The organism is Streptomyces sp. NEAU-YJ-81 (assembly GCF_017592595.1).
In the GTDB taxonomy this organism is placed as follows: domain Bacteria; phylum Actinomycetota; class Actinomycetes; order Streptomycetales; family Streptomycetaceae; genus Streptomyces; species Streptomyces hygroscopicus_B.
The window spans coordinates 1-55,070 of sequence record NZ_JAGFNO010000017.1 but is presented as its reverse complement, the minus strand read 5'-3'; the positions used below and the strand labels follow the sequence as shown (position 1 = coordinate 55,070).

Annotated in this window: 51 protein-coding genes and 3 pseudogenes (1 of these 54 running past the window's edge); 27 read left to right on the top strand and 27 right to left on the bottom strand. The window is 70.7% G+C overall.

Annotation, left to right across the window (positions count from 1 at the left end; all coding sequences use genetic code 11):
• On the bottom strand, positions 1-134 hold the 5' end (the start) of the coding sequence (locus J5X86_RS30190) for a VOC family protein (protein ID WP_078645921.1). The gene continues 220 nt to the left of window position 1, outside the view; 134 of the gene's 354 nt are visible here — the first part of the coding sequence; the start codon lies at positions 132-134; the stop codon falls past the left edge of the window.
• Positions 135-239: 105 nt separating this feature from the next.
• Positions 240-803: a dihydrofolate reductase family protein gene (locus J5X86_RS30185; RefSeq protein ID WP_208519866.1), complete on the bottom strand. Its 564-nt coding sequence runs from the start codon at positions 801-803 to the stop codon at positions 240-242.
• Positions 804-1,013: 210 nt separating this feature from the next.
• Between J5X86_RS30185 and J5X86_RS30180 the strand changes: the two genes are divergently transcribed.
• Positions 1,014-1,139 (top strand): hypothetical protein, encoded by a 126-nt coding sequence (locus tag J5X86_RS30180; RefSeq protein ID WP_374229304.1) that lies wholly within the window; start codon positions 1,014-1,016, stop codon positions 1,137-1,139.
• 207 nt (positions 1,140-1,346) lie between these two features.
• On the opposite strand, the gene J5X86_RS30175 is transcribed toward J5X86_RS30180, so the two are convergent.
• The gene (locus tag J5X86_RS30175; RefSeq protein ID WP_208519865.1) at positions 1,347-2,318 is read right to left on the bottom strand and encodes an SDR family NAD(P)-dependent oxidoreductase; all 972 of its coding nucleotides are present in this window, start codon (positions 2,316-2,318) and stop codon (positions 1,347-1,349) included.
• Positions 2,319-2,373: 55 nt separating this feature from the next.
• Between J5X86_RS30175 and J5X86_RS30170 the strand changes: the two genes are divergently transcribed.
• A complete protein-coding gene (locus J5X86_RS30170; RefSeq protein WP_208519864.1) occupies positions 2,374-2,796 on the top strand; it encodes a MerR family transcriptional regulator in 423 nt (140 codons plus the stop codon).
• A gap of 370 nt (positions 2,797-3,166) precedes the next feature.
• Positions 3,167-4,078, top strand: a complete 912-nt coding sequence (locus J5X86_RS30165; protein WP_208519863.1) for a universal stress protein — start codon at positions 3,167-3,169, stop codon at positions 4,076-4,078.
• 41 nt (positions 4,079-4,119) lie between these two features.
• Here J5X86_RS30165 and J5X86_RS30160 read toward each other — a convergent pair whose 3' ends face one another.
• The 8 genes from J5X86_RS30160 to J5X86_RS30125 all read right to left on the bottom strand — a co-directional run bounded on the left by J5X86_RS30160 (position 4,120) and on the right by J5X86_RS30125 (position 12,026).
• On the bottom strand, positions 4,120-5,046 hold the full coding sequence (locus tag J5X86_RS30160; RefSeq protein ID WP_208519862.1) for a LysR family transcriptional regulator: 927 nt from the start codon (positions 5,044-5,046) through the stop codon (positions 4,120-4,122).
• Positions 5,047-5,110: 64 nt separating this feature from the next.
• Entirely contained in the window at positions 5,111-6,478 is a 1,368-nt protein-coding gene (locus J5X86_RS30155) for an MFS transporter (RefSeq protein WP_208519861.1), read from the bottom strand.
• Between the two features lie 70 nt (positions 6,479-6,548).
• The gene (locus J5X86_RS30150; protein ID WP_243981828.1) at positions 6,549-7,724 is read right to left on the bottom strand and encodes a M20 family metallopeptidase; all 1,176 of its coding nucleotides are present in this window, start codon (positions 7,722-7,724) and stop codon (positions 6,549-6,551) included.
• Between the two features lie 8 nt (positions 7,725-7,732).
• Positions 7,733-8,407: a DUF1028 domain-containing protein gene (locus tag J5X86_RS30145; protein WP_208519859.1), complete on the bottom strand. Its 675-nt coding sequence runs from the start codon at positions 8,405-8,407 to the stop codon at positions 7,733-7,735.
• A complete protein-coding gene (locus J5X86_RS30140) occupies positions 8,404-8,883 on the bottom strand; it encodes a RidA family protein (protein ID WP_208519858.1) in 480 nt (159 codons plus the stop codon). The genes J5X86_RS30145 and J5X86_RS30140 overlap by 4 nt, the downstream gene beginning before the upstream one ends.
• Positions 8,884-8,893: 10 nt before the next feature.
• Positions 8,894-10,189, bottom strand: coding sequence for an NAD(P)/FAD-dependent oxidoreductase (locus J5X86_RS30135; protein ID WP_208519857.1), 1,296 nt, complete (start codon positions 10,187-10,189; stop codon positions 8,894-8,896).
• A gap of 552 nt (positions 10,190-10,741) precedes the next feature.
• The gene (locus tag J5X86_RS30130; RefSeq protein WP_208519856.1) at positions 10,742-11,440 is read right to left on the bottom strand and encodes a hypothetical protein; all 699 of its coding nucleotides are present in this window, start codon (positions 11,438-11,440) and stop codon (positions 10,742-10,744) included.
• A 133-nt stretch (positions 11,441-11,573) separates the two neighbouring features.
• Positions 11,574-12,026, bottom strand: a complete 453-nt coding sequence (locus tag J5X86_RS30125) for an Lrp/AsnC family transcriptional regulator (protein WP_208519855.1) — start codon at positions 12,024-12,026, stop codon at positions 11,574-11,576.
• Positions 12,027-12,138: 112 nt separating this feature from the next.
• On the opposite strand from J5X86_RS30125, the gene J5X86_RS30120 reads away from it, so the two are divergent.
• From J5X86_RS30120 to J5X86_RS30110, 3 genes are all read left to right on the top strand, one after another.
• Positions 12,139-12,759: a LysE family translocator gene (locus tag J5X86_RS30120; RefSeq protein ID WP_208519854.1), complete on the top strand. Its 621-nt coding sequence runs from the start codon at positions 12,139-12,141 to the stop codon at positions 12,757-12,759.
• Between the two features lie 22 nt (positions 12,760-12,781).
• On the top strand, positions 12,782-13,264 hold the full coding sequence (locus J5X86_RS30115; RefSeq protein ID WP_243981826.1) for a PaaI family thioesterase: 483 nt from the start codon (positions 12,782-12,784) through the stop codon (positions 13,262-13,264).
• A 77-nt stretch (positions 13,265-13,341) separates the two neighbouring features.
• Positions 13,342-14,517 (top strand): pyridoxal phosphate-dependent aminotransferase, encoded by a 1,176-nt coding sequence (locus J5X86_RS30110; RefSeq protein WP_208519994.1) that lies wholly within the window; start codon positions 13,342-13,344, stop codon positions 14,515-14,517.
• A gap of 9 nt (positions 14,518-14,526) precedes the next feature.
• Here J5X86_RS30110 and J5X86_RS30105 read toward each other — a convergent pair.
• Positions 14,527-14,685 (bottom strand): annotated as a pseudogene (locus J5X86_RS30105) (TetR/AcrR family transcriptional regulator); the annotation flags it as partial.
• Positions 14,686-14,931: 246 nt separating this feature from the next.
• On the opposite strand from J5X86_RS30105, the gene J5X86_RS51095 reads away from it, so the two are divergent.
• Positions 14,932-15,186 (top strand): hypothetical protein, encoded by a 255-nt coding sequence (locus tag J5X86_RS51095; protein ID WP_243981824.1) that lies wholly within the window; start codon positions 14,932-14,934, stop codon positions 15,184-15,186.
• Between the two features lie 73 nt (positions 15,187-15,259).
• Here the strand turns inward: J5X86_RS51095 and J5X86_RS30095 are convergent, their stop codons facing one another.
• A complete protein-coding gene (locus J5X86_RS30095) occupies positions 15,260-16,321 on the bottom strand; it encodes a low specificity L-threonine aldolase (protein WP_208519852.1) in 1,062 nt (353 codons plus the stop codon).
• A gap of 177 nt (positions 16,322-16,498) precedes the next feature.
• Entirely contained in the window at positions 16,499-17,320 is an 822-nt protein-coding gene (locus J5X86_RS30090) for a PhzF family phenazine biosynthesis protein (RefSeq protein ID WP_243981823.1), read from the bottom strand.
• Positions 17,321-17,782: 462 nt separating this feature from the next.
• Here J5X86_RS30090 and J5X86_RS30085 point away from each other — a divergent pair, with 462 nt between their 5' ends.
• From J5X86_RS30085 to J5X86_RS30070, 4 genes are all read left to right on the top strand, one after another.
• On the top strand, positions 17,783-19,195 hold the full coding sequence (locus J5X86_RS30085; RefSeq protein WP_208519850.1) for a family 2B encapsulin nanocompartment shell protein: 1,413 nt from the start codon (positions 17,783-17,785) through the stop codon (positions 19,193-19,195).
• Positions 19,196-19,295: 100 nt separating this feature from the next.
• Positions 19,296-20,672, top strand: a complete 1,377-nt coding sequence (locus tag J5X86_RS30080) for a family 2 encapsulin nanocompartment cargo protein terpene cyclase (protein ID WP_208519849.1) — start codon at positions 19,296-19,298, stop codon at positions 20,670-20,672.
• Between the two features lie 17 nt (positions 20,673-20,689).
• Positions 20,690-21,589, top strand: a complete 900-nt coding sequence (locus tag J5X86_RS30075; RefSeq protein ID WP_208519848.1) for a geranyl diphosphate 2-C-methyltransferase — start codon at positions 20,690-20,692, stop codon at positions 21,587-21,589.
• A 95-nt stretch (positions 21,590-21,684) separates the two neighbouring features.
• Entirely contained in the window at positions 21,685-22,068 is a 384-nt protein-coding gene (locus J5X86_RS30070; protein ID WP_208519847.1) for a VOC family protein, read from the top strand.
• Positions 22,069-22,110: 42 nt separating this feature from the next.
• On the opposite strand, the gene J5X86_RS30065 is transcribed toward J5X86_RS30070, so the two are convergent.
• Positions 22,111-23,244, bottom strand: coding sequence for an NAD(P)/FAD-dependent oxidoreductase (locus J5X86_RS30065; protein WP_208519846.1), 1,134 nt, complete (start codon positions 23,242-23,244; stop codon positions 22,111-22,113).
• A 309-nt stretch (positions 23,245-23,553) separates the two neighbouring features.
• Here J5X86_RS30065 and J5X86_RS30060 point away from each other — a divergent pair, with 309 nt between their 5' ends.
• A complete protein-coding gene (locus J5X86_RS30060) occupies positions 23,554-25,953 on the top strand; it encodes a SpoIIE family protein phosphatase (protein ID WP_208519845.1) in 2,400 nt (799 codons plus the stop codon).
• A 34-nt stretch (positions 25,954-25,987) separates the two neighbouring features.
• Here J5X86_RS30060 and J5X86_RS30055 read toward each other — a convergent pair whose 3' ends face one another.
• Positions 25,988-27,040: an Lrp/AsnC family transcriptional regulator gene (locus J5X86_RS30055; protein WP_243981819.1), complete on the bottom strand. Its 1,053-nt coding sequence runs from the start codon at positions 27,038-27,040 to the stop codon at positions 25,988-25,990.
• A gap of 141 nt (positions 27,041-27,181) precedes the next feature.
• Between J5X86_RS30055 and J5X86_RS30050 the strand changes: the two genes are divergently transcribed.
• The gene (locus J5X86_RS30050) at positions 27,182-27,907 is read left to right on the top strand and encodes an SDR family NAD(P)-dependent oxidoreductase (protein ID WP_208519844.1); all 726 of its coding nucleotides are present in this window, start codon (positions 27,182-27,184) and stop codon (positions 27,905-27,907) included.
• Between the two features lie 25 nt (positions 27,908-27,932).
• Here J5X86_RS30050 and J5X86_RS30045 read toward each other — a convergent pair whose 3' ends face one another.
• Positions 27,933-30,782, bottom strand: coding sequence for a LuxR family transcriptional regulator (locus J5X86_RS30045; protein ID WP_208519843.1), 2,850 nt, complete (start codon positions 30,780-30,782; stop codon positions 27,933-27,935).
• A gap of 158 nt (positions 30,783-30,940) precedes the next feature.
• Here J5X86_RS30045 and J5X86_RS30040 point away from each other — a divergent pair, with 158 nt between their 5' ends.
• Entirely contained in the window at positions 30,941-32,476 is a 1,536-nt protein-coding gene (locus J5X86_RS30040) for a 4-hydroxyphenylacetate 3-hydroxylase family protein (RefSeq protein WP_208519842.1), read from the top strand.
• 19 nt (positions 32,477-32,495) lie between these two features.
• On the opposite strand, the gene J5X86_RS30035 is transcribed toward J5X86_RS30040, so the two are convergent.
• From J5X86_RS30035 to J5X86_RS30015, 5 genes are all read right to left on the bottom strand, one after another.
• Positions 32,496-34,715, bottom strand: a complete 2,220-nt coding sequence (locus J5X86_RS30035) for a LuxR C-terminal-related transcriptional regulator (protein WP_208519841.1) — start codon at positions 34,713-34,715, stop codon at positions 32,496-32,498.
• A gap of 136 nt (positions 34,716-34,851) precedes the next feature.
• Complete coding sequence (locus J5X86_RS30030; protein ID WP_137964328.1) at positions 34,852-35,340, bottom strand: flavin reductase family protein; 489 nt, start codon at positions 35,338-35,340, stop codon at positions 34,852-34,854.
• Positions 35,341-35,467: 127 nt separating this feature from the next.
• Positions 35,468-38,374 carry a BTAD domain-containing putative transcriptional regulator gene (locus J5X86_RS52085; protein ID WP_279595475.1) on the bottom strand — a complete coding sequence of 969 codons (2,907 nt, stop codon included), beginning with the start codon at positions 38,372-38,374 and terminating at the stop codon, positions 35,468-35,470.
• 134 nt (positions 38,375-38,508) lie between these two features.
• Entirely contained in the window at positions 38,509-39,378 is an 870-nt protein-coding gene (locus J5X86_RS30020) for a dioxygenase (RefSeq protein WP_208519839.1), read from the bottom strand.
• A 70-nt stretch (positions 39,379-39,448) separates the two neighbouring features.
• A complete protein-coding gene (locus tag J5X86_RS30015) occupies positions 39,449-40,504 on the bottom strand; it encodes a maleylacetate reductase (protein WP_208519838.1) in 1,056 nt (351 codons plus the stop codon).
• 271 nt (positions 40,505-40,775) lie between these two features.
• Between J5X86_RS30015 and J5X86_RS30010 the strand changes: the two genes are divergently transcribed.
• The 6 genes from J5X86_RS30010 (at position 40,776) to J5X86_RS29985 (ending at position 45,900) form a co-directional block, all read left to right on the top strand.
• On the top strand, positions 40,776-41,558 hold the full coding sequence (locus tag J5X86_RS30010) for a CoA transferase subunit A (RefSeq protein WP_208519837.1): 783 nt from the start codon (positions 40,776-40,778) through the stop codon (positions 41,556-41,558).
• A complete protein-coding gene (locus J5X86_RS30005; protein WP_208519836.1) occupies positions 41,558-42,202 on the top strand; it encodes a CoA transferase subunit B in 645 nt (214 codons plus the stop codon). Before J5X86_RS30010 ends, J5X86_RS30005 begins: the two co-directional genes overlap by 1 nt.
• Positions 42,199-43,440: a thiolase family protein gene (locus J5X86_RS30000; RefSeq protein WP_208519835.1), complete on the top strand. Its 1,242-nt coding sequence runs from the start codon at positions 42,199-42,201 to the stop codon at positions 43,438-43,440. Before J5X86_RS30005 ends, J5X86_RS30000 begins: the two co-directional genes overlap by 4 nt.
• A gap of 97 nt (positions 43,441-43,537) precedes the next feature.
• A complete protein-coding gene (locus J5X86_RS29995) occupies positions 43,538-44,212 on the top strand; it encodes a TetR/AcrR family transcriptional regulator (protein WP_208519834.1) in 675 nt (224 codons plus the stop codon).
• The gene (locus J5X86_RS29990) at positions 44,209-44,964 is read left to right on the top strand and encodes an SDR family NAD(P)-dependent oxidoreductase (RefSeq protein WP_208519833.1); all 756 of its coding nucleotides are present in this window, start codon (positions 44,209-44,211) and stop codon (positions 44,962-44,964) included. The genes J5X86_RS29995 and J5X86_RS29990 overlap by 4 nt, the downstream gene beginning before the upstream one ends.
• 57 nt (positions 44,965-45,021) lie before the next feature.
• Positions 45,022-45,900, top strand: a complete 879-nt coding sequence (locus tag J5X86_RS29985; protein WP_208519832.1) for an ABC transporter substrate-binding protein — start codon at positions 45,022-45,024, stop codon at positions 45,898-45,900.
• A gap of 41 nt (positions 45,901-45,941) precedes the next feature.
• On the opposite strand, the gene J5X86_RS29980 is transcribed toward J5X86_RS29985, so the two are convergent.
• From J5X86_RS29980 to J5X86_RS29965, 4 genes are all read right to left on the bottom strand, one after another.
• Positions 45,942-46,343, bottom strand: coding sequence for a cupin domain-containing protein (locus J5X86_RS29980; RefSeq protein WP_208519992.1), 402 nt, complete (start codon positions 46,341-46,343; stop codon positions 45,942-45,944).
• 218 nt (positions 46,344-46,561) lie between these two features.
• The gene (locus J5X86_RS29975; protein ID WP_208519831.1) at positions 46,562-47,035 is read right to left on the bottom strand and encodes a carboxymuconolactone decarboxylase family protein; all 474 of its coding nucleotides are present in this window, start codon (positions 47,033-47,035) and stop codon (positions 46,562-46,564) included.
• A 23-nt stretch (positions 47,036-47,058) separates the two neighbouring features.
• The gene (locus J5X86_RS29970) at positions 47,059-48,066 is read right to left on the bottom strand and encodes a sigma-70 family RNA polymerase sigma factor (RefSeq protein WP_208519830.1); all 1,008 of its coding nucleotides are present in this window, start codon (positions 48,064-48,066) and stop codon (positions 47,059-47,061) included.
• A gap of 196 nt (positions 48,067-48,262) precedes the next feature.
• The gene (locus J5X86_RS29965) at positions 48,263-48,760 is read right to left on the bottom strand and encodes an Ohr family peroxiredoxin (protein WP_208519829.1); all 498 of its coding nucleotides are present in this window, start codon (positions 48,758-48,760) and stop codon (positions 48,263-48,265) included.
• 220 nt (positions 48,761-48,980) lie between these two features.
• Here J5X86_RS29965 and J5X86_RS29960 point away from each other — a divergent pair.
• From J5X86_RS29960 to J5X86_RS29930, 7 genes and pseudogenes are all read left to right on the top strand, one after another.
• A pseudogene (locus J5X86_RS29960) lies at positions 48,981-49,079 on the top strand (FAD-binding protein); the annotation flags it as partial.
• A 189-nt stretch (positions 49,080-49,268) separates the two neighbouring features.
• The gene (locus tag J5X86_RS29955; protein WP_208519828.1) at positions 49,269-50,015 is read left to right on the top strand and encodes an SDR family oxidoreductase; all 747 of its coding nucleotides are present in this window, start codon (positions 49,269-49,271) and stop codon (positions 50,013-50,015) included.
• Between the two features lie 298 nt (positions 50,016-50,313).
• Positions 50,314-51,243: a sigma factor-like helix-turn-helix DNA-binding protein gene (locus J5X86_RS29950; RefSeq protein WP_208519827.1), complete on the top strand. Its 930-nt coding sequence runs from the start codon at positions 50,314-50,316 to the stop codon at positions 51,241-51,243.
• A gap of 166 nt (positions 51,244-51,409) precedes the next feature.
• The gene (locus tag J5X86_RS29945) at positions 51,410-51,829 is read left to right on the top strand and encodes a YciI family protein (protein WP_208519826.1); all 420 of its coding nucleotides are present in this window, start codon (positions 51,410-51,412) and stop codon (positions 51,827-51,829) included.
• Positions 51,826-53,001, top strand: a complete 1,176-nt coding sequence (locus J5X86_RS29940) for an RNA polymerase sigma factor (protein ID WP_208519825.1) — start codon at positions 51,826-51,828, stop codon at positions 52,999-53,001. The genes J5X86_RS29945 and J5X86_RS29940 overlap by 4 nt, the downstream gene beginning before the upstream one ends.
• Positions 53,002-53,151: 150 nt before the next feature.
• The gene (locus J5X86_RS29935) at positions 53,152-53,700 is read left to right on the top strand and encodes a YciI family protein (RefSeq protein ID WP_208519991.1); all 549 of its coding nucleotides are present in this window, start codon (positions 53,152-53,154) and stop codon (positions 53,698-53,700) included.
• A gap of 138 nt (positions 53,701-53,838) precedes the next feature.
• Entirely contained in the window at positions 53,839-54,621 is a 783-nt protein-coding gene (locus tag J5X86_RS29930) for a DUF899 family protein (protein WP_208519824.1), read from the top strand.
• Between the two features lie 160 nt (positions 54,622-54,781).
• On the opposite strand, the pseudogene J5X86_RS29925 reads toward J5X86_RS29930, so the two are convergent.
• Positions 54,782-55,070, bottom strand: a pseudogene (locus J5X86_RS29925) (LysR family transcriptional regulator); the annotation flags it as partial.

The window sequence follows — 55,070 nt, the reverse complement described above, 5'->3', positions numbered from 1 at the left end:
TCCGGCTCCGGGCGGATCGCGAACTCCACATCAGAGGAGTGGACCACAACCCAACCAAGAGCCTCGGCCCACCACTGCCCCAGGGCCACCGGATCTGCGGAGTGAACGATTACATTGCGCCATTCCAAGGTCATCAGCCGAGCCTAGACCTGCCAGGGCTTCGAAAACAGGCATGCATGAAGAGGGCCCACTGACGTCTTCTCAGCGACGACCATTTCCAGATTCGGCGGACGAGCCGGTTAGCGCGCCACGCGGTAGCGGAGGTAGACGACTCTCGAGCTGAAGGTGCGGGTCTCCACGAGTTCGAGATCCACCCGGCGCTCGCGCTGGGGAAAGAACGGGATACCACCGCCAACCAGCACCGGGTAGACCCTGGCCCGGTACTCGTCGATCAGCCCCAACGCGGCCGCCTCGGCGGCGAGAGCCGCGCCGCCGATCGCGATATCGCCCTCCCCCGGCTCGGCTCGCAACCGCTCGATCTCCTCCGCCAGGCCGCCGGAGACCAGGCGGGCAGTGCCCTGCACCGCCGACAGCGTGGTGGAGAACACCACCTTGGGGAGCGGCTTCCAGAGCGCGGCCCACTCGAGCATGGAGTCATCGAGCGATGGATCCTGGTCGGCGGTCTCCCAGTACAGCATCGTCTCGTACAGTCGGCGTCCCATCAGGTGGACGCCGATCTCACGGATCTCGTCAATGGAGAAACGAAAAACGTCCTCGCTGGGCGCCGTCCAGTCGAAGCCGCCGTCCGGCCCGACGATGTAGCCGTCAAGTGAGACGGCCATCGAATAGGTCACGCTGCGCATCAGAAGTCCTCCTCGATACGGGTTCGACAGTACGACCGCCAGACGCCGCAGGACTCATCGCGACTCGCGGGATCCGCAGTGGACCAGTGCCTCCAGGTCTTCGGGGAGGTGAACTGTCCCGGTGGATGCTGGAGGTTGGGCCTGGAGGGGGTCCGGCCGGGGTGCGGTCCCAGACCCCCGGGTGGCGGCCTCAGCGACTGTGCTCTCCGCATGAGCGGCGGCAGCAGGTTCTGCCTGCGCCCACGCACACTCCACGAGGTGCGCGAACGGATGGCGTACGCCCGAACCACCGGGGAGCCGTTCGTCCAGGCGCTCGTCCGCCACGAGCTCCCCTAGCACCGCGACAGCCGGGGAGACGCTGCCCCGAAAAACCATGCGCCGGAATGGCGGATGGGGGGAGGTGGGCGTTACGGGAGGGCGCCAGGTCGCTGTGCCCGAAGCGCGCATCGGGCGGGTGCGGCAGCGTTCGATGAGGCGACGCCGGCCCTCGGCTGTAAGAGGTGCGTTGCCGTCGAGCGCCGCAGCGGCGCGTGCCGGGCAGGGTCATCGGGTGATCGGGGTGGCACCGGTCGCGGTGATGGACAGGTCCCACAGCCGTGCGGCGGCGCCGGGGTCGATGGCGTACGCGCGGACGCCGCCGTCATCCATGGGAGCGTCAGGGGCGCAGACACGTGAGACGTCGCAGTCTTCCAGGTAGAGGCCGCCGCGGTCGTGGAGGAGTCGGGACGTGGCGGCCCACAGGCCGGTGGCGGCGCCCTGGGAGGGGGTCTTGAAGTCGGCGCCGATCACCTTGCCGTGCTCGTCCACCCAACCGCGGTCGATCTGCTCCCGGAGTGTCATCTCCCGCTGAAGGCCGGTGACGATCTTGCCCGGGTGGAGCGCGAGGGCCCGGACACCGTCGTTGCGTCCGAGGGCGTCGAGTCGCACGGCGAACAGGGCGTTGGCGGTCTTGGCCTGGCCGTAGGCCAGCCACTTGTCGTAGCCGGTGCGAAAGTGCGGGTCGTGCCAGCGGATATCGGTCAGGGCATGTCCGGCGGAGCTGTTGACGACGACGCGCGTACCGCCCGCGGCGGCCAGGAGCGGATAGAGCTCGCAGGCGAGAGTGAAGTGTCCGAAGTGGTTGGCGGTGAACTGGCTCTCCCAGCCGGGGCCGACGCGCCGCTCCGGGGTGGCCATGACGCCGGCGACGGCCATGAACAGGTCGAGCCGGGCGAGGGAGTCGCTGATCCGTGCGGCGGCGGCGCGCACACTGTCGAGGTCTGCCAAATCCATGGAGATGACCTCGCAGCCCGCCACCTCCGCGAGCGCGGCGCGGGCGATTTCGGGCCTGCGTGCCGGAACGATGACCCGGGCCCCGGCCGCCGACAGGGCCCGGGTGGTTTCCAGGCCGAGCCCGGAGTAGCCCCCGGTCACCACGGCGCTCGTGCCGGAGAGATCGAGGCCGGCCATGACGTCCTCGGCGGTGCTGACGGCGGAGAAGGGCGAGCCGAGCGGCTGCTGATCAGTGCTGGTCATGCTGACGACGCTACGATCTAGAGCGAGGTCTAGATCAAATCCTGGAGTGGGGCGCATGGCGACTGGCGAGACCTCCGCGGAGCCACTGAGCATCGGTGAGGTGGCCGAGCGGACCGGACTCAGCGTGCATGCCTTGCGCCTTTACGAGCGCGAGGGCTTGCTGGTCGGACCGGTCCGGCGCACCTCCGGCGGTCGGCGGCGGTACACCGCGTTCGACGTCGACTGGTTGCTGATCTGCGTCAAGCTGCGTGCATCCGGCATGCCGCTCGCCGACCTCAGGCGGTTCGCCGAACTGGTGCGGCACGGTCCGGGCAACGAGGCGGAACGTCTGCGGCTCCTCGACGCCCACCGGCAGCGCGTCGACGCACAGATCCAGGCACTGGAGGAGTGCCGTTCCGTCATCGCCTGGAAGGTCGGCGTCTACGCCGAACACCTCGCCCGCGGCGAGGCGGGCGGACTCTGGGACCCGACGGCCTGAGGGGCAAGCACAGAACCGCGAGGGCCGACCCTGGTGCGTAGGGTGGCGGGTCACGACCGGCGAGAGTGACCTGCGGAAACCGCTGATCGGGCGGTGGCCGTCCTGGAGAGTCTGGCGCGACGCTCCGCCTGAGCTGCCGCGCGGCCACAGCAGGCCCCGCTGCGAGCGTTCGGTGTCCGATTCGCAGGGTGGCGTGGGGGCGCGCAGCATGGAAGTGGCCGGCTGCCATCGTTTCGCGAGGTGACAGGCCATGACTGGTTGAGCCCGCTGGAAGCAACGGACACGGCCGAGGCCGTGCGGCCGAGGGGCGTGGACGCCGGGGGACGTTCCGGCGCGATGTGCCGGTCGGAGGAGCCATAGGAGGTCGGCGATGGCGCACGCACACGGAGATGAACCGATCGTGGTCGGCCTCGACCCCGATCCGGGCAGACGCGCGGCGCTCGGCTGGGCCGCCGACGAGGCGGACCGGCGCCGCCTGCCGCTGCTGCTGGTTCTCGCGCAGAACGTGCCGACCCCCGGGTACCGGCCGACGGGCGGGCGGCCGTCCTGGGAGGAGTGGAACGAGTCGCTGCACACGTCGGGGGATCGCATGCTGAAGGAGGCGGTGGCCTTCGTCGAGTCCCGGCATCCACAGGTGCGGGTATCGGGTCTGCTGGCCGAGGGGCATCCGGCGTGGGTGCTGCGTGAGCGGGCGCGGAACGCCACGGTAGTGGTGGTCGGGTCCTGGCGCCTGAGCGCTCTTCAGGAGGTCTTCACCTCCGCCGCCGTCGCCCTGCCGCTCATCGCCCATGCGCCCTGCCCCGTGGTGGTCGTGCCGGAGCCGGAGCAGGTCCGCGAGGCGGAACACGCCCCCGAGCCGGAGCACGTCCCCGAGCGGCAGCCGCATTTCGTGGTCGGGGTGGACGGCAGTCGTCATTCCGCGGCCGCCGTCGACTTCGCCTTCGACGAGGCCGCCTTGCACAGCTCGGCCCTGCGCGCCCTCTACGTATGGCAACCTCCGCGGTTCGGAACCCCCGACGAGGAGGCCGCCGTCCAGGAGTGCCGTCGGCTGCTGTCGGAGACCGTCGCCGGGCGTACCGCCGGCCATCCGGAGGTGGAACTGCGCCAGGAGGTCGTACCGGGCCACCCGGTACAGGTCCTGACCGAGGCGTCCGGACACGCCCTCGGCCTGGTCGTGGGCACACGCGGGCACGGCGGGTTCACCGGCCTGCTGCTGGGCTCCGTCAGCCAGGGCGTGACGCAGCACGCACGCTGTCCGGTCATCACCGTCCCGAGCGCCTGACCACCGCCGCGGCCCCAAGGCCCGGTCCGGTTCCGTGTTCTTCAGGCCCTGGCGGGGCGGGGCGCGATCTCCCGCAGCAGCTCCATCACCGCCCGGGCGCGGGCGGTCTGGGTCATGCCCTTCACCGAGGCGATCTGGACTTCGAGCGGGGGGCTTCCGTCCCGCAGCTCCAGTTCCGCGATCTCGCCGCCGCCGTACGTCTGGCCGGTCGCCGGCCGCTGGTTCAGCACGGAGTATCCGAGCCCCCGGGCCACCAGGGAACGTACGGTTTCATAGCTCCGGGTGCGGTAGCGGACATCGGGCGCGGTGCCGGTGGCGGCGATCAGCGAGCGGAAGTAGTCGCGGCTGTGGGGCAGATCTAGCAGGACGAGGGGTTCCGCGGACAGTTCGGCCGGCTCCACGGAGCCCTGCCGGGCCAGCGGGTGGTCGGCCGCGACGATGACATAGGCCGGGGCCCGCGCGATCGTCTCGCTGCGCAGGTCCATCTCGGCCGTCAGACCGAGGTCGTAGGTGAGGGCGAAGTCGATGCGTCCCGCGCGCAGGGCCTGGACGAGCTGATCCGTCTCTCCCTCCACCACGTCGATCTCGATGCCCGGGTAGCGGTCGGTGCATTCGCTGAACAGGGGCGGCAGATAGTACGGGGCCAGTGTCACGAAGCAGCCGACGGCCACCGGCCCGGAGATCGTCTCGCCGTCTCCCCGGGCCTCCCGCTCGATCTCGCGCGCACGGGCCAGCAGCTCCCGCGCCTGCTGCTGAAGCCTCTCCCCCGCGGGCGTCAGGGTCAGTCCCCGGCCCCTGCGGCGGATGAACAGCTGCACTCGCAGGTCGCGCTCCAGGTTGTGGATGGCCGCGGACACGGCGGACTGCGCGATGTGGAGCGCCCCCGACGCCTCCGTCATCGAACCGCGCTCGGCGGCCACGAGGAAGTAGCGGAGCTGGAGGAGGGTGAAACCCACCGGTGACGTCATGCGTGACCCTCGCGCCTGGTGATCGGTGTCCGTGCCGATGCCGACCCTATGCGGCGGCCGGACCTTATGCGGGCGGTGCCTGGTGGCTCTCCGCGGGCGCGTCGGAGACGTCCTCGGGGCGCAGCAGGGCGGAACCGGCGGTCTCCTTGAGGGACAGGGCGGCGATGAGGCCACCGACGGCGAACACCATCAGGTAGGGGCCGGGCAGCAGGGTGCTGCCGGTCGCGGAGATGAGCACGGTCATCAGGTACGGCACCGTGCCGGCGAACAGGGCGGCGGTGAGGTTGTAGGCGATGGACAGGCCGCTCTGGCGGGTGCGGGTGGGGAAGATCTCCGCAGACCACACCGCGTAGGTGCCGAGGATCGCGGCGAGGATCACGCCGAGCAGCAGCCCGGCGATCCAGGTTCCGGCGAGCCCGGTCCGCATGAGGAGGAACGCGGGGGTCGAGAGGACCAGGAGGCCCGCGGTGGCCCCGACGAAGACCGGTTTGCGTCCCACCCGGTCGGACAGCAGCCCGAACACCGGGACCAGCACCAGCCCCAGCAGTGAGATCACCGTGGACAGCAGGGCGGCGCTGCCGGCCGAGTGCCCCAGGTGGTCGGTCTCGTAGGTGACCAGGTACGTCAGCACCATGTAGAACGGCACGTGCATGGCGGCCATCAGGCCCGCGGCCTGGAGCAGATGCCGCTTGTGGCGGCGGAGCAATTCCCGTATGGGGGTGCGCGGCACGGTGTCGTTGGCTTCGAGCGTCCGGTACTCGGGGGTGTCCTCGATCTTGTTGCGGATGATGAAGCCGATGACGCCGAGCGGCGCGGAGACGAGGAAGGGGACGCGCCAGCCCCAGGCGGTCAGCTGGTCCTCGTCGAGCCCCGTCGACAGCAGCAGATAGACGAACGAACCGGCGAGGAAGCCCAGCAGGGAGCCGACCTCCAGCCAGCTCACCCCGAATCCGCGGCGGCGCCGGGGAGCGCTCTCGGCGAGGAAGCTCGCCGCGCTGCCGAACTCGCCGCCCGCCGCGAATCCCTGGATCAGGCGCAGGATCACCAGGAGCACCGGGGCGGCGACCCCGATCGCCGCGTAGCCGGGCAGCAGACCGATCGCCAGGGTCGCGCCGGACATCATGAAGATGACCAGCGACAGTGTGCGCTTGCGGCCGATCCGGTCACCGAGCGGTCCGAACACCAGGGCGCCGATGGGCCGGATACCGAAGGACACGGCGAATACGCCGAACACGGCGAGCAGTCCGGTGGTGCTGTTCTCGTCCGGGAAGAACACGGTCGCGACGGTGCCCGCGAGATAGGCGTAGGCGGCCCAGTCGAACCAGTGCACGAACACGCCGACGGCTCCCGCGGCAACGCTTCTGCGCAGTGCGACGACGTCGGTGGCCACCTCGACCTCGGCCGTGGTGACGTCGGTGTGAGTGGTGGGCATGCGCGCCTCCTTGGGGATGGGGTGGGAGAAGCCGGAGCTGTGCGGGTGCCGTGTGCGGGGGTCGCCCCGGTCAGGAGCTCGCGCTCGCGTAGCGGCTCGAACTCCGGTCCACACCGGTCCAGGCCAGCGCCACCGCCCCGTCGAGCAGGGCCCGCTGGGCGTTTGCGCCCACGCAGAACGCGGCGAACTCGTGCTGGTGGTTGGTGGCGGGCAGCGAGCCGATACCGATGTACGGGTGGATGGCGGGCACCGTCTGCGAGACGTTGCCCATGTCGGTGGAGGCGCGGTTCATCCGGGCGGCCTGTCCCGGCGGCGCGAACTCCCGTCCCAGGGCGAGGGCGTTCGCGCGGTAGTGGGCGAGAGCGGTCTCGTCCGTGCGGAACTCCGCGTACGGCTTGCTCTCCGGTTCGATCTCCAGCTCGCACCCGGTCGCGAGGGCACCCGCCTCGAAGGCCCGCATGACCCGTGGTTCCAGCTCGGCCAGTTCGGCGAGGGTCTCCGCCCTGACGTACCAGCGGCCGGTGGCCCGCTCCGGGATGGCGTTCGGGGCGTCCCCGGCGTGGGTCACCACGCCGTGCACCCGGGCGGAGGTGGGCAGTTGCTGGCGGAGCAGCCCGATCGCGACCTGGGCCACGGTGAAGGCGTCGGCCGCGTTGATCCCGGCTTCGGGGTAGGCCGCGGCGTGTGCGGACTTACCGGTGTAGGCGATCTTGGAGTGGCTGACCGCGAACGGACGGGCCTCGGCGACGTCGACCGGCGCCGGGTGCACCATCATCGCGAGGTCCATCCCGGCGAAGGCGCCCCGGTCGAGCATCTCGATCTTGCCGCCGCCGCCCTCCTCCGCCGGGGTGCCGTAAACGTCGACGGTGAGGCCGGCGTCGTCGGCAACGGCGGCGAGGCCGAGCGCGGCGCCGACCGAGCTCGCCGCGATGAGGTTGTGCCCGCACGCGTGGCCGAGGCCGGGCAGCGCGTCGTACTCGGCACACAGCGCGATCCGGACGGGCCCGCTGCCGAACCGGGCGTGGAAGGCGGTCTCCAGGCCCAGGTATGACGTGGTGATGTCGAATCCGGCGCGGTCCAGCGGCTCGGGTACGGCGGCCGCCGCCCGGTGTTCCTCCCAGGCCGTCTCCGGGTCGGCGTGCAGCCGCTCGGACAGCCGGATCAGCTCCTCGGCATGCCGGTCGACCTCGTGCCGGGCGGCCTCTTTGAGCGTGCCCGTGGTCCCCGTCGGTCCCGTGGCCCCCATCGTCCCCATCACCGATCGCCCGGAACGCCGTACGAGGGAGCGGAGGCGGGATCGAGTCCACGGCGCACGTAGTCGTCCCGCTGCGGCAGCCAGACGGCGAGGAGTTCGGCGAGCCGGTCGACGGGGTCGTCGGCCCAGTCCACGCGCAGGTCGGTCACCCGCCAGTCCACGTCCGCGACGACCGCGAGGCCCGCGGAGTGCACCGGCCCCTCCTCGCCACCTGCCTCGACCGCGGCCTTCAGGGCGGTGACCAGCCGCTCCTCCAGCTCCCCGGGGGCGGCGGAGTACGCGTCGAGGAGGACGCCGGGGATGTGCTCGCCGCACAGCATGTTGCCGGCCGCCACCGCGCCCTCGGCGGTGGCCGAGGCGTGCTTGCCCAGGGTGTGCGCGCCGCTGTAGACGAACCCGGGCCCGGAGCGGCCCAGCACGGTCAGCTGACGGTGGGCGATGGACTTCGCGTTCCGCACCGCGCCGGTGACACCGGTAAGGGCGCGTTCCGCGTCGCCGTGGTCCGCCAGTTCCGCCAGCAGGCTGGTGCCGAGCGTGGGGTCGGTGACGTTCTGCGAAGCCGCCGCGCCGACCCCGGGCCGCAGATGGGCGACCCGGGCGGCGACCGCCGGACTGGACGAGCTGACCGCGATGCCGAACCGCTCGCCGTCGCGGGCCACCAGGGAAAAGGTCATGCCCGCGCCTCCTCGGGGATCACGGCGACGGCGTCGATCTCGCACAGCCACTCCGGACGGGCCAGGGCCGACACCACCAGGCCGGTGGAGATGGGGTGGACGCCCTTGGTCCAGCGGCCCACGGTGCGGTACACCGCCTCGCGGTAACGCGGGTCGATCAGATAGATGGTCAGCTTGACCAGGTGCTCCATCCGGCTGCCCGCCTCTTCGAGCAGCAACTTGATGTTCGCCATGGCCTGTTCGGCCTGCGCCTCGGGATCGCCGATGCCCACGGACTCGCTGGTGTCGAGGTCCTGGCCGATCTGGCCCCGGACGTACACGGTGTCGCCGGCGACGACGGCCTGGCAGAGGTCGTTGTCGAGGTTCTGCTCAGGATAGGTGTCGCGGGTGTTGAACGGACGGATCCGGGTGTGCCCGCCGGTGACGACCGGGGCCTTGACGGCGTTCGCCCGGCGGCCCTCGCTCGTGGAGGTCATCATCTGCTCCTCAGTTCTTCCAGGCCGCCGGCGCGGCGCCGGGCCGGTCGGTGGTGCCGTACGCGAGATAGCCCCGCTGGGTCGTGATGTGATCGGCGACGTATCCGGCGTCGTGCCAGACGCCCCAGATGAAGCTCGATCCGCGGCGGGACAGCCAGGGCAGGCCCAGGAAGTACACGCCGGGCTCGCAGGACACACCGCGCCGCTGGTCCGGCCGGCCGTTCTCGTCGAACGCGTCGACCTCGAGCCAGCCGTAGTCGGTGGCGAAGCCCGTCGCCCAGACGATCGAGGTGACACCGGCCGCGGCCAGGTCGAGCTCCAGCCGGGGGTCGGCCACGCCTTCCGGGTCCGGCCCGAGGTCGTGGGCCTGCGGCTCCTCGGGGAGGTCGAGCCCATTGCGCTCGACGTACGCATCGGCCGCCCGGAGGAGCTCGAGGTACTTCGCGTCGCCGAGCGCGACGTTCGTGGCGAGATCCGGCGCGAAGCGCAGCACACCGTCGTCGTAGGACGCGGTCAGACCGACGAGCTCGACACCGTCGGCGGCCAGGGCCCGGAAGTCCACGGTGTGGCCGCCGCGGGCGCCGCTCACCGCGATGGTGACGTGTTCGGCACCCTGGGGAGGCGTCTCCGCGTCCCAGCGCCCGAGCACACCGAGCCACCAGCAGAAGTCACGTCCGCGGTACTGGCGGGCGGGACGGTCGTGCGGACCGACGGAGAGAAGGACCCGGCGGCCGGAGCGGCGCAGCTCATCGGCGATCTGGACCCCCGAGGAGCCGGCCCCGACCACCAGGACCGAGCCCTCGGGGAGCTGCTCCGGGTTGCGGTACCCGCTGGAGTGGAGCTGCACGGGGACGGCGCCGTCCGGGACGATGGGCGGGATCACGGGCCGCTGGAACGGCCCGGTCGCGGCCACGACGAAGCGCGCGTCGATGGGGCCCTGCGAGGTCTCGACCCGGAAGCCGGGCCGACCGGTCCGCTTCCGTACCGAGGTCACCTCGACACCGCACCGGATCGGGGCACCTATCTTCTCGGCGTAGGTGACGAAGTAGTCGGCGATCTGCTCCTTCGAGGCGAAGGCGTCGGGGTGGACGTCGGGGTCGACGTCGGAGAACTCCAGCCCCGGGAACCGGTCGTGCCACGCGGGCCCGTTCGCCACCAGGGAATCCCACCGCTCCGAGCGCCACCGCTCGGCGATACGGTGCCGCTCCAGGACGATATGCGGCACACCGTGGGCTCCCAGGTGCTCGCTCATCGCCACGCCCGCCTGGCCCGCGCCGACGACGACTACCTCAGTCTCTTCACTCAACTTTCAGCCTCCACTCAGGCGGTAGTGCATCCCGGTGTCGCGTTGACCGAGCTGTGGGTGCTACCGCACGAGGGATCCTTGAGCATGGCCGTAATCCTGTCCAACAGATGTTTCCGCTGTAGGCGATCTGATTTACAGATTTGGACGCCTGTGAGCGCTGGAGCGCTTCGGGCTACTGGACGTCGTCGTGAACAACACCGGTCAAGCCCACCCCGGCTCAGCCGACATCCTCTTCGACCAGGTTCAAGCCCTCGCCGTGGGCAACCTCATCGGTCACGGCATCGACTGGGACGCCACCCGCCACACCCATCACGACCGTCGTAGGGCTCATGGTCTTGCTTCTTTCGCCGGTTCTCGCGGGTGAACGGGCGAACGGGCGAACGGGCGAACGGGCGAACGGGCGAACGATTCAGGAGGCGCTGTGCTCCGGGCCCGCGGTCGAGGGTGTGAGGATCGCGCACGTGGTGGTGGCAGACGGCCCTGGCGGAATCGCTGTCGGCAGGCGGCGCGGCCGACGGCGGGAACACCTCGACGCTGATCCAGACCTTTGGGCTACGAGCCGGGTGGCAGGAGTCCGCGGGCCAGGGTGAAGGCAGCCGTCGCGGTGGACAGGAGGGCGTTGATCCTCCCGAGGATGCGAGCCGTCCTGTCGGCATCCTGCGCGTCGACGGCCGCGGCCAGGTCGTCGGCGTACTCCCGCGCCCTTACCGCCTCATCGGACGTCGCGGTGTCCGCGTCCGTACGCAGGGCGTCGATCAGTTGCTGATGGGGGATGTCAGGCGCGTTCGCCCGGTTGCCGTAGCCACCGTGGACCACCGAATGATGGCTGTTGACGTTCGCCACGACGAAGCCGCCCGGTCCAGTGGAGATGTGCACCCCTTCGCCTCCCGTCCAGATGAACTTGCCCTCGTACTCGGTCCAGCCCTTGTACGTCACGCTGTACCTGCCGAACCGCCAACCCTCCACATCGATCAGCTTGTGCTTGAGCGGCTCGGCCAGGATGCGCATGGCATCCGCCCGATTCCATCCTCGCTGGGCGAAGTAGTCGGTCATCATCACGCGCCGACCCGGGTTCGCCGCGCGTCGGCAGATCTCGCGGAATGCCTGCCCCTGATACATCTCCAACTGGCCCGGGGCGACCGACAGCTCCGGCAGCCGCCGCCGATGCACGATGCCGCGGATCCATACGAAGAGGGCGTAGATCAACCAGCAGAGCAAGGCGATCACAACCAGCTCCGGTGCCAACTCCACGCTCGTCACCCTCCCCCCGTCGGCCCCAAGCCAACCCATTTTAGGACCAGTTGGTGCGCTGTGACCCCGCACTATCCAGTCCTGTCCTGACCTGTCCTGACCAGTCCTGGCAACGGGCTTCGGGGACAAGCGGCTACTGGGGCAGGGGGCGGTCGTGGACGACGTTCTTCATGACGAGGGTGGAGTTCAGGCGCTGAACGCCCGGGAGTTTGGCCAGCCGCTGGTCGTAGAGCTGCTGGTAGGCGGCCAGGTCAGTGGTGGCGACGCGCAGCAGGTAGTCGGGTTCGCCGAAGAGCCGCTGGGCCTGGATGACGTGCGGGATGGCGGCCACGGCCTCTTCGAAGGTGATGACGGTGTCGGCGTCCTCCCAGCGCAGAGTGGCGAAGACCACGGCCTCGAAGTCCAGGCCGACGGCGGCCGGGTCGACTACGGCGCGGTAGCCGCGGATGGCGCCCTCGCGTTCGAGGTCCCGCAAGCGGCGGTGGCAGGGCGAAACGCTCAGCCCCACGCGAGCGGCCAGCTCGGTGATCGTCAGGCGGCCGTCCAGCTGCAGCTCGGTAAGAATTTTCCGGTCCAGGGCGTCCATGGAGAAGATTCTCCCTCATTCGGCGCGATCACGAGGCTGGAGCGCAAACACTTTCGGGCAGATCGCACGTAATCTTCCCTCTCAGAGCAAGGAATGTGAGAGGGATCGATCGATGGACACGACGACGGTGGCGGCTTTCCTGGCAGTGGACCTGCTGCTGGTGTTCACCCCCGGCGCGGACTGGGCCTATGCGATCGCGGCCGGGCTGCGGGACCGTTCGGTCGTCCCGGCGGTCGCCGGGCTGATAGCCGGATACGCGGGGTACACGCTGCTCGCCGTGGCGGGCCTGGTCGTGATCGTGGCGAGTTCGGCCACGGTCCTCACCGTGCTGACCGTCGCCGGGGCCGCCTACCTGATGTGGCTGGGCTGGGGCGTGCTGAGGCAGCCCGCCGCTTTGACCGCGTCCACGGAGGCCATGGCCTCCTCACGCTGGCAGATCGCGCTCAAGGGAGCCGGTATCAGCGGCCTGAACCCGAAGGCGCTGCTGCTGTACTTCTCGCTCTTCCCGCAGTTCATCCACCCCTCGGACGGCTGGCCCGTCGCCGCGCAGACCGGGCTGCTCGGCACGGTCCACATGACGGCCTGCGCGGCCGTCTATCTCGCCGTCGGCGTCCTGGCCCGCACCGTGCTCAAGACCCGGCCCTCGGCGGCCCGGACGGTGACCCGGGTCTCCGGTGTCATGATGATCGCCATCGGCGGTCTTCTGCTGGTGGAACGCCTGGCAGGCTCGTGAATCCGCCCTGTCCGTACGAGCCATGCGATGTCCGCTGAAGGAGCAGTACGTGAAAGACCAGGCGCAGCAGGAACAGGCGAGCCCCGAGGTGCGCGAGCGTATCCGGGACAGCTTCGACCGGCAGGGGCTGATGAGCCACCTCGGGGCCCGGATAGCGCACATCGCGCCGGGCCGCGTGCACATCGTGCTCCCGGCCCGCCCCGAGGTGACCCAGCAGCACGGCTACGTCCACGCGGGCGCCACCAGCGCGATCGCGGACAGCGCCGGCGGCTACGCGGCCCTCACCCTGTTCCCCGAGGACGCCGAGGTGCTCACGGTCGAGTACAAGATCAACCTCCTCGCGCCCGCCGCAGGCGACCACATCGAGGCGGTCGGGACCGTTCTGAAGTCCGGACGTACCCTGACCGTCTGCCAGTTGGAGGTGTTCGGTGTCCAGGACAGCGGGCGGAAACTCGTCGCCAACGGGCAGCAGACGCTGATCCGGGTGCAGCGATCCGAGCAGTGAAGTCGCCGAAGCCCAAGGGGAGTCATCGTCCTGGCAGTTCCGTCCGCCATCGAGCCGGAGGTCGCGGCATGAGCACCATACAGATCTCGCAGCGCGCCCAGGCCGTAGCCCCGTTCTACGCCATGGAGTTCGGCAAGCAGGCCGCCGCGCTGGAGACCCAAGGGCATCACATCGTCAAACTCAGCATCGGCGAACCGGACTTCGGCGCGCCCCCGGCCGTCCTGGACGCGATGCGCGGGGCAATGGACGGACGGCCCATGCCCTACACCGAGTCCCTCGGACTGCCTGCTCTGAGGCGGGCCATCGCGCGGTTCTACCAGGATGAGCACGGTGTCGAGGTCGCTGCTTCCCGGGTCGTCGTGACGGCGGGGGCCTCGGCAGCCCTGGTGCTGGCCACGGCCGCGCTCGTCGATCCCGGCGACGAGGTGCTCATCGGCGACCCGTCGTACCCCTGCAACCGGCAGATCGCCGAGAGCTTCGGTGCCCGCGTCACGCTCGTACCCACCACGGCCGGAACCCGCTTCCAGCTGGACGCGGAATCGGTGCGCTCGCACTGGACGGACCGCACCCGCGGGATCATGATCGCCTCCCCCTCGAACCCGACGGGCACTTCGGTGCCGGCCGACGAACTCGCGGCGATCTGTGACGTGGCACGCGAGCGCGGCGCATGGCGCATCGTCGACGAGATCTACCTCAACCTCAGTGACCATGACGCACAGGGCCGGTCTCCGCGCAGCGCGCTGTCGTACGACCCCGACGCCGTCGTCATCAACAGCTTCTCGAAGTACTTCGGCATGACCGGCTGGCGGCTGGGCTGGTGTGTCGTACCCGAGACGCTCGTACCGGCGATGGAACGCCTGGCACAGAACTACTTCCTCTGCGCCTCCGCCCCCGCCCAGCATGCCGCTCTGTCCTGCTTCACCACCGAGTCCCTCGCGGTCTGCGAGGCCCGCCGCGTCGAGTTCGCCGAGCGGCGCGCGCTCGTCCTCGACGGCCTGGCACGGATCGGACTGCCGGTTCCCGTCCCGCCCGACGGCGCCTTCTACGTCTACTTCGACGTCAGCGGCACGGGGCTCACCTCATGGCAGTTCTGCGAACGGGCGCTCCAATCGGCACATGTCGCCCTCACTCCGGGCAGGGACTTCGGCGTCCACACGGCGGACAGCCACGTCCGCCTCTCGTACGCGGCGTCGGCCGACGAGCTCCGCGAGGGGATCGCCCGGCTCGGGACGTTCGTGGCCACGCTTCCGTAACGCGGGCGGTCAGTCGTGCTTGCTCACCGCCGCGTCGAGGAGGGGGCCGAGTTCCCGGGCCACAGTGGTCAGGGCCCGGACGTCCCGCTCGGCCCGGGCGATGAGAATCGCCCGTTCCAAAGCGCTGATCATGAGCGTGGCGAGCGCACCGGACCGCTCCTCGGGCACGTCCCGAGCGCTGAACCGAGCAACTGATTCCCGACGCGAACACGCTCCTGCTCCACGCGCGGCAACCCGCCCTGATCGACAGCGGTTTCGTCGGCCACGCCGAGGAGACCGCCGCCTGGGCCCGCGCCCGCACGGGAGACATCGCCCTGGTCGTGAACACACTCCTCCAGACTTCGTCCGGGGTGCCCCCTCCGCACCCCCGGCCACCTGGCGCTGTGGCAGCCGGAGGAGCGGCTCCTCGCCCTGATGATCCGTGGCGGCATCCCGGCCGGTGAGGTCGAGTCCTACCTGTCCGCGCGCGCGTGGCTGACCGACGCCGCACGGCTCCTGGACCGCGCACCCGAGGCGCTCGCCGCCGAGCTGATCGACACCATGCTCGGCAGCGGCGCCGTCGTTCTGCGCGACGGCCGCCTCCGGGCCGCCGCAGAGCACACCCCCGTCCCGGCGGAAGCACTCCGGGTGCCGTACCCCCGGGCGTGGCCGACAACGCGACCGCGCTGATCGACCGCCCCGGCGCACGGGAGATAGAGGCCGCACCTGCCGAAGCCCGGTACGCCGACTCCAGCCCGGCCCGTCAGAGGGCGTGTCGGCGGACCGCGTCGAGGAGCTGGTCGATGTCGTCGGCGCTGTGGGTGAAGCTGGTGACGAAACGGACCGTCCCCGGCTCCCAGCGGTCGTGGTGGAAGACGTAGCCGTCCGCGAGGAGTCCTTCGGTGACGTGCTGGGGCAGGCGGCAGAAGAGGATGTTGGCCTGGGGGGTGGCCAGAAGGCCGATGTCGGGGATGGCCTTGAGACCGTCGCCGAGCCGGGCGCACATCGCGTTGGCTTGGCGGGCGTTGTGCAACCAGAGGTCGTCGGTGAGGTAGGCGTCGAGCTGGGCGGCGTGGAAGCGCATCTTGGAGGCGAGCTGACCGGCGCGCTTGGCGCGGAAGCCGAGCTCGGTGGCGAGTTCGGGGTCGAAGGAGACGATGGCGTCGGCGGTCATCGCACCGTTCTTGGTGGCACCGAAGGACAGCACGTCGATGCCGGCCTTCCAGGTCATCTCGGCCGGGGTGGCGCCGAGGTGGTCCAGGGCGTTGGCGAAGCGCGCGCCGTCCATGTGGACGCGCAGCCCGGCGTCCTTGGCGATGGCGCACAGGCGGCGGATCTCCGCCACGGTGTAGACGCTGCCGAGCTCGGTGGCCTGGCTGATGCTCACCGCGGAGGGCTGCACACTGTGCACGTCACCGGCCTTGCGGCGCACCGCCGCATGCAGCGCATCGGGGTCGATCGTGCTGTTGTCGCCGGGAACGCCGACGAGCTTGGCACCGGCGGTGAAGAACTCGGGTGCGCCGCATTCGTCGTGGTTGATGTGGCTGTCGGGGTGGGACAGCACGCTGCCCCACGGCGGGGTGAGGGCGGCCAGGCTCAGACCGTTGGCGGCGGACCCGGTGGAGACCATGAAGACATCGACGTCCCGCTCGAAGATCTCGCTCAGCTTGCGGCGGGCGCTGTCGGTGAAGGGGTCGTTGCCGTACGGCAGGACCTGCCCGGCAGCCGCGTCGGCGACGGCCTGGACTATCTCCGGGGATGCTCCGGCCATGTTGTCGCTGATGAAGGCGCGGCCGGCGGGGGTGGTGGCGATGGTGGAGCTCATGAGTGGGTATTCCTTGGTGTCAGGTTCCGGTGGGGCCGGCGAAGACGACGGTGAAGTCCGCTTCCTGCGGTCCTCCTGAGCGAGGACACCCGCCTGCATACCGCAGGTGACCGGGGCTCGGCACCGGACCGAACAGAGCGAAGGCGCAGGCGCGGTCGGCGCGGAGAACCGACCAGGTCAGAGGGTGATGGTGCCGCGGATGTGGCTGGTGGCGGCGCCGCCGACCCAGACGGTGCCGTCCTCGTCGGCGATGACCTCGATGGTCCCGGCCCGACTCAGGCGCGCGCCCTGGGAGACTCGGTAGGCGGACGGCGCCGCACCGGTGGCGGTGAGCCACTGCCCGACCGAGGCGTTCATGCTGCCGCATACGGGATCCTCGGCCACGCCGACGCCGGGAGCGAAGGTGCGCATCTCGAAGTCGTGCTCGGATCCCTCGGGGTGGGCACCGATCGCACCGACCATCGCGTCCGGGATGAGGGACAGGTCGGGTTCGAGGGCGAGCACCTCCTCGGCCGTGGGCAACTGGACCACGGCCCAGCCGGGTCCGTTGTCGACCCGCTGGTGGGCGACGACACGATCCCGCTCGATACCGAACGCGGCGACGATCCGGTTCAGGTACGCGTCGTCGAGCGCGCCGTCGCGGACCAGCGGCGGGGCGGCGAACGACAAGGTGCCATCACCACGGCGCACGGTGACCAGGCCGGCGCCGCACTCCTGCACGATGCGGTCCGCGTGCCGAGGCGCACCCCCGTTGTCCAGCCACGCACGCGCCGAGCCGAGCGTGGGGTGCCCGGCGAACGGGAGTTCACCTCCAGGGGTGAAGATCCGCAGCCGGTAGTCCGCCTCCGGCGTGGTCGGGGGCAGGACGAACGTGGTCTCGGACAGATTCGTCCAGCGCGCCAGGCGCCGCATCTCCTCGTCGGTGATATCCGCCCCATCGAGGACGACGGCGACCGGGTTGCCCAGATAGGGGCTCGTGGAGAACACGTCGACCTGCATGAACGAGCGTGCGCGTGGCGTAGTCATCAAGGGCCTTTCGAAGCGGCGGAAGCGGCGAAGCGGTCTTCGGGCGTCCCGCGTGTCCATGGAAGCTTCATCCCAGCGGCTGCCCGCCCGGTGGAAAACAGCCAGTCACGACTGGGTGGACTGATTACTGGGGCGGGGAGAAAGCGGGCAGGATCCCGCACGATGGCGGCGCATCCCATGCTGACGCTCACGCCCGTCTCGACACCCACGTGCCGTGACCGCGTCCGAATACCGTCGGCCACCGGGGCAAACCATGGGCGGGGCACGATCATCTTATCGAGTTAATGCCAGCGGCTCTCCGAGGTCGAATGGGTGCACCGGCCGCTACTGTTCCCCGGGTCTGGACGGATTCCCGGAGGTTTGCCCCCTCCTTTCCTCTTTGCCGGTGACGCGCACGCACGCCAGCCATCGCCCTCACAAAGGAGAGCTCGCCCGATGACTGTTGGTACCAGCTCGGAAGCGCCTCTGGAGCCGCCTCGGCAGTCCAGCCTGAGCACGGCGGCCGCCCGCAACCTCGCCACCACGGCCAAGTCCGCCCCGCAGATGCAGGGGATCACCTCCCGCTGGCTGCTGCGGACGCTCCCCTGGGTGGAGGTCGAGGGCGGCGCCTACCGGGTGAACCGCCGGCTGAGCTACACCGTCGGCGACGGGCGCGTCGAGTTCGTTCAGGACGGTGCCGACGTCCGGGTGATCCCCCGCGAACTCGGCGAACTGGCCCTGCTGCGTGGTTTCGAGGACGTGGAGGTGCTGACCGCCATCGCCGACCGCTGCGTCCAGCGCGACTTCCGCGCGGGCGAAACGCTGGTGGAGCGCGGTAGGCCCGCCGAGGAGTTCCACCTGATCGCCCACGGCCGCGTCAGCCAGACCTCCGTCGGCCCGTACGGCGACGAGACCGCCGTCGCCGTACTGGCCGATGGCGACCGCTTTGGTGAGGGCGCTCTGCTGAACGCCGATGCCCGGTGGGACTACACCGCCACCGCCGAGACCGCCGGCACCCTGCTCACCCTGTCCCGCGCCGACTTCGCCGCCGTGCTGTCCGCGGCGCCGAGCCTCCAGGCGCACATCCGGGAGTTCAGTTCCCTGCGCGGTCACGCGCAGAACCATCGCGGCGAGGCGGAGATCGCCATGGCGGCCGGTCACACCGGCGAACCCGCGCTGCCCGGCACGTTCGTCGACTACGAACTGAAGCCGCGCGAGTACGAACTCTCCGTCGCACAGACCATTCTGCGGATCCACACGAGGGTCGCCGACCTCTACAACGAGCCGATGGACCAGACCGAGGAGCAGCTCAGGCTCACCATCGAGGCGCTGCGTGAGCGCCAGGAGCACGAGCTGATCAACAACCGGCAGTTCGGCCTGCTCCACAACGCCGACTTCAAGCAGCGCATCCAGCCCCACTCAGGCCCGCCCACCCCGGATGACCTCGACGAGCTGCTGTGCCGCCGCCGCGGCTCCAAGTTCTTCCTCGCGCACCCCAGGACGATCGCGGCGATCGGGCGGGAGTTCAACTCCCGCGGGCTCTACCCGACCCACGTCGACCTGGGCGGGCAGCAGGTCCCGGCCTGGCGCGGCGTCCCGATCCTGCCCTGCAACAAGATCCCCGTCACGAAGGAGAACACCAGCTCGGTCCTCGTCATGCGCACCGGCGAGGACAACCAGGGCGTCATCGGCCTGCGCCATACCGGTCTGCCGGAGGAATACGAACCGGGTCTGTCGGTGCGCTTCATGGGCATCGACGAAAAAGCGATCATCTCCTACCTCGTCACTACGTACTACTCCGCCGCCATCCTGGTGCCGGACGCGCTCGGTGTGTTGGAGAACGTGCAGATCGCCCGCAGCCGCGACTAGAGGTCCTGCCCCGCCCGGCGGCTACGAGCGCCCGGCGCTCCCAGCCGGCCGAGCATGCCCGTGATCCGGGACAGCCACCCACCCCATCGAGGAGCTATGGATGCCCGCGCCTGAGCCTTCCCCTCCGCAGCCGAGCCCGCCCGCGGCTGGTTCGCACTCCGGGGCGTTTGTCCTCGCTGAGGCCGCCGCCCGCGCCCGCGACATCAGGGCCGCCTTCGGCGGCGGCAGATCCCCCGCGCCGTCCATGCCCGCATCCCCTCCCGCCGACGCCCCTGCCACCGGTGCACCTGCCGCCGACGTTCCTGCCACCAGTGCACCTCACACCGACATTCCTGCCACCGAGGTGCGAACAGCGGGCGCCGACCTGGGTCGGATCCTGCGTGGCCCCAATGGCCTGGGCACGGTGGGCCTGCACCTGGCCCGGTGCGAGGGCGCGTCGGCGCCGGTGGAGCCGGTGGAGCCGGTGGAGCCGGTGGAGCCGCCGACGGCTCCGACGGAAGGCACCCCGGTCCCGGGCCTCTACCACCATCCGGTGCCGGAGCCCGACCCGGTGCGGGTGGAGGAGGTCAGCCGCAGGATCAAGACCTGGGCGCTGGACGAGGTCGATCTGTACCCGGAGGACTGGGAAGACCAGTTCGACGGCTTCTCCGTGGGGCGCTATATGGTCGCCTGCCATCCGGACGCTCCCACCGTCGACCATCTGATGCTCGCCACGCGCCTGATGGTCGCCGAGAACGCGGTGGACGACTGCTACTGCGAGGACCACGGAGGGTCGCCCATCGGCCTCGGCGGACGGCTGCTGCTGGCGCACACCGCCCTCGACCCCTTGCACACGACGAAGGAGTACCAGCCGCGGTGGGCGGAGTCGCTCCATTCGGACGCGCCCCGGCGCGCGTACCGCTCCGCCATGGAGTACTTCGTCCAAGCGGCCAGCGCCTCCCAGGCGGACCGGTACCGGCACGACATGGCCCGTCTGCACATGGGGTACCTCGCCGAGGCCGCCTGGGCCCAGACGGACCACGTGCCCGAGGTGTGGGAATACCTGGCGATGCGCCAGTTCAACAACTTCCGCCCCTGCCCCACCATTACGGACACCGTAGGCGGCTACGAGCTGCCGGCGGACCTGCACGCCACGCCCGCCATGCAGCGCGTCATCGCGCTCGCCGGGAACGCCACCACCATCGTGAACGACCTGTACTCGTACACCAAGGAACTCGCCTCCCCCGGGCATCACCTGAACCTGCCCGTGGTGATCGCCGAACGTGAGGGCATCTCCGACCGCGAGGCCTATCTGAAGTCGGTCGACGTCCACAACGACCTCATGCACGACTTCGAGGCCGAAGCCGCGGCCCTGGCCGCCGCCTGCCCCGTCCCGAGCGTGCAGCGCTTTCTGCGGGGCGTGGCCGCGTGGGTCGACGGCAACCACTACTGGCACCAGACCAACACCTATCGCTACAGCCTGCCCGACTTCTGGTAAGAAGAATGGACTTATCTGTGACCAGCACCGACCTCACCACCGACGCCGCCATCCCCACCAGCGCCACCTCCGTGTTCATCCCCGCCCCGGTGACGCCCTACCAGGGGGACATCGCCCGCTACTGGGACGGCGAGGCCAGGCCGGTGAACCTGCGTCTCGGCGATGTCGACGGCCTTTACCACCATCACTACGGCATCGGCGCTGTCGACCGCACCGCCCTCGGCGACGCGGAAGACAGCGCATCCGAGAAGAAGCTGATCGCCGAACTCCACCGCCTGGAATCGGCACAGGCCGAACTCCTCCTGGACCACCTCGGCCCCATGGAGCGCGACGACACGCTCGTGGACGCCGGCTGCGGCCGCGGCGGCTCGATGGTCATGGCCCACCAGCGCTTCGGGTGCAAGGTCGAGGGCGTCACCCTGTCGGCCAAGCAGGCGGACTTCGCCAACCAGCGCGCCCGCGAGCTCGGCATCGAGGACCACGTCCACGCCCGCGTCTGCAATATGCTCGGTACGCCCTTCGAGACCGGGCAGATCGCGGCCTCGTGGAACAACGAGTCGAGCATGTACGTCGACCTGCACGACCTCTTCGCCGAGCACTCCCGCATCCTCGCGGTCGGCGGTCGCTATGTGACCATCACCGGCTGCTGGAACCCCCGTTACGGCCAGCCCTCGAAGTGGGTCTCCCAGATCAACGCGCACTTCGAGTGCAACATCCACTCCCGCCGGGAGTATCTGCGCGCCATGGCCGACAACCGGCTCGTACCGCAGGCCGTCATCGACCTCACCGCCGCGACCCTGCCGTACTGGGAGCTGCGAGCCACGTCCTCACTGGTCACCGGCATTGAGGAAGCGTTCATCAACTCCTACAAGGACGGCTCCTTCCAGTACCTCCTGATCGCGGCCGACCGCATCTGACCGCCTCCTGGCACATCGCCCCGCCGCCCCGTCGCCATGTGGCGGGGCGACGTGCTGCCGGCCGGCTCTCGGGTTGTCTACGTACACTGACGGGCATGGCATGCCGCATCAGTGAACTGGTCCTGGAATGTGCCGACGCCGAGCGGCTCGCCGCGTTCTGGAGCGAGGTCCTCGGCTACGTCGAACTCGGCCGGGAAGACGACGGAAGCATCGAGATCGGGCCGCCCGACACCGGTTTCGGCGGCCTGCGGCCCACCCTCGTCCTCAGCCCCAACAGCGACCCGCGGACCGGGAAGCTCCCCCTGCATATCGACGTCAACGCCACCGACCGCGACCAGGACGCCGAACTGGAGCGGCTGCTCGCTCTCGGCGCCAGGCCCGCCGACGTCGGCCAGACCGGCACCGAGAACTGGCACGTCCTGGCCGACCCGGAAGGCAACGTGTTCTGCCTCCTGCACGCCCGGCTCCAATACCCCTGACCAGGGCGGATGCGGCCACCCTGGGTGCCCTCGGCCGGTGTCTCACGGGGTCTGTTCGTGGCCGGTGAGCATGTTGATCAGGCTGTGGGGTGCGCCCGCTCCGTAGAACATCTCGTGGACCTGGACTCCTTCGGTGGCGGCCGCGGCGCTGCGGGGGAACATGGCCTGCTCGTACTCGGTGAGCGCGGCTTCGACGTCCTCGGGGTGCGCGGCGAGGGCCTTGCCCAGTTCGGCGCCGTCGTACATGGCCAGGTTGGCGCCCTCGCCGTTCGGGAGCGAGAGGTGGGCGGCGTCGCCGAGCAGGGTCACCCCAGGCCGCCGCTCCCACCGGTGCTCGATGGGCAGGGCGTAGAGGGGCCGCAGGACCGGTGCGGTGTCACCGTCGGCGATCAGCGCGGTGAGTTCCGGTGCCCAGCCGTCGAACTCCTGCGCGATCCGTACGGTGGCCGCGGCGGAATCGGTGAAGTCGATGTCCGCGAACCAGTCCCGCGGCTGGGCGAGCATCATGTAGGCGTGCAGGGTGCCGGCCCGCTCCCGGTGAGCCAGGAATCCCTTGCCCGGCGCGAGCGCGAACAGCGACCCGCTGCCGACCGCTTTCGCACTGGCCGGATGCCGGGTGTCGGCGTCGAACAGGTAGGTCTCGACGAACGACATGCCGATGTACTCGGGTGCCGCACCGGAAAGCAGTGGCCGGACTCGGGACCACGCGCCATCGGCGCCGACCAGCAGGCCGGTGGTGACGGTGGTGCCGTCGGCGAAGGTCACCTCATGGCGGCCCTCACCGAGGGCACGGGTACCGCTGACCTTGTGGCCCCATCGGACGGTGCCGGCCGGGAGTGAGTCGAGGAGCATCTGCCGCAGCTCGCCGCGCAGCACTTCGGGGTTGCCACGAGTGCCGTCGTCGGCATGGTCGAACACGACGCTCCCGTCCAGGTCGAGAACCCGTATCGCCTGGCGGCCCTCCAGGATGAGGCTACGGAACTCGTTCATCAGGCCGGCCGCCCGCAAGGCGGGCTGTCCGCTGTCCTCGTGGATGTCGAGCATCCCGCCCTGCGCACGCGCCGTCGGAGAGATCTCCGCCTCGTAGACCGTGGCCGGGATGCCGTGGAGGTGCAGGACGCGGGCGAGCGTCAGGCCGCCGAGTCCGGCACCGATGATCGTGACGTCAGTGGTCATGCTGGTTCCTTGTTGTCGCACGCCTGCCGAATGGGCATCCGGCAGGATCTCTTGAAAAGTTCCAGACTCCGCCGACACGCCACCGACAACGCGACCGACAGCCACCGACAAAGAGCATGTGCGTACCGACGCCGCCGTCACCCCTGACGGGCGTAATCTGTGCATATGGGTGATGTTCGGTGCGGCTGGTGCGATGCGCCGCTACCGAATCAGGCCGGCCACAACCGGCGGTATTGCAGTCCGGCACACCGGCAGGCGGCCTGGCGGGCGCGGTGTCGATGGCCGGCGGCGGCCGAGTCGCGGCAGGCGATGGTGCTCGCGGGCGCGGATCTGCTGGACCGGGTTCAGGCGGCAGCGCAGCGGGCGGGTGAGCTGTGCCCGGCGCGGGAAGCCGCGGTGGGACGCCACTGTGCCGCGGTGGCGGAGGTTCCCGGACTGGCCGAGCGGTTGGTGCGGTACGCGGTGCTGGCCGATCGGCAGGCCGGGGTCGGCTGGGCGCGGATCGGCGCCGCCTTTGGGATCAGCGCCGAGGCGGCCAGGCGCCGCTTCGGGCGTGTGCGGCACGTCGCGGAGGAGGGGCAGGGGATGCGGGAGGATGCCTCGCCTGCCGCCGGCTCCGGTATGGAGCCGCTGGATGCGTTCCTGTGCACGGCGGTACGGGAAGCAGGCGCATCCGCGGGCCTGGTGTATCTGCTGCCGCCCGGCGGACAGGTGCTGCGGCTGGCCGTGATGACCGGGATGCCGCCGAAGATCGCCGAGCTCTGGGAGCGGTTGCGGCTTCCGGCTTCGGGTCCGGTGGCGGACGCGGTGCGTGAGCGGCGCCTGGTGTGGCTCGCCAGCCAGGCGGAGCTGGCGCGCCGCTACCCGAGGGCAGCGCTGGTATGGCCCTACCCGGTGGCGCTTGCCGCCGCACCGGTCACATCCGGCACCACTGCCTGGGGCGGACTGGTGCTGCTGTGGCCCGGTCCGCGCCGGCCGCACCTGAGCGCCCATGAGCGCGCCGTGATCGGCTCCACCTGCGACCGGGTGGGGGCGTTCCTGCGGCATGCCGCCGCGGACGGGCATCCGATAGCACCCGAAGAGCCGCATGCGGCGGCCCCGCCACGGACCTGGACCGCCGGGCCGGTCCAGGCACAGGCCGCGGTGGACTTCGCCGACCGCCTCCCGGAGGGCTGTTGCGCGCTGGACGTGGCGGGCCGGATCACTTTCATCAACGCCACCGCCGCCGACCTGGTCGGCGGGAGCGTCCCGGATCTGCTCGGCGCGCCGCTGTGGGAGGCGCTGCCATGGCTGGACGACCCGGTCTTCGACGACCGCTACCGGACCGCGGTGCTCGGCCGCCGGCCCACGTCCTTCACCGCCCTGCGCCCGCCGGACCGGTGGCTGTCCTTCCAGCTCTGCCCGGATGCCTCCGGTGTCAGTGTGCGCGTCTCCCCCACCGACAACACCGCCCCAATCGACCGCCCGGCACGCGGGGCGGACATCGCCACACCGACACGGTCCGGCAGGCTGTACGACCTGATGCACCTGGCCGGCGCGCTCACCGAGGCCGTCAGCGTTCAGGACGTGGCCGAGCTGACCGCCGACCTGATCCTGCCCGCCTTCGGCGCCCACGGCTTCGTCCTGTCCGTGGCGGAGGGCGACCGGCTGCGTGTCGTCGGCCACCGTGGATACCCATCCGAGGTCATCAATCGCCTCGACATCCCTCCCTTCCGGGACGACTCGGCCCCTACCGTGCGCGCCGTGACCACGGGAGCACCCCTGTTCTTCGCGTCCCCGCACGAGATGAATCAGCTCGCTCCCGACATCCCACGGCTGACCAAAAGGGCGGCCTGGGCGTTCCTGCCGCTGCTGGCCTCCGGTCGCCCGGTCGGCTGCTGCGTGGTCTCCTACGACCGGCCCCACGACTTCACCCCTGACGAACGCGCCGTCCTGACCTCTCTCGCCGGACTGATCGCCCAGGCCCTCGACCGCGCCCGGCTCTACGACGCCGAACACCAGCTTGCCCACGGTCTGCAGAGTGGCCTGCTCCCCGCCGCCCTCCCGACCGTGCCCGGGCTGGAGGTGGCGGCCCGCTATCTGCCCACGGCTCGCGGCATGGACATCGGCGGCGACTTCTACGACCTCATCCGCTGCGACGCCGCCACCGTCGCCGCGGCCATCGGCGACGTCCAAGGCCACAGCGTGAACGCCGCGGCCCTCATGGGACAGGTCCGCACCGCCGTCCACGCCACCGCCGGGGCACATCCCGGGGAAGTCCTCGCCCGCACCAACCGCCTGCTCACCGACCTCGACCCCGGCCTGTTCACCAGTTGCCTCTACGCCCACATCGACCTGGCACACCACGTCGCCCACCTGGCCACCGCCGGCCACCCGCCCCCGCTCCTGCGCCACCCCGACGGACACACCGAGGTCCTCCACCTGCCACCCGGCCTCCTGCTGGGCATCGACCCCGGCGCCGACTACCCGGCCACCGAGATCCCCCTGCCGCCCGGCGCCGTGCTGGCCCTCTACACCGACGGCCTCGTCGAGAGTCCCGACGTCGATCTCGACGACGCGACCACGCACCTCGCCGACCAGCTCACACAGGCCCGCGGCCAGCCCATGGACACCCTCGCCGACACCCTCATCCACCACGACCCGCACACCGATCCCCACAGCGATGACATCGCTCTGCTCCTGCTCCACCCGCAATCGGTCGTCGGCTGACAGAGCCATCGCCCGGCTCGCCGGGCCCGCGCCTTCAGCGTCGCGCTCGAGCGCTGTGCGGTGGGACGAGACGGTCGCCGGACACGAGCGTGCCGGCCTGCTTGATCTGCTGAAGCAGAGGAGAGACCTCCATGCTCTGGAGACCGGACAGCGACCCGATGCGGTCCGAGGTGTATTCGAACAGTTCGTCGAGGTCGCGGCAGTGCGCGACGGCATGGAGGTTGTAGGGCCCGGAGACGGCCGCGGCGAAGGCTATTTCGGGTTCCCGCGCGAGTGTGCGTCCGATGTCCTTGACCGCCGTCGGGTGCGCTCGGAGCCAAAGGTTCGCCCGCGCGTGATAGCCCAGTGCCGCCGCGGCGATCTCGACATCGATGTGGACGACCCGGCGCCCGAGCAAGGCTTGAAGACGGCGTGATGCACGCCCAGGCGTGAGGTTCGCCGCTGCGCCGAGGTCGACAAGACCGACGCGACCGTCTGCGGCGAGAAGGTCGAGCATCTTCTCGTCCTCGGGGCCGAGGTGCACGGGAACGCGAGGGACAACCGGGGATTCCGTGAAAGGGGCGCCATCGCTGCCGAGCATCGACTCCTGCTGTGGAGTCAGCGTGCCGCGTAGAGCCGCCCAATAGTGGCCGCGGCCTCCGACAAACTGACGGAGTATCGCGGACGCGTTGATGTCGATGACAGCCGCGGTGCGCGGAAGGCGCCGGCCGAGGAGGTCCTCGCGCTGTTCCCGAGTCCGCGACCGGACCGCGCAGGTGATTTCGGAGCCCGCGGCGCCGAGGGCCACCCAGCTGACATCGTCGCGCTTCGCGAGTGCGTCGGCGATCGCCGTAACGCTGCCGGGGCGGCACCGCAGTCGCACCAGCCACCTGCTCTGTCCCAGCGCCCCCGGATCGACGACACCGGCTACGCGGATGACGCCATCGGCGAGCAACCGACGATATCGGCGGCCGACGGCCCCCTCGGAGAGGCCGAGCACCGCCGCGATCGAGGCGAACGAGGCCCGTGGAGCCACCTGGAGTGCGCGAATGACTCGCACATCGTCGGGCTGCAGAGCGGCGGATTCAGCCATCAGCGCTCCTGTCATGAGGGCAATCGTACAAATCCGCGCCCCGGACGTGCCCCGAGTGCGATGGAGCGGCAAGGCTTGAGGCGCATCAGAAGCGCATGAGGGGTGCCGCTCGTCACAGTCGGCACTCCGAAACTCGAAATAAGGGGATGACACGGAATGTCGTCAACTGACGCGGACCGGCACACGCCAACCGCTCTCATCGTCGGGGCGTCGCGCGGTCTCGGACACGCGATGGCGGCCGAACTGTTCGACAGGGGATGGAACGTCATCGGCACGGTCCGGGACGCGACCGGTCGCACCCTCTTGCACGACCTCGCGGACCGCTCCGACGGGCGCGTCCGGGTCGAGCATCTCGACATCAACGAGCCCGCACAGCTGGCGCCCCTCCACGAGCGTCTCGCCCAACGCACATTCGACGTGCTCTTCGTCAACGCGGGGACCACGAACAACGAGCCGACGCCGATCGGTGCCGTTCCGACGGCCGACTTCGTGGAAGTGATGATCACCAACGCGCTCAGCCCGATGCGCGTCATCGAATCACTCGAAGACCTCGTTTCTCCGACCGGACTCATCGGGGCGATGTCCTCCGGGCAAGGCAGCATCACGAACAACACGACCGCATCGCGCGAGGTCTACCGGGGCAGCAAGGCGGCCCTGAACATGTTCATGCGCGGCTTCTCCGTCCGACAGGTCCAACAGCACGAGACCCGGCGCGCATTCGTCCTCATGGCGCCTGGCTGGGTCAGCACCACCCTGGGGGGACCGGACGCGCCACTCACCATCGGCGACAGCGTCCCGCGGGTGGTGGACGTTCTCCTGTCCAGGCTGGGGAAGCCTGGTCTCGAGTATCTGGATCGCTTCGGTCAGACCGTCCCATGGTGAGCCCGGCCCCGGGAGCGGGCACCGCTCAGTCCGCCCCGCCCGCGACAGCACCCCGTTCGATCGCCAGCCGGGTCAGTTCGACCCGCGTGTTGATATCGAGCTTGGTGAAGATGTGCTTCATGTGGGTGTTGACGGTGTGCACAGACACATAGAGCCGGTCGGCGATGGCGCGGTTGGTGAGACCGTCCACGACGAGCGGGATCAGTTTCCGCTCGGACTCGGTCAGGGTCCCCCACCCCGGGGGGCCGGTCGTGGGGTGCCGCGGGGCGCCGGTGCGTACACCGAGCCGGCGAAGGCGCCGCCTGATCCGTTCGTGATCGCGCAGGGCTCCTGAGGCCGACGCCAGCTCGCCCGCCTCTTCGAAGTGCGGGATCGCCGCCGTCGTATCGGCCGAGGTGTCCAGGAGCTCGCCGAGGTCCTCGCAGGCCGCGGCCAGGGCCAGCGGCCTGTCACCGCTCCGGTAGGCGGTGATCGCGGACGCCAGTGCGCGGGGGTCGCGGTGGAGCAGGCCGTCCACATGGGCGCGGACCGCCGCGATGATCTGCTGGCTGTCGTCCCGTGCGATCAGGGTGCGCAGTGCGTCGGACACGGCCTGCGCGGCCGACGAGTCGTTGCCACGCAGCGCGATGCGCACGATCCCGGGCCAGTGGGACGGGCCCACCGCGAGCAGCCGCGTCGGTTCACCGTCCCCGAAGCCGCCCGTGAGGGCCGCCGCCGCGCCGTCCTGGCCCTCCGCGTCCGCCAGGCAGGCGCGCGCGAGCACTACCCACAGGCCGTACCGCTGCGTGTGCGTGCCGGAATCGGCTTCGGCGGCGCGGAGATGGTCCCTGGCCCTGACGAGGTCACCGCGTCTGATCTCCACCAGTGCCAGTACGGAGTGGGCTCGCGGATTCGGGCGGGTGATCTCGAGTTCGTCCGCCACCATCAGACTGGCCTCGGCCTCCACGGCCGCGTCGTCCAGCGCTCCCTGTTCGAGGAGTGCGCAGGCGCGGGCGGCATGCCAGTGGGGAAGCGACCAGCCCAGGCCCCGCGCCTCGGCTTCGCGCTGTCCCTCCCGCAGAATCCGCCCGGTGTCCGCGACCCGGTCGGTGGCGGTCAGCACCATGGCCAGCCACAGCGCCGGAATCCGCGGGGGCCGCAGGTAGAACCCGGCGGATTCGGTGCCGGCGCGTCCGGCGGCCGCCTCCGCGAGCTCGATGGCGCGGGCAAGGCGCCCGCGGTAGAAGAAGGTCTGCGACTGGAACACCATGGCGCTGACGACGACGGCCGGATCGTCGCTGCGGTAGGCCGCCTCGACCAGGCCGGTGTCGGTCTGCTCGGCGGCGCTGATGTCCCCGAGGTACACATGGCCCGTGGCCTTGGTCTTCAACAGCCGGACGCGCACGTCGGGCGGCAGCTCGGGCAGGTCCAAAGCCTGCTGGAGGTGTGTCATCGCGGCGGCGTCGTCGCCCGCGGCCTGGTGGATCTCGGCGGCCACCAGGCGCAGGCATGCCTCCTGCAGCGGCTCGGGACCGTCCGACAGGGTGGCGTCGACCAGGCCGAGCGCCTCGTGAATCCGGCGGGTCCGGCCGAGGTACTCGGCGGCGTCGGTCAGCAGGGCGGTACGACGCCGGTCGTGCGGGTGCAGCAGTGAGGCGATCCGCTGGGCCAGGTCCGCGGCCGCGTCGGGGGCGGACGGCGACAGTTCCCGTACGGCGGTGGTCAGCGTGGTCACGGCGTCGTCGTCGACCGGGCCGCCCGACATGACGACGTGCCAGGCCACCTCGGCCGATCGGGCCCCGATGCCCCGCAGACTGTCGGCCGCCTCCCCGTGCAGAGCGGTCCGCACCGCCCGGGGCAGGTTCTCCTGGAGAGCCTGCCGTATGAGGTCGTGGCGAAAGGCGAGTCGCGGGCCGTCGGCCGAGAGCAGCCCGGCGCTCAGGGCGGCCTCGACGCCCGACAGCAGGCTGCCGACCCGCCTGCCGAGCATGCGGGCGGCCGTGCCGAGGTCGAATTCGCGGCCGAGGACGGAGCCGATCTGGAGGAGGCGCACGGCGTCCTCCGGGAGCCGGTCCAGACGCGCGGCGACACTCCGCCGGAAACCGGCGGGGATACCGGGGTGCGGGAGGCTCGCCACGCCCGCCTCCCCTGTGCCGGCGTCCGTGTCGGCGAAGGCGCGCACCAGTTCGAGCGCCAGGAACGGGTTGCCCGCGACGCCTCGCAGGAGCCGGGCCAGACCGGGTGACGGCCTCGTCCCGAGGACATCTGCCGCGATGTGCAGCAGCTCCTGCTGTGGCAGGGGGCCAAGGGTCAGCCAGCGGGCTCCGAGGCGTTCGAGGTCCTCCCGCACCCGGGCCACGGTCGGCCGCTCGGCTTCCGACCGTACCGCCAGCACCCACAGGATCCGCGAGGCGGCCAGTCGTCCGGGCAGCGTACGGAGCACGAAGAGGGTGGCCGGATCCGCCCACTGCGCGTCGTCCACGACCACGGCCACCGGGGCGCGCTGGGCCCGGGCCTCCAGAGCGTCCGCGATGCCGTCCAGCAGCCAGAGCCGCTGGTCGTCGGTGGCCGCGGCGGCGCGGTGGGCATCGTCGGCGGGCTGCAGGGCGGACTGCAGGGCGGCTCCCGCCGCGTACTGGTCGAGTTCGTCGGCCCGTACCGACACCACGTCGAACCCGAACCGCCGCGCCATCTCGTCCAGCTCCGCGAGCAGCCGGCTCTTGCCGACACCGGGCGCGCCCTCCACGACGACGTAGGCACCCCGTCCGCCACGCACCGCTTCCAGGTCCTCACGGACAGCGGCCATCTCGCGGTCACGTCCTCTGAGGGGCAGCCCGGCCGAGGCCCCCTTGCCGCGCCCACGCGCCCGGTCGCCCGCGGGGTCTGTGCTGCGCATGGGGCAAGCATGCCGCACGGCCATATCGCCCTCAACGCCGGTGCGCCCGTGATCGACTCTTTCACCCGGGTGATTCCCGCTGCCGCGCCGCCCTGTCACCCCACCGCGACGCATGCTCCGAACCGTCCAGATCTCTTGCCCCTGGAGAGGAGCACGACGTGCGTACAGGCAAGGAATACCTGGCGGCGCTGAACGACGGCCGCACGGTATGGGTGGGTGACGAACTCGTCGAGAACGTGGCCACGCACCCCAAGACCCGGGCGTATGCCCGCAGGCTCGCGGACTTCTACGACCTGCACCACCGCCCGGAGCTCCAGGACGCCATGACGTTCGTGGACGAAGAGGGCGTCAGGCGGTCCATGACCTGGTTCCAGCACCGCTCCAAGGAGGACCTGCGGCGCAAGCGGCGCTACATGGAGACGGTGCTGCGGGAGCTCGGCGGCGGGGCGACCCCGCGCACCCCGGACGTCAACAACTACGTCCTGCTGACCTACGTGGACGACCCGGAGCCCTGGAGCAGCCAGTCCGTCGGCACCGACGGGAGGGACCTGACCGAGGGGATCCTCGACTTCTGGCACGAGGTGCGGGAGAGCGACCTCAATACGACACCGGCGTTCGTCGACCCGCAGACGGACCGCTCGCGCGATGCCGCGCAGGCCGATTCCCCGGCCCTGCAGGTGGTCGGCACCTCGGACGAGGGCATCACCGTGCGGGGTGTGAAGGCGATCAGCACCGGCGCGGCCTTCGGCGACTGGATCCACATCGGCGTCTTCTACCGGCCGGGCATCCTGCCGGAACAGATCATCTTCGGGGCGGTGAAGCCCAACACCCCCGGGGTCACCATCGTCTGCCGGGAGAGCAACGTCCGGGACGGCGAGGACGTCGAGCACCCGCTCGCCTCCCAGGGGGACGAGCTGGACAGCGTCATCGTGTTCGAGGACGTGCTCATCCCCTGGAACCGGGTGTTCCACATCGGTAACCCCAAGCACGCCTCGCTGTACCCGCAGCGCGTCTTCGACTGGCTGCACTACCAGGCCCTGGTGCGGCAGATGGTGCGCGCCGAGCTGATGCTCGGTCTGGTCCTGCTGATGACCGAGCACATTGGCACCTACCAACTGCCGCCGGTGCAGACCCGTATCGCCCGGTTCGCCGGCTTCCACCAGACGATCAAGGCGCATGTGATCGCCTCGGAGGACGAGGGCTTCACCACACCGGGCGGCCTCTACAAGCCGAACGTCCTGATGTTCGACTTCGGGCGGGCGTTCTACCTCGAGAACATCGCCGGTATGGTCCACGAGGTCGTCGACCTGGCCGGTCGTGCCTCGCTCATCTTCCCGACCGAGGGACAGTGGCAGCGGCCCGAACTGCGGCCGTGGCTGGAGGCGCTGCAGACGGGACCGGTCGGCAGGCCGCACGACCGGCTGAAGATCAGCCGCGTGATCCGCGACCTGTTCCTGTCCGACTGGGGCGACCGCATCAGCACCTTCGAGAACTTCAACGGCACGCCCCTGCTGGCGATTCGCACCCTCACCATGAAGCGCGCCGAGATGTCCCCGGGCGGCAGCATGGCGGACCTCGCGCGCAAGGTCTGCGGCATCGAGCCGGCGCGCGACACCGAGGAGAAGGAGACCGCGTACACGGCCCAGGCGGACTACGCCCGGCGCCAGGACGCCTCCCGCAAGGACGCCTCGTAGCGGAATGCCGGGGCCCGGATCAGAGCACACCGCACTCCCGGGCCCTGGCGATCGCTCCGCTCCTGTCGTGCGCGTCGAGCTTGCGGAAGATCGCCCGTACCTGTGTCTTGACGGTGTTGTGGGACACATAGAGCTCGGAGGCGATCTCCCGCAGGGTCAGCGGACCGCACAGGGCGCGGAGCACTCGGCGCTCCCCCAGCGACAGCTCCTGGGAGCCGGGCACGGCGGGCGGCACGACCGCCTCCCCGCCGACCCGCCTCAGCAGATCCGTCAGTACGCCGGGAGACTCACACCGGTCCGCCGCCCGCTCGGCCGCCTCTCGGGCGTCCAGCGAGGCAGCCACGTTGTGCCGCGCGTTCTCCAGTCGCGCCCGCGTGACGTGGTACAAGGCGCGTACGTGGGGTTCGCTCCCGGTCCGGGGCGAGCCCACCAGCGCCGCCTCCGCGTCGGCCAGAACCCGTTCGGCCTCCTCGATCCGTCCCTCTTCGAGGAGGAGGTCGGCCCGGCCGATATGAGCGGGCACGGAAACGAAGTGCCGGCCCAGGCCCGCCATCGTGGCCGCCTCCAGGGCCTCATCGCCAAGAATGCGTGCCGCCTCCTGCCGACCGGCCATCAGCGCGCACAGCGCCCGCAATCCCAGCGCGCGAACGAGCGCCAGGCCGTGCCCGGCGGCGTGCGCGTCACGGGTCGCCTCGCCCAGCAGCGCCTCCGCTTCCTCGTACCGGGCGGTCCACAGCAGAGCGGCGCCGCGGGCCGTACAGCCCAGGGCGCGCCAGGACGTCAGCGGCATGGCGCCGGCGACGGCGGATTCGCCGAGGCGGTCGGCGGTCAGGACCTCCCCCTTCAGACAGCAGGCCACGGCCTGAGCGACGGCGGCGGCGTCGGACACCGTGCTGCCCTCGCCCACCGTCTCGGGTCCCGTCGCTCTGAGCTGGGCCACGTCCAGCCAGCGCCGGGCCGTCTCCGGGGCGCCCCCTGACAGAGCCGCCATCGCCGCCACGACGCACAAGCGTGCGTCGGCGGCGACCGTGCGGGGCGGCAGGAGGCCCAGCCACTGCGAGACCCGCGCACCACGGCCCGCCGAGATCGTCTTCTCCCACGCGCCGAGGATCGAGGTGACGGCCGCCGGCTCGTCGCCGCCCAGCACCCAGTGCCGTACGGCCGCGGTCGTCTCCCCCTGCCGCGCGTACCACTGGGCCGCGGACCGGTGCAGGGACCCGACGGTGTCCGGCCCCTCGGAGGTGAGGACGTCGGACAGCAGCGGAGCCAGTGCCCGGTGATGCCGGTACGCCGACGGGTCGGCGGCCACGGGCACGAGCAGTTGCACGGTCCGGGCGAGCTCGCGCAGCAGTACGCCCGCCCGGTCCCCGGCGAGGGCCTGGCACGGCCCGGTGCTCAGCTCGTCGAGCACACTGGTACGCAGCAGGAACTGGCGCTGTTCCGTGGTGAGCCGGAAGAGCACCTCGGTGGCCAGATACTCGGCCACCGCCTGCCTGCCGTGCGCCACGTTCCCCGCCGTGTCGGCCGGGTTGGCCGAGCGGGCGAGGGCGCGCCCCATGATGCACAGTCCCGCCGCCCATCCCTCGGTGGCCTCGTACAGCGCGCTGGAAATGTCCACGGCCGGAGCGGACCCGAGCAGGCCGGTGAGCACCGCCTGTGCTTCGCCGGGGGTGAAGGCCAGGTCGTGCTGGCCGAGTTCGGCGGTCAGACCCCGGGCGCGCAGGGTGGGAACGGGCCGTCCGGGAACGTGCCGCGTCGACAGCACGGTGCGGAAGCCCTGGGGCAGCCTGGTCAGGAAGTCCGCCAGGCTGCGGACCGCGTCCGCGTCCGTGATCGCTTCCAGTCCGTCGAGGATCAGCGTGAGCGGCCCCTCGCCGCCCAGTCCCGCCACCAGGCTCGGCAGGATCTCCTCCAGCCATGCGTCGAGCGTCCACTCGTCGCTGTCGAGGCGCACGGGCAGCTCCGGTCGTACGTCCCGCAGCGCGCGCAGGATGCCGGCCCAGAGCCGGCCCGGGGCGTTGTCGTACCCGTCCAGGCTGAGCCAGGCGCACTCTCCCCGGGCCGCGGGGCCGCGCGACCACTCGGCCAAGAGCACCGTCTTGCCCGCACCGGCCGGGGCGGACACCACCACCACGGGCTCGGTCGCCGCGTCGAGCCGGCGCAGCAGACGCGGGCGGGTCAGCAGATGCGGGGGCTGAACCGGGGGATGCAGCTTGAAGATCGGCACGGAGTTGGTCATGGCACCTTTACGTGGAGTCGTCGGGACGGGCTGAGCCCCCGACGTCCTTGGCTCGCCTCGCGAGAGCCGGACGTCGGGGGCGGCGGGGCCGGTCACGGGCCCCGCGGCGGCCTCCTTCGGGCCGCTGCCACACGCGCTAGTGGGGAGCCCTGAGCGTGCCGAAGCCGCCCGCGAAGTGGAGCAGCGGCCGGCACTCCGTCCGGTGGTCGCAGTAGCGGACGTCACCCACGAAGATGGTGTGATCGCCGCCGGGGAGCGCCTCGGCGACATCGCACACGATCACCGCGATGGCGTCTTTCAGCACGGGCACACCGTGGTCGTCGAAGGTCTCGACGCCCGCGAACTTGTCCGGCTTGGACGCGGCGAAGTTACGCGCCAGGGCCTCGCTGTCCTCGCCGAGGACATTGACGGCGAAGCGGCCGTGCTCCGCGATCGCGGTCCGTGTGTACAGGTGGTTGGCGATGCACACGAGCAACTGGAGCGGATCCAGGGACAGGGCGGACACGGCGCTGGCCGTCATGCCGATGGGCGTGTCTCCTGAGCGTGTGGTGATCACGCTGACGCCCGTGGCGAGCCGGCTCATCGTGGCTCGGAAACCGACCGTGATGTCGAGGGTTTCAGTCATCGGGGGACCTCCGTGAGAGTGGGGCTGGACCCTGGTGCCTGCGATGCAGTGTGTGTCGCGGGCTGTTAACGCCGGCGAAATCGGTTCGTGGGCCGCGGGCCACCGGGCGTCCACGCGGGCTGCCCGCTCATCGGCGCAGCCGGTCGACCAGGCGTCTGAGATCCGCGGACGGCGCCACGCCCAGCTCCTCCATGACGCGCAGATAGCCTCGGTACAGGTCGAGCAGTTCATCGTCCGAGCCGGCCGCCTCAGCGGCGCACAGGGCGACCCGCCACGCCTGTTCCCGGTAGGGATCGCTGTCCAGCACATGGCGTGCGAGCCGACGAGCCTCCCGGACCCGGCCGAGGTGCAGCGCCACGGTCGCCGCGTCCACCCGGGCCTGCAGGAGGGCGGCATCGAGTTCGGCGCGCCGGGTGTCGAGCCATTGCGTCGAGAGGGAGTCGAAGTAGGAGCCGCGTTCGGCGATGGCCAGGGCGCGCCGCAGGGTGTCCCACCGGTGCTCGCCGTCCTGCCGCGCGGCCTCCGCCAGCAGCCGCTGGAGGGTCCCCGAGGCGCTGACGACGGCGGACGCCGGTGCCAGCCGGTACACATCACCGTCCTGGAGGAGCGACAGCCCGTCGGGCAGCACCTCGCGCAGCCGGTAGACGGCCTGCCGAAGGTAGCTGCGCCCCGTGCTGTCGCTCCGGCCGGGGAACAGCGCCTCCACCAGAGCCCGGCGCCTGGCGCTCGCCGCGGGCTGGTGCAGCAGATGGGCGAGCAATTCGACGCTCTTGGCCAGCCGCGGGTGGACTTCCCGCCCGTCGACGGCCAGCCGCACCGGGCCGAAGTCCTCGAACGTCAGCCGGGGTACGGCGCACCCGGCCACCGGTCTCGCGGTGGCGAGCGCGGACACGAGCTCGTGCCAGCGTGAGGAGTGCGTGGGTTCCGCGTCGGCCCGGCGCACGGCGACGGAGGGCATGTCCTCCAGCGCCTGCACCAGCAGGTTGCGGGGTCCCTGGGTGGTGGCGACCTCCAGCGCCAGATCGGCGGCGGCATCCGCACCGTCCTCGTCGCCGGTGCGCCATAGCGCCTCGCTCAAGTAGACGGCCGCCGTGGGGAGTTCCACCCGTCTGCCGCCCGTGCGCATGGTGGAGACCGCGGTGGTGAGGTGGGGTACGGCGTCGTGGTCGCGGCCGGCCAGCAGCAGCTCCAGACCTCGCCAGGTGCCCGCCAGTTCCGCGGTGAACGCGTAGCGCGCGCACCCTCTGCGCTCCGCCTCGGCGAGGGCCCGGGCCGCTCGTGGCAGATCGCGGTCCAGGCGCAGGGCCAGCTTCGCCTCCAGGAGCAGGCCGAGGATCTCGTACACCAGGGATCCGGTCGAGGCGATCCGCTGTCGCCCGGCCAGCAGCGCGGGCCACGCCTCGTCCCGGCGTCCGAGGTCCGCCATCAGCTCCGCGGCCTCGAAGGCCGCCAGCCAGACGGGCCCCGGTGCGTCTCCTACCGCCGCGTACGCCTCCTCGGCCTGGGAGATGCGTCCTTCGGCACGCAGCGCCGCGACCGTCCATGGCGTCCCCGCCACTTTCCGCCAGGCGCCGGACATGCTGTCCCGCAGCTCGCGCAGATGCCCGGACCGGTAGGCGATGCGCATCACCATGGCTTCGAGGGGGCCCGCGACACGGTCGAGAAGATCCGGGGCGAGCTGGGGTGTGCTGTTGTCCGCCAGAGCCAGCACGGCCGCCGCGATATCGCGCGGGTGCCCGGGCGGCATGACGCCCAGGATCTCGCGCGCCCCGTCGATTCTCCCCACGTGCCACAGGCACCACACCAGCAGGGCCAAGTCCTCCTCGCCGCCCGGCTGTTCGGCGAGAGCGCCCCACCACGCACGGCCGTGGTGGTCGGCCAGTTGCACACCTCGCCAGCACTGTTCGAGCCCGAAGGCGACGCGGAGCGCCGCCGAGGCCAGGCTCGGTGTGGGCGCCGGGCGCATGCGGTCGAGCCAGCTCTCGGCGGTCGTCAGGTCGAATCGCCCCAGGACATCGGGCAGGGCCTGTTCCGCCACGTGCCGGGCGGCGGCGGTGTCACCGCTCATGAGCAGCTCGGACACGGCATCCTCGTGCCGCCCCCTGCCCTGGAGCAACGTGGCGTACCCCCGGCGCAACACCCGCAAAGTGTCCGCGTCCAGGCCCTCGATCTCACGCTGGAGATGGTGGCGGAACCGCGGCAGGGCGACCATCCGGCTCCCGTCGGAGGACCAGCTCAGCGGCAGTCTGCGGTCGCGGAGGGCGGCCAACGTCCGGTCCGGCGAGGCCAGTCCGAGGGCGTTCGCCTGCTCGGCCGTCACGCCGTCGTCGAGCAGGCTGGTGCGCACGAGCAGTGCTGTCTCCGCGGGCGTGAGCTGGGTCAGCAGGTCGGCCGCGAGGCACCCGTGCTGTACGGCGGAGGCCGAGGCGTCGGCGCCCCACCAGTCGTACAGGACGCCGCTGACCCAGCCGCCCGTCGCCTCGACCAGCCGGGACGGGTCGTCGCCCCGGTCGACGGCCCGCAGGGCTTCGGCGGCCTCGGACACCTCGAAGGCCAGGTCCCGGTCCTCGAGGAAGGCGACGCGATGGACATCGCCGAGACCTCCTCCGAGGTCCGCGGGCAGATCCACGCGCGAGATCAGGACCAGCCGCGGCCCGTCGGGCAGACTCCCGACCAGGGCGTCGAGCAGCCCCTGCGCACCAGGGCACCCGCCGATCGTCTCCACGCGGTCGAGCACCAGCACCAGTTCGGTGCCGGCGAGCGCCCGGGCGAGCAGGACGCCGATCTCCGACGCCGAGAGTCCTCGCGCCGGTCCATCGGTGAGCGCGGCAGCCGCGGCCGGCACATGGGGCTCGACGGCCGCCCGGAGACGGCGCGTCAGCGCCTCGGCACTGGGATCGACTCTGCCGGGCATCCCGGTGAGCGATACCCAGGCGACCGGTCCGGACAGCGCCTGAGCTGCCTGGACCGCGGCGGTCGTCTTGCCCGACCCCGCCGAAGCGGCGATGACGAGTACCGGGTACTGGTCCAGCAACCGGTGGATTCTCCGGACCAGTCTCGGCCGGGGTATGACATGACCGGGCAGCCGAGGCAGGCCACCACCCGCCTCGCCCGGATCGCTGCTCCTCATGGATGACCGCCTCTCGACGGTGTGCCCGCCCGTCGAAATCAGTCCACGGGGCGGGGTTCGAGGACGAAGGTGTGCCGCAGCAGGGTGTACGGCTCGTCGGTCAGCTCGCCGCAGGGCCCGGCGTCGGCCGCATAGGTGTCATACGACTCGATCAGCGACTCCTTGACCCCGAAGACCGGATCCGTGTCCAGGTACGGGTCGTCCGAAGGGAACAGCATGGTGGTCACCCGCTGGAATCCCGGAGCCTCGATCAGCAGGTGCACATGGGCGGGACGCATGAGCGACCTGCTGGTCGCGCTCATGAGTTCGCCGACCGGGCCGTCACCGGGGATCGGGTAGCTGGACGGGCGAATGGAACGGAAGCCGAAGTGTCCCGTCTCGTCGCTCCGGAACAGCGCGCGCATGGCCGGGTCGACCTGGCCGGGCACATCCACGTCGTAGTGGCCGTCCGCGTCACTGTGCCAGACGTCCACCGCGGCGCCCTCCACCGGCGCTCCCGTACGGTCCACGACCCGTCCCTCGAAGAACAGCGGGGTGCCGGGCAGACCGCCGGAGATGTCGGCGGCGTCGGCGTGCTGCGGCCGGTCCTCCCTGAAGAAGGGGCCCAGGACGCTGTTCTGGGTGGCTTCCGTGGGTCGTTGATTGCTCAGGGCGTCGACCAGCATGGTGACGCCCAGCACGTCGGACAGCAGGATGAACTCCTGGCGCGTGGACGTGCACTTCTGCCCGGTGCGCGTCAGGAAGTCCACTCCCCGGGCCCACTCCTCCTCCGTCAGGTCGACATCACGGACGAAGGCATGGAGGTGGCGCACCAGTGATTCCAGGATCTCGGCGACGCGGGGGTCCTTGGTGTCCCGCATGGTCGAGATCATGGCCTCGGTGATGGTGTCGCTCGTCAGATCACGCATGCGCGCTCCCGTGGTGGTTGAGTGTTCGCTGACGGAGTGGGCCGGAGGGATGTTCGTCGCCGGGTGACGTTCACGGCGCCTCCCCGGCCCAGGCGCGGGTCAGGAGGGCGCGCACCGCGTCCCGTTCCACTGGACGCGGATTCCAGTAGCCGTCCCGCACGATGAGGTCGGCCGCCTGCTCGATCCCCGATTCCGGCATGCCGAGGTCCCGCAGTGCCCTGGGGGCGCCGAGCCTCCCGGCGAAGTCGAAGAGGCCGCTCGCGGCGTCGTCCCATGCCAGCGCCCATGCGATGCGTGCCACGGCCTCGGGGGCCGCCGACCGGTTGTAGGCGACCACATGCGGCAGGACGACCGTGTGGGTTTCGGCGTGCGGAAGCCCGAAGGTGCCGCCCAGCACGTGGCACACCTTGTGGTGCAGGGCCATGCCCACCGTGCCGAGGCAGGTGCCGGCCAGCCACGCCCCGTACAAGGCGTCCGCCCGCGCTTCGGCATCGTCCGGACGCCACGCGATGGCCGGAAGGGATCGGGTGAGGGAATCGAGCGCCTCGCCGGCCATCAGGAAGGCGACCGGATCGCGGTCCTGTGCGTAGAGGGCCTCCACGGCGTGCGCCATCGCGTTGATGCCGCTGACCACCGATATTGCCGCGGGAAAGGTGAGCGTCAGGTCGACGTCGTACACCACCGTCTTGAGCAGCACTTCCGGCAGTCGGCGGGTGGTCTTCTTGCGGCCTTCGGTCTCTCCGAGGATCGGCGTCATCTCGGAGCCGGCATAGGTGGTGGGCAGCGCGAGCTGCGGAAGTCCGGTCCGTACGGCGATCGCCTTGCCGAGACCGATGGTCGAGCCGCCGCCGATGGCGAGCACGGAGTCCGCCCCCACGGTTTCGGCGTACGCGACCGCCTTCTCCGTGACGTCGACGGGGGTGTGCGGTGCCGCTTCGGTGAACGTGCCCACCGCCACGGCACCCAGCAGATCGCGGATCTCCGATGCCTGGTCCACTTGGCCAGGGGTGCACAGAATGAGCACCCGACCGCATCCGAGGGCATCGACCTCCTCAGGGATACGGCTGCGCGTACCGCTGCCGAAAACCACCTTGGTGATCTGTCCCCGATGCACGAATGTCTTCATCAGAATTTCCTCGGTCCCGCCGCTCCTCGGTTTATGGAGAAAGCCTCGGCACTGGGATCTCGCACGTCAATGGATTCGGTGAGCGATGGCGGGAAGCGGCGTGGAAATACCGTGTTCGCGCGACCGGTACCGACACCGTGGCCACGGGTTCCTGACCGATATCACTCATCTGCGGGATGTCGGGGACCCGCCGACCCGGCCGAATACTTGAGATTGCCTTTCGGAAGCAGCGTCCGATCAATCCATATTGGTCAAGGGTGGAGTAGAAAAGATGGATAAAGTGGTCGCCACGGCCCTGGAGGCGGTGGCGGATGTGCCGGATGGTGCGTCGTTGGCGGTGGGCGGATTCGGTTTGAGCGGTGTGCCGAACGTGCTGATCCAGGCGCTGTTCGAGCGGCGCGTCGGCGGCCTGTCGGTCGTCTCGAACAACTGCGGGGCGATGGAGTCGGGTCTGGCGGTGCTGCTGGCGGCGGGCCATATCGGGCGGGTGACGGGCTCGTACATCGGGGCGAACAAGGAGTTCGCGCGGCAGTATCTGGCCGGGGAGCTGGAGGTGGAGATGATTCCGCAGGGCACGCTGGCCGAGCGGCTGCGGGCCGGCGGTGCGGGGATCCCCGCCTTCTACACCCCGGCCGGGGTCGGCACCCAGATCGCGGAGGGCGGGCTGCCCTGGCGGTATGACGGCTCGGGCGGGGTGGCGCTGGCCTCACCGGCCAAGGAGGTGCGGACCTTCGACGGGGTCGCGTATGTGCTCGAGCACGGAATCCGTACCGACTTCGCGCTGGTACGGGCGGCGAAGGGAGACCGGCACGGCAACCTGGTCTTCAGCAAGTCCGCCCGCAACTTCAACCCGCTGGCCGCGATGGCGAGCAAGGTGACCATCGCGGAGGTGGAGGAGCTGGTGGAGCCGGGCGCGATCGATCCCGACGCGGTGCATCTGCCGGGGATATTCGTGCAGCGGGTGGTGGCCCTCACCGCGGAGCAGGCGGCGGACAAGAAGATCGAGCGGCGCACGGTGTCCGTGCCCGCGATACGAGGGTCGGTGAGCGGCTGATGGCCTGGAACCGTGAGGAGATGGCCGCCCGGGCCGCGGGTGAGCTGGCGGACGGCCAGTACGTCAATCTCGGCATCGGACTGCCGACACTGATCCCCAACCATCTGCCCGAGGGCGTGGAAGTGATCCTGGAGTCGGAGAACGGGATCCTGGGCACCGGCCCCTACCCCGGCGAGGAGCAGGTCGATCCCGACCTGATCAACGCGGGCAAGGAGACCGTGACGGTGCTGCCGGGCGCCTCCTTCTTCGACTCGGCGCTGTCGTTCTCGATGATCCGCGGCGGCCATATCGATGTGGCGGTGCTGGGTGCGATGCAGGTCTCCGCGCGGGGGGACCTGGCGAACTGGGCGATCCCCGGGAAGATGATCACGGGGATCGGCGGGGCGATGGACCTGGTGCACGGCGCCCGCACGGTCATCGTCGTGATGACGCACACGGCCAAGGACGGCTCCCCGAAGATCCTCACCGAGTGCGCGCTGCCGCTGACCGGGAAGCGCTGCGTGAACCGGATCATCACCGACCTCGGCGTCCTCGACATCACCGACGAGGGCCTGGTGCTGGTCGAGTGCGCACCGGGCGTCGCCGTCGAGGACATCATCGCCAAGACCGGCGCCGAACTGACCGTCGCGGAGGGCCCGAAGTGAAGAACGTGTACATCGTCGACGCCGTGCGCACGCCGACCGGGCGTTACAACGGCGGCCTGGCCTCGGTACGCCCCGACGACCTGGCGGCCCACACCATCCGCGAACTCCTCATCCGTGTCCCCCAGTTGGACCCCGCGCGCATCGCGGATGTGTACCTCGGCAACGCCAACGGCGCCGGCGAGGAGAACCGCAACGTCGGCCGCATGGCCGCACTGCTGGCCGGTCTGCCCACCTCCGTACCGGGCGTGACGGTCAACCGGCTGTGCGCCTCCGGTCTGGAGGCGGTCATTCAGGCCGCCCGTGCCATCGCAGTCGGCGACGCCTCCATCGCGGTCGCCGGTGGTGTGGAGTCGATGACCCGGGCTCCGTACGTACTGCCCAAGAACGACAGGCCGTTCCCGGCCGGCCACGCCGAGCTGTACTCGACCACCCTGGGCTGGCGCATGGTCAATCCGGAGATGCCCCCGCAGTGGACCATCCCGCTCGGGGAGTCGGCCGAGCTCATCGCCGACAAGCACTCGATCAGCCGCGCGCGGCAGGACGAGTTCGCCCTGCACAGCCACCGCAAGGCCGCCCGCGCCCAGGCCCAGGGGCTGTTCGACGCCGAACTCACCCCCGTGCCGGTCCGGCAGCGCAAGGGCGACCCGCGCCTGTTCGCGGCCGACGAGTGCGTCCGCCCGGACGCCTCCCTGGAGGCCATGGCCAAGCTCAGGCCATCCTTCCGGAGCGGGAGCGAAGCGAGAGGCGGGTCCCCCCGGCCGGAGGCTGGGGGAGGCACCGTGACGGCGGGCAACGCCTCCCCGCTCAACGATGGCGCGGCCGCCCTGCTCCTGGCCGACGAGGAGGGCCTGAAGGCCACCGGCCGCGAGCCGCTGGCCCGTGTCTCGGCCACCGGAGTGTCCGCGATCGACCCGGACTACTTCGGCCTCGCCCCCGTCGAAGCCGTCCACCGGGCCCTGGCCAAGGCCGGCCGGACCTTCGCCGATCTCGACGTGCTGGAGCTGAACGAGGCTTTCGCCGCACAGGTTCTCGGGTGTGTGGCGGAATGGCCCGAGTTCGACCCGGCGATCCTCAACCCACAGGGCGGCGCCATCGCCCTCGGGCACCCACTCGGCGCCTCCGGTGCCCGCCTCGCCGGAACCGTCGCCCACCAACTGGCCCGCCGCGGCTCCGGCACCGGCATAGCGACCCTGTGCGTCGGCGTGGGCCAGGGCCTCGCTCTGGTCCTCGAACGCTGACCCGGATCCGCCCGCCTCTCCGTCGCCCCCGCTGCGCGTCCATGCCGCGCACGTCGCGGTCTTGACAGCGCAGGGGTGTGCGATCACGCTAGAAACTATGGAAACGAATCGAGTTTCTGCAGTTTCCGAGCCCGACGAGCAGCGTGCCGACGTGATCGTGGAGGCGGCCGGCCGGCTGTTCTTCGCGCCGGGCTTCGCGCGGGTGAGCATGGACGATCTCGCTCGTGAGCTCGGGATGAGCAAGAAGACGATCTACCGTCATTTCCCGGACAAGCGCAGCCTGGTGGCCGCGGTGCTGGATCGGCAGTTCGCGGCGGTGGAGCGCACGCTGGTGGCGGCGGCCGAGGATGAGCAGGGGCAGCCGTTCGGTGTGCGGGTACAGCGGTTCCTGATCGCGGCGGGCACGGAGCTCGGGCGGATCGGAGCGGCTCAGCTCGCGACGGGGCGTGGCGAAGTGATGCTGCGCCAGTACGTGGAGCAGCGGGTGGACGCGGTGGTCTACGGGCGGCTCGACGAGCTGTTCCGCGACGGGCACCGGCGGGGACTGCTGGCGACGCCGCCCGAGCTGCTGAGCGAGATCACCCGCGGCGCGTTGGAGCGGCTGCTCACCTCGCGGTTGCCGCACGAACTCGACTGGACCGCGGCCGATCTGCTGCGGGCGACCGTCGACACCGTGCTCTACGGGGCGATCCGCCCGGCACACCCCGGCACCGGCGATGAACAACCCCGGGTGGTGATCCCGACGGACCGCGATGAGGAGGAGGGCCCATGACCGAGACAACCGGCAGGGTGGCATTGGTGACCGGAGCCAGCAGCGGAATCGGAGCGGCCACCGCGCGCCTTCTGGCCGCGCGAGGGATGCGCGTGGTGGTCAACTACCTCCGCAACGAAACGGCGGCCGAGGAGGTCGTGGCCGACATCGAGGCATCGGGCGGCCAGGCCATGGCCGTGCGGGCCGACGTGCGCGAGGCAGCCGCCATCGCGAGCATGGTCGAGCGGGTCCGGGCGGCATGGGGCGGCATCGACGTGCTCGTGCACAACGCGCTGATCCCCTATGCGGTCAAGTCGTTCCACGACATGACGTGGGAAGAGCTGGGCGGCAAGCTCGACGCCGAGATGCGTGCGGCGTTCGCGGTCACCAAAGCCGTCCTGCCCGCCATGACCGAACAGGGCTGGGGACGCATCGTCTATCTCAGCACCGGCCTCAGCCGCAGGCCCCGGGAGGGCATGATCGCGCTGGGCACGTCCAAGGCCGCCCTGGAGCAGTTCGCCCGGTACCTCGCCCAGGAGTTGGGCCCGCAGGGCATCACGGTCAACATCGTCGCGCCCGGTCCGGTGGAGGACACCCGCATGGCGGATGTGTTCGACGATGCGCACAAGCGGCGGCAGGTGGCCGCCACCCCGCTGGGCCGCCTGGCACACCCGGCCGACGTCGCCCAGGCGGTCGCCTTCTACACCGGCGAGGACAACGCCTTCATGACCGGCACCACGGCCGCGGTCAATGGCGGGATGTCCATGTACTGACCGCACCCGCGGCACGGCGCGGCCGCATGGCGGTGACACGATCAAGGAAAGGCGTTCATGCACACCATCGATCTCGCCTACGTCGGGCGGGGCCTGCACGAGGAACTGGCCGGCTACATCGCCGACCAGCAGGACTACTACGCCGATGAGGGTGTCCACGTCGCGCTGCGCGACGGCTGCGCCTGGGACGAAGAGCGGCTGCGCCGCGGCGCCACCATCGGGCTCGGCCGGGCACTGCTGTCCCGCCTGGCCGACGGCACCCCCTGGGTCGCGCTCAACGTCAACACCCACCGCCCGCTGTTCTGGTTCCTCGCCCGCCCCGGCCTGACCTCCCTGGCCGACCTGGCCGGCCGACGGCTGGCGGTACACGCCCCCCACACCGCACCCGGGTGCTTCGCCCGGATCGTGCTGCGCCAGGCCGGTCTCGACCCCGACCGCGACCTCCACACCATCGTCCGCCCGCCCGGCGACTACAGTCTGGACCTGCGGGCGCTGCGCGACGGCAGCATCGACGCCGCCTACGTCGGCAGCACCATGGCACCGGAGGCGGTCGCCGCCGAGCACGGCTGGCAGGTGCTGGCCTGGGTCGGCGACCACTTCCAGATCCCCACCGTCGGGGTGGCCGTCGACCCCACCTACATCGCACCGGACGACCCCGCGGTCCAGGCCGTCGTACGAGCCCACCGGCGCGCTCTGCAGGTGATCCGCAACGACCCCGACACCACGGTGCGGCACATCCGGACGTTCCTCGGCGGACAGACCGCGGAGGAAGCCCGAGCCCACTACGAGACGTTCATCGCGCCGTATTTCACCACCGACGGCCAAGCCGACCCGGCCATCGGCGCCACCGCGATCACCGCGGTCGCCGCCGAACTCGGCGTCCCGGCCACCGTCACCGCGGCCGAGTTCTACCGCGCGGCGGCCACCACACCCTAGGAGCCGTGGGACGTCAGCGCGCCACGGGTGGCCGCGGCAGGTCAGTCAGCGGGCCGCGGGGCGCGCAGATGAGCCCGCTTCTCCAGCTCCTCCTCCTCGACCAGCGTGAGCATCGGCTGGCCCGGCGCACACAACATGAACACGACGAACTTGGCCGGCGCATCCGCGTGGGCGTTGCCGTTCTGGTAATGGATCAGGTCTCCGCCCGGCTCGAACAGCGTCTCACCGGCCTTGATCACGCGCTCCGGCTCGCCTTCGAGCTCGAAGCGAATGGCGCCCTCGATCACATAGCCGTAACACGGTCCCGAGTGGCGGTGCGGAGGGGTCCCGGGGTCGCCGGGAGGCCACTCGACGAGGACGGTCATCCCCGAAGCGCCCTCGGGGATGAAAGGCGGCTTGACGTCCGCCAGCATCTTGGGTCCGGTTCCGCCCACTGCATCCATCTCGTGCACTGCGCTACACCTCCGTAGACCTGCCGGCGGAGAGTCCCGAGATCAACCGGGAAGCCCCCAGCGTGGTGGGGGCAATCACCACGGATAGCGTGATGCGCATATCTGGCATATGCGCACTCATCATGCAATGCGGGTAAATGCCCCTACCGCTCAGCGTAGCCCGCACCCGCCTGTGACGGCGGCCGCCGGAGGAAACGCGGCCCCCTGGCTCAGCCGAACTGGCCGACCTTGTAGTCGCCGGCCGGCTGCTGGTTGATGATGTTGATGCGGTTGTAGCAGTTGATAATGGCGATGAGAGTGATCAGCGCGACGAGCTGGTCCTCGTCGAAGTGCTTGGCGGCGTCCGCCCAGGCCTCGTCCGTGACCCCACCGGCCGCGTCCGCGACCCGGGTGCCCTGCTCGACCAGCTCCAGCGCGGCCCGCTCGGCCTCGGTGAAGAGGGTCGCCTCCCGCCAGGCGGCGACCAGGTTGAGCCGAATCGAGGTCTCCCCGGCGTGGGCCGCTTCCTTGGTGTGCATGTCGGTGCAGAAGCCACAGCCGTTGATCTGGCTGGCGCGGATCTCCACCAGACTCTGAATGCCGGCCGGCAGCGTCGAGTCCGCCAGCACCTTGCTGACCGAGCCGAAGTGCTTCATCGCCTTGGCCGCGAGGCCATTGCCGTAGTAGTTGACACGGGGATCCATGGGTCCTCCTAGCAGAATTGCCGTTACGCACTCATGACCGGACAGCCCGGCGAGGTGTGACACACGAGGTCGTGTGAGGTGAGTCTCCGCGGCTGTGTCATCGCCGTACCGTCCGGGCGACCGGAAGCGGTCGCGCAACGGGAGCGCGAAGCGCGGAAAGCGGCGATCTTGCTCGGGGCGAACACCCACATCACCTTGTGGATGCCTTCCTTCGAGGCGGCCACCGTCAGGAACGTGGCGGGCTCGCCATCCCGGTAGCACATCACGCCCGTACGGCCGTTGGCGTCGACCAGCCTGGGCTCCGCGTCCCGCCAGAGCCGCGGATAGGTCGCCAGTTTGGCGATGCGCGCAGGGCCCAGCACGGGGATACGCGCGCAGGCCCGCAGACCGTTGCCGTCGGACAGGCTGGTGGCATCGGGGGTGAGGAGAGCCTCCAGCGACGCCACGTCTCCGGTTCGAGCCGCGGAGACGAAGGCGTTCAGCAGGCGCCGGTGCTCCCCCGCGTCCACGCTCTCCCGCTGCTCGTCCGACAGATGCTTGCGGGCACGGCTGACGATCTTCCGCACGTAGACAGGGCTGATGTGAAGCATGTCGGCGATCTCGGGGTAGCCGTAGTCGAACGCCTCACGCAGCACATACGCGGCGCGCTCGACGGGGCTCAGCTTCTCCAGCACCAGCAGCAGGGCCAGCTCCAGTGCCTCCGCGCGCTGCGCTCCCACCTCCGGATCCGAGCTGGTGTCGATGGGCTCGGGCAGCCACGGCCCGATGTAGGTCTCCCGGCGCACACGCGCCGATTGCGCCACGTTGATGGCCAACCGGGTCGTGGTACTCGACAGGAAGGCCACCGGGCTCACCACCGCGGAGCGGTCCGTCTTCTGCCAGCGCAGCCACACCTCCTGGACCACGTCCTCGGCCTCGACCACACTGCCGAGCACACGGTAGGCGATGCCGAACAGACGCCCCCGGAGCCGCACGAAGACAGAGACGGCCTCTTCAAGGTCCCCTGCCGGGGGACGCGGTTCGAGATCCATGATCCTGCGGTCATACCTCTGAGTAGTAAGCCGTATGCGTTCCTACCTGGCCACACTGGATCGGGGCGGCCCTGAATCGCATCGCATAAACGAGTGATTCGAGCCGGTTGCCGCTTCGTGCACACCGCCATCACACAACGCGGCAAGCCGTCGCTTTCCGTACCACCCGCCCCGTGCAGTCGGCCGATGTGGCCCGCTACGAAGCCAGCGTGATGGTGGTCGCCGTTCCCTGCCGGGCCATCTTCGCGTAGGGGCTCAGCGCGCCGGCCTTCTCCAGGAGCGGGGCGGCGAGGGCGGGATCGATGCCCGGCCACCTGACCACGAGGTCGACGCGCAATACGTAGCCACCGTCCTCCGGGTCCCGCCCGAAGGCCACGGTTGCCGCCACGGAGATCGCGGCGGGGTCGAGCGCGGCCTGTCGAACCACCAGGCTCAGCGCCCCGTGGAAGCAGGCGGCAAGGCCGGCGGCGAACAACTGCTCGGGATTCGTCCCCTGGCCGTCCCCTCCCAGCTCCGCCGGCATGCGCAGATGGAGATCCGGGAGCCCGTCGGCCGAGCGGGCTCTCCCTGAGGCCCGCCCGTGACGCGCCACCCCACCGCTCACCGTCACCGTCGTGGTGTAGATGGGCGCGAAGGACTCTCCGTCGAAGTCATGGTCGGTGGACAGATGGGGCCACCGGATCTGCTCGGTCATTGCGTCACTCCGTCGACGTTGCGGCACACGGCCGGGCGCGAACACCTAGTTGACCGGAGAGAGACGCGTGTTGTGACAGCCCCGGTCGATCGGGCCACCCACCACGGGAGCGGCGGGAACGAAAGGTGTCACATATCCTGAAACGGTCTGGTCGTAGTGAGTGGCAACCGCTCGACGATCGGACCAGACCGTGGCTATCACCGAACAACGTCTTTCCACCATGGTGCTGGTGATCGGCACCGCAGGGGCCGGGCCGCGGGCGGCAATCGAGCTGGCCGAGGCCGGTGTCAACGTCCTCGCGGTCGGCAAGCGCCCCCGCCGCCCTGTCGGCCCGGGCAGATTTCCTCGCTGATGGAGGAGGTCTCGACCGAAGGAAAGCTCGCCGAATGACCTCGGGCAACACTGCGAACAGCGCTGCGAAACACAGACCGGGGGCGCTGTTTCGGCGCCCGCGAGGAGCTCATCGCAGGAGCGCCCCGCACCATCAAAACCGAGAGAGGAATCCGTTATGAAGATCGTAGTGATCGGTGGAACGGGGCTCATCGGCTCGAAGCTGGTCGGCAAGCTCAACGCACACGGGCACGAGGCAGTCGCGGCGGCCCCCAACACCGGGGTCAACACGCTGACCGGCGAGGGTCTGGCCGAGGTCCTGGAGGGCGCGTCGGTCGTGGTCGACGTGTCCAACTCCCCCTCGTTCGAGGACGAGGCCGTCATGGACTTCTTCCGCACCTCCACCACCAACCTCCTGGAGGCGGAGGCCCAGGCCGGTGTGGGGCACCACGTGGTGCTGTCCGTGGTCGGCACCGATCGGCTCCAGGACAGTGGTTACTTCAGGGCCAAGCAGGTCCAGGAGGACCTGATCAAGGCGTCCGGGATCCCGTACTCCATCGTCCACGCCACCCAGTTCTTCGAGTTCATGAAGAGGCTGACGGACTCGGCGACCGAGGGCGACACCGTTCATCTGGCCCACGTCAAGATCCGGCCCGTCTACTCCGACGACTTGGCTGCGGCCGTGGACCGCGCCGCGCTCGGTACCCCGACCAACGACATGGTGGAGGTCGCGGGCCCCGATGAGTTCGAGCTCGACCAGCTCATCCGCGAGTTGCTCGCCGCCGGCAACGACCCCCGCAAGGTCGTGGCGGACCCGGGCGCGAAGTACTTCGATGCCGAGCTGCAGGAGACCTCGCTGCTGCCGGGTCCTGACGCGGAGATCACCGAGACCAAGTTCAACGATTGGCTGGTGCAGCAGCGCTAGGCCCGCGCGGGGCCGCGTGGCGCCCGTCGGCGGAATGGGACCGGCCGTCCCCCGCCACGGGCGCCTTCGCCTGCCCGGCGGAAGAGTGCCAAAAAGGTGCCGCAATACCGATCGCAGGTGTCACAAATCGGAGTCCCATCCGGTCACGCAGGTAGAAAAGCGAATCGTCTCACCCTTACCCGTACCTCGACGGCAGGCCGCGCCACCGGCGTGATCGCCCGAGTCGGAATGGAGATGACACAGCATGCGGCACCACACGGACTCTCTGATCCGTTGTCTCTGTTCGGGAGGTTGCCGTATGGAGCACGCTGACGCGGTGCCGATCGCGGAGCTGCTTGACGAGCGCCGATATCTGCTGGATGTCGCCTACTGGATGCTGGGCGGCCCCCGTGAGGCGGAGAACGTCGTCGATGAGACCTACCGCCGGTGGTACGGGCTGTCCGACGCGGAGCGCCGGCAGATCACCGCGGCCCGGTCCTGGCTCGCGAAGACCGCGGGCGGGATCTGTCTGAACCGGCTCACCCACCCCGACCGGGGTACGACCGGCCAGAAGGAGGATCACCGCACGGAGACCGGAGACGCCGAGGGGGCGCGGACGAGGCTGGTGGAGGAGGTCAGCCGGGTCCTGCTGAAGGCGCTGGACTCTCTGCCGCCGCCCGAGCGGGCGGCCTTCGTGCTCCATGACGCCTTCGGCATGGCCCCCGGTACGGTCGCCGACATCGTGGGGCGCAGCGAGCCGGAGTGCGCCGAACTCGCCGACCGGGCCCGCCACAGCCTCCGGATGCGGCACTCGCGCCCCACGACGCCGGACGAGCACGATGCCCTCGCCCACGCCGTCCGCCGGGCCTGTGTGAGCGAGGACGCCGAACTGCTCGCGTCGCTGCTGTGTCCGGACGCCACGGCGTTCTTCGACGGTGGCGGCAAGGTCCGGACGCTGATCAGGCCCGCACACGGCAGCCGACAGGTCGCCCACAGCCTGCTGACGCTCCTGGCCCACCGCCCGCGCACCACCCTGACCACCCACTCCGTCAACGGGCGCACCGGCCTTGTCGCCCGCTACGACCGCCAGGTCGCCGCCGTCATCAGCCTCGACATCACCGACCGCCGCGTCGCACAGGTCTGGGTCGTCCTCAACCCCGAGAAACTGCGCTCCTGGAACCAGCCCCCCGCCCCCGATGGCCCCGGTTCACACCAGGGCCCGGCACAGCGGAGCGATGGCCGGTCCTGATCACCTTTGTGCAGGGCCCGGAAGTACCCCCGGAGCGGTCCGCTCACCCCTGCTCGTGCACGGGCGCCGAAAAAGTTCGGACGGCGATGTCGAGAACCCGCGACCGGCTCCGTCCCCGAGGTGAACGCGACCACAATGGGTCGCATCAGCACCGAGGAGAAACACGATGGCCAAGTACTTGCTGCTCAAGCACTACCGTGGCGCTCCGGCCGCGGTCAACGACGTGCCCATGGACCAGTGGGCACCGGAGGAGGTCTCGGCGCACGTGCAGTACATGAACGACTTCGCGGCGCGGCTGGAGGGGACCGGCGAGTTCGTCGGCGGCCAGGCACTCGCCCCCGAGGGGACATGGGTGCGGTACGACGGTGAGGGGCGCCCGCCGGTCACCGACGGTCCGTTCGCCGAGACCAAGGACCTCATCGCGGGCTGGATGGTGATCGACGTCGACAGCTACGAGCGCGCCGTCGAGCTGGCCGGGGAGCTGTCGGCCGCTCCCGGGGCGGGCGGCAAGCCGATCCACGAGTGGCTCGAGCTGCGCCCGTTCCTGGGCCCGCACCCCACCATCACGGAGTGCCCTCATCGATGAACGAGGCCCTGATCCGGAGCCTCACGCCGAGCGTGCTCGCCGTCCTCGTCCGCCGCGGAGCCGACTTCGCGGCGGCCGAGGACGCCGTACAGGACGCACTGGTCGAGGCGGTCCGCGGCTGGCCGGCCGACCCTCCGCGGGATGCGAAGGGCTGGCTGGTCACCGTGGCCTGGCGCAAGTTCCTCGACGCCACCCGCTCCGATGCCGCCCGCCGCCGACGGGAGGACCGCGTCGACGAGGAGCCGGCGCCCGGGCCCGCGCCCGCCGTGGACGACACGCTCCAGCTCTACTTCCTGTGCGCCCACCCGTCGCTGACGCCGTCGTCCGCGGTCGCGCTCACCCTGCGCGCCGTGGGCGGGCTGACCACCCGCCAGATCGCCCAGGCATACCTGGTGCCCGAGGCGACCATGGCGCAGCGCATCAGCCGGGCCAAGCGCACCGTCTCCGACGTGCGATTCGACCAGCCCGGCGACGTCGCCACCGTGCTGCGCGTCCTCTACCTGGTCTTCAACGAGGGCTACTCCGGCGACGTCGACCTCTCCGCCGAGGCCATCCGGCTCACCCGGCAGCTCGCGGCCCGGGTCGACCACCCCGAAGTGGCCGGGCTGCTCGCCCTCATGCTGCTCCACCACGCCCGGCGCGCCACCCGGACCGCGCCGGACGGCAGCCTGGTGCCGCTCGCCGAGCAGGACCGCGGCCGGTGGGACACCGCGTCGATCGCCGAGGGCATCGAGATCCTTCAGGCGGCCCTCGCCCGCGACCGACTGGGCGAGTTCCAGGCCCAGGCCGCCATCGCGGCGCTCCACGCCGACGCGCCCACCGTCGAGGAGACCGACTGGGTGCAGATCCTGGAGTGGTACGACGAGCTCGTGCGCCTGACCGACAACCCGGTCGTCCGGCTCAACCGCGCGGTGGCCGTCGGCGAGGCCGACGGCCCGCGCGCCGGTTTGGCCGCGCTCGCGGAGCTGAACGACTCTTCGCCGACCTCTTCGAGCAGGGGATCCCCCATGCCCCGCCACACCGCGGTGGCGGCGTACCTCCACGAGCGCGACGGCGACCTGGCGACGGCGGCACGGCTGTACGCCGAGGCGGCCCACCAGGCACCCAACCTCGCCGAGCGCGATTACCTGACCCGCCAGGCCGCCCGGCTCAACGCCCTGCGGCGTGGCTGACGAGTCGCGTCCGGACGTTCCCGCGGCACTGGGCGCGGCCACCGTCCGATGGAGTACTGCCGTCCGACGGAGTGCTGCCGCGTGCGGAGTGTGCCGTCATCGGCGCCAATTCCGTTGAGGCGCCGCCGTATGTCGGGGAGGGTCGGTGGCATGGAGTTCTTCTGCTATCACCGCGATCGGCCCGGCTCCGTCACCTTGCGCAAGGAGCTGTCGGAAGAGCACTGGTCGTACATGGACCGGTACGCGGCGGAGATGATCGCTCGCGGCCCGACCCTCGCCGACGACGGCGATACGCCCACCGGCAGCGTGCACATCCTCGGCGTGCCGGATCCCGCCGCCGCCCGTGCGTTCGCCTTCGACGAGCCGAACTACCAGGCCGGCGCGTACCGGGACGTGCTGCTGCGACGGTGGCGCAATGTGCTGGGGCGCACCATGTGGGATTTCCCCGGCGGCCGGACCGGTGGCCATCGGTACCTGGTGCTCGGCCTCGGCTCGGGGGAAGCCGCCGACCTCGTCGTACCGCCGGGCCGGGACGAGCTGATCGCGTACGGGCCGCTGCTGTCCGACGACGGCGCCGGCTGGCTGGGTACGGCGGTGCTGCTGCGGGCCCCGGACCCGGACACGGCACGCGCCGTCCTGACCCCGGACCGGTATGCCGCCATCGAGGTCCATGACTGGGAGTTCGGCGGGCGGCGGTGATGCCCGACGTGGCCGGTGCGGGCTCGGCCGAGTGCGCCCGCTGCCGCGATGAGTTCCGGCCGGGACGCGAGTCTGTTCTGGTGACCGTCGTAGGACGCCGTACGACGCCGCCCGGCACGAGACACCACGGAGGACACCATGACGACCGCACCGGACGACCCGACCACCGCGCTGCCCGGCCGCCCGCCCATCGTCGGCCTGGCCACCTGGCAGGCCGCCCGTGACGAGTTGCTGGTCCGCGAGAAGGCCCACACCCGCGAGGGCGACGCCATCGCCGCGGCCCGCCGCCGGCTGCCGATGGTGGAGTTCGACGGGACGGTCGAGGTCGTCGGACCGGACGGCCCGGTCCCGTTCCTGGACCTGTTCCAGGGCCGCGACGAGCTCGTGGTCTACCAGCACATGTGGCACGACGGCGCGCCGCACCAGGGGCAGTGCGAGGGCTGCACCACCACGGCCTGGCACCTGAAGGACGCCGCCTACCTCAACGCCCGCGGCGTCTCGTTCGCCATCCTGACCACGGGCCGGTGGGACGAGGTGGCCTCCTACGTCGAGTTCATGGGCTACACCGAGCCCTGGTACTCGGTGCGCGACGTGGCCGCGCCGGTCGGCGGGGACATGGGTTACCTCACCTCCTTCCTGCGCGACGGCGACCGCGTGTTCCTCACCTACTCCACGACGGGCCGTGGCAACGAGCGGGTCAATGGGTCCCTCGGCCTGCTCGACATGACGCCCTACGGCCGCCGCGAGGCGTGGGAGGACGACCCCGAGGGCTGGCCCGAGGGGCGCGGCCCGTGCTGGTCCTGGCGCACGGACGCGGACGGGAACGCCACCTGGGGCCCGACCAGCCGCCCCGTGCCGCAGTGGACCCGCCCCGGCGCGACCCCCGTGGAGACCCTCGGCCGACACGGCCACCACTGCTGACACGCCTTCGCCGACGGCGGCGGCCCTTCGCCGACGGCGGCGGCAAGGGCGTGAGGCGCCCGCGTGCCCGGTCGCTGGGCGGTTCGCCCGGAAGGTGAAGGACTCCTGGGGGGGGGAGGGGCCGTCCAGGCTTGCCACTCCCACCAGGATCCGACCCGGTCTACCGCTTGTACGGATCCCCGTCAGGGAGCCATGCGTCCGGCGCGTGGATGCCGAAGTCACGGACGCCTTCCGTCAGGGCGTCGACGGTGCTCAGTACGGCTGGGCGGAGTTCGTCCCGGCGCCAGAGGAGTGACCAGGTCCAGTAGACCTTCGGCTCGGCCACGGGGCGTGCGGCCAGATCGGGCGGCAGTGGAGTGGTCTGGCCCTTGGGCGAGTTGAGGATGGGCCGCCTGCTCCGACGCACATGGTCGAAGAACACGGGACCGGTGATGCCGCCGTCCGTGATG

Bases quoted from the DNA above. Each gene is read 5' to 3' on its own strand.
- J5X86_RS30090 (WP_243981823.1), bottom strand. From the start codon at position 17,320: ATGCAGGTCGACGTGTTCTCCACGAGCCCCTATCTGGGCAACCCGGTC.
- J5X86_RS30145 (WP_208519859.1), bottom strand. From the start codon at position 8,407: ATGACCTTTTCCCTGGTGGCCCGCGACGGCGAGCGGTTCGGCATCGCG.
- J5X86_RS29970 (WP_208519830.1), bottom strand. From the start codon at position 48,066: ATGGATCTCGAACCGCGTCCCCCGGCAGGGGACCTTGAAGAGGCCGTC.
- J5X86_RS30045 (WP_208519843.1), bottom strand. From the start codon at position 30,782: ATGCGCAGCACAGACCCCGCGGGCGACCGGGCGCGTGGGCGCGGCAAG.
- J5X86_RS29965 (WP_208519829.1), bottom strand. From the start codon at position 48,760: ATGACCGAGCAGATCCGGTGGCCCCATCTGTCCACCGACCATGACTTC.
- J5X86_RS30070 (WP_208519847.1), top strand. From the start codon at position 21,685: ATGGCATGCCGCATCAGTGAACTGGTCCTGGAATGTGCCGACGCCGAG.
- J5X86_RS30125 (WP_208519855.1), bottom strand. From the start codon at position 12,026: ATGGACGCCCTGGACCGGAAAATTCTTACCGAGCTGCAGCTGGACGGC.
- J5X86_RS30140 (WP_208519858.1), bottom strand. From the start codon at position 8,883: ATGACCTCCACGAGCGAGGGCCGCCGGGCGAACGCCGTCAAGGCCCCG.
- J5X86_RS51095 (WP_243981824.1), top strand. From the start codon at position 14,932: ATGATCCGTGGCGGCATCCCGGCCGGTGAGGTCGAGTCCTACCTGTCC.
- J5X86_RS30050 (WP_208519844.1), top strand. From the start codon at position 27,182: ATGTCGTCAACTGACGCGGACCGGCACACGCCAACCGCTCTCATCGTC.
- J5X86_RS30150 (WP_243981828.1), bottom strand. From the start codon at position 7,724: ATGGGGGCCACGGGACCGACGGGGACCACGGGCACGCTCAAAGAGGCC.
- J5X86_RS29990 (WP_208519833.1), top strand. From the start codon at position 44,209: ATGACCGAGACAACCGGCAGGGTGGCATTGGTGACCGGAGCCAGCAGC.
- J5X86_RS29950 (WP_208519827.1), top strand. From the start codon at position 50,314: ATGGAGCACGCTGACGCGGTGCCGATCGCGGAGCTGCTTGACGAGCGC.
- J5X86_RS29955 (WP_208519828.1), top strand. From the start codon at position 49,269: ATGAAGATCGTAGTGATCGGTGGAACGGGGCTCATCGGCTCGAAGCTG.
- J5X86_RS30095 (WP_208519852.1), bottom strand. From the start codon at position 16,321: ATGAGCTCCACCATCGCCACCACCCCCGCCGGCCGCGCCTTCATCAGC.
- J5X86_RS29985 (WP_208519832.1), top strand. From the start codon at position 45,022: ATGCACACCATCGATCTCGCCTACGTCGGGCGGGGCCTGCACGAGGAA.
- J5X86_RS29935 (WP_208519991.1), top strand. From the start codon at position 53,152: ATGGAGTTCTTCTGCTATCACCGCGATCGGCCCGGCTCCGTCACCTTG.
- J5X86_RS29940 (WP_208519825.1), top strand. From the start codon at position 51,826: ATGAACGAGGCCCTGATCCGGAGCCTCACGCCGAGCGTGCTCGCCGTC.
- J5X86_RS30160 (WP_208519862.1), bottom strand. From the start codon at position 5,046: ATGACGTCACCGGTGGGTTTCACCCTCCTCCAGCTCCGCTACTTCCTC.
- J5X86_RS30175 (WP_208519865.1), bottom strand. From the start codon at position 2,318: ATGACCAGCACTGATCAGCAGCCGCTCGGCTCGCCCTTCTCCGCCGTC.
- J5X86_RS29975 (WP_208519831.1), bottom strand. From the start codon at position 47,035: ATGGATCCCCGTGTCAACTACTACGGCAATGGCCTCGCGGCCAAGGCG.
- J5X86_RS30080 (WP_208519849.1), top strand. From the start codon at position 19,296: ATGCCCGCGCCTGAGCCTTCCCCTCCGCAGCCGAGCCCGCCCGCGGCT.
- J5X86_RS30005 (WP_208519836.1), top strand. From the start codon at position 41,558: ATGGCCTGGAACCGTGAGGAGATGGCCGCCCGGGCCGCGGGTGAGCTG.
- J5X86_RS30015 (WP_208519838.1), bottom strand. From the start codon at position 40,504: ATGAAGACATTCGTGCATCGGGGACAGATCACCAAGGTGGTTTTCGGC.
- J5X86_RS30165 (WP_208519863.1), top strand. From the start codon at position 3,167: ATGGCGCACGCACACGGAGATGAACCGATCGTGGTCGGCCTCGACCCC.
- J5X86_RS30065 (WP_208519846.1), bottom strand. From the start codon at position 23,244: ATGACCACTGACGTCACGATCATCGGTGCCGGACTCGGCGGCCTGACG.
- J5X86_RS30120 (WP_208519854.1), top strand. From the start codon at position 12,139: ATGGACACGACGACGGTGGCGGCTTTCCTGGCAGTGGACCTGCTGCTG.
- J5X86_RS30085 (WP_208519850.1), top strand. From the start codon at position 17,783: ATGACTGTTGGTACCAGCTCGGAAGCGCCTCTGGAGCCGCCTCGGCAG.
- J5X86_RS29995 (WP_208519834.1), top strand. From the start codon at position 43,538: ATGGAAACGAATCGAGTTTCTGCAGTTTCCGAGCCCGACGAGCAGCGT.
- J5X86_RS30155 (WP_208519861.1), bottom strand. From the start codon at position 6,478: ATGCCCACCACTCACACCGACGTCACCACGGCCGAGGTCGAGGTGGCC.
- J5X86_RS30185 (WP_208519866.1), bottom strand. From the start codon at position 803: ATGCGCAGCGTGACCTATTCGATGGCCGTCTCACTTGACGGCTACATC.
- J5X86_RS30060 (WP_208519845.1), top strand. From the start codon at position 23,554: ATGGTGCTCGCGGGCGCGGATCTGCTGGACCGGGTTCAGGCGGCAGCG.
- J5X86_RS30010 (WP_208519837.1), top strand. From the start codon at position 40,776: ATGGATAAAGTGGTCGCCACGGCCCTGGAGGCGGTGGCGGATGTGCCG.
- J5X86_RS30035 (WP_208519841.1), bottom strand. From the start codon at position 34,715: ATGACCAACTCCGTGCCGATCTTCAAGCTGCATCCCCCGGTTCAGCCC.
- J5X86_RS30020 (WP_208519839.1), bottom strand. From the start codon at position 39,378: ATGCGTGATCTGACGAGCGACACCATCACCGAGGCCATGATCTCGACC.
- J5X86_RS29980 (WP_208519992.1), bottom strand. From the start codon at position 46,343: ATGGATGCAGTGGGCGGAACCGGACCCAAGATGCTGGCGGACGTCAAG.
- J5X86_RS29945 (WP_208519826.1), top strand. From the start codon at position 51,410: ATGGCCAAGTACTTGCTGCTCAAGCACTACCGTGGCGCTCCGGCCGCG.
- J5X86_RS30170 (WP_208519864.1), top strand. From the start codon at position 2,374: ATGGCGACTGGCGAGACCTCCGCGGAGCCACTGAGCATCGGTGAGGTG.
- J5X86_RS30030 (WP_137964328.1), bottom strand. From the start codon at position 35,340: ATGACTGAAACCCTCGACATCACGGTCGGTTTCCGAGCCACGATGAGC.
- J5X86_RS30055 (WP_243981819.1), bottom strand. From the start codon at position 27,040: ATGACAGGAGCGCTGATGGCTGAATCCGCCGCTCTGCAGCCCGACGAT.
- J5X86_RS29930 (WP_208519824.1), top strand. From the start codon at position 53,839: ATGACGACCGCACCGGACGACCCGACCACCGCGCTGCCCGGCCGCCCG.
- J5X86_RS30115 (WP_243981826.1), top strand. From the start codon at position 12,782: ATGCGATGTCCGCTGAAGGAGCAGTACGTGAAAGACCAGGCGCAGCAG.
- J5X86_RS30180 (WP_374229304.1), top strand. From the start codon at position 1,014: ATGAGCGGCGGCAGCAGGTTCTGCCTGCGCCCACGCACACTCCACGAG.